Source organism: Pseudoalteromonas sp. CO325X (assembly GCF_004208955.1).
Taxonomy (GTDB): Bacteria; Pseudomonadota; Gammaproteobacteria; order Enterobacterales; family Alteromonadaceae; genus Pseudoalteromonas; species Pseudoalteromonas ruthenica.
In genome coordinates this window covers 230,687-277,417 of the sequence record NZ_SGPG01000001.1, presented here as the reverse complement: position 1 = coordinate 277,417, position 46,731 = coordinate 230,687, and the positions used below count along the sequence as shown (strand labels likewise).

Genomic DNA, 46,731 nt, shown 5'->3' with positions numbered 1-46,731 from the left:
GCTCGACTTGCATGTGTTAGGCCTGCCGCCAGCGTTCAATCTGAGCCATGATCAAACTCTTCAATTAAAAGTTTTTTGAAGCCGAAGCTTCAGCTCAATGAATACTGATTTTGTTCTTGTTTCCAAGAACGAATTGACTGTGCTGCAACAAGTAAACTTGTTGCTGTTGGTCACTCAGCTTCTCTTTTGAGAAAACACATTGAGACTCTAAATTTGTTTGCGTCATCTAGCGAACTAGAATCGGCTGTTAGAACTCAATCTGTACGAGTGCCCACACAGATGATTGCTTCATATTTTTAAAGAACGTTTTAGGCTTTCGCCTCGGAAGCTTTGCTCCCGTTCAGGGCTGCGCATTCTACGCTTTCCTGATTTTGTGTCAACACTTAATTTTAAGTTTTTTAATTCGCTTTAAATTAAGTTTTATATGACTCACCTGACTCATTGAAGTGCTTGTTTGTAAGCAGTCCGCCGTGTCGGTGGATGCGGATTATAGGGAGATTCGATTTCCACGCAACCCCTTTTTTAAAGAAAACTGCAAAAAATGGATCGTTTGCACACTTTACGCTCAAAACGCACTAAAAAAGACCATTAATTCACTTATTAATAGCTATTATTCTGTTGTTAACTGAAAAACGGTTTAAAAGATGACCATTACCAGTAGGGTCTGACTGCTTGGTAAATACTGACTCCCCATACCAAGGCGGCAATCAACAATGCCAAGCTTACCGCAGCCGAGCCCATATCTTTAGCGCGCCCAGAAAGAATATGTAATTCCGTAGACACCCTATCGGTGAGCGCTTCAATGGCTGAGTTCAGTAATTCAACAACCAACACTAATAATATAACCACAATCAGTGCTAACCAATGCATCGCGGTATCGGCAATGAAAAAGGAGATAGGAAAAAGGATGAATGCCAAAGTCAGCTCTTGGCGAAATGCCGCTTCGCCCTTATAAGCTGCTTTGAGTCCCCAGTAGGTACAACGCAATGCTTTAACTATCCGCCCTAGCCCTTGGCCGTTTAACTTTAAGCTTGTCATAACGCTTGCCACCTTATTAACAGCCATAAAAAAACCCCGATAGCGGGGCTTTTCAATATTGCTATGCAACACCATATTGGTCGCGGTAGGCTTTGACCGCTTGCAGGTGCTCATCCATATTGCCCTGCTGCTCAAGATAGGTGATTAAATCTGCTAGTTTAACTATCGATACCACTTGGGTGCTGAAGTCTCGCTCTACTTCTTGGATAGCCGAGAGCTCTGCTTTGCCTTTTTCCTGACGATCCAGGGCGATCAGCACCCCGCTTAAATCAGCGCCATTGGCGGCAATGATTTCCATAGACTCGCGAATGGCGGTGCCAGCGGTGATCACATCATCCACTAACATCACCTTTCCTTTAAGTTCAGAGCCAACTAGGTTGCCTCCTTCACCATGGTCTTTTTTCTCTTTGCGGTTAAAGCAGTAAGGGACGTCTTTATTGTAATGATCTGCCAACGCCACCGCTGTAGTCGTAGCAATGGGGATCCCCTTATAAGCAGGACCAAACAATAAGTCGTAATCAATACCAGCATCTTCAAGTGCAGCTGCATAAAAGCGGCCTAACTTGGCCAAGTCTTGCCCGGTGTTAAACAACCCAGCATTAAAGAAGTAAGGGCTAGTGCGGCCAGACTTAAGCGTAAACTCACCAAACTTCAATACCTGCTTGGCTAATGCGAATTCAATAAACTGCTTTTGATATTCTTTCATTAGATGTCTCTTTAACTAGTCGCTTAGTGCTTATGCCAAAGCTTGCTTTTGGATGTCGATAATTTCGCGGATAGAGTGCTTAGCTAAACTTAGCATTTGCTCTAGCTCATCAAATGAGAACGGTTCACCCTCAGCAGTGCCTTGCACCTCGATGATTTTACCCGTTTCGGTAAGAATCACGTTCATATCTGTTTCGGCTTGTGAGTCTTCGATATATTCCAAGTCGGTAATAGGTTCGCCGTTGAAAATACCCACAGAGATAGCCGCTATCATGTGTTGCAGAGGATTAGTGTTGATCATGCCTTTCGCGCGCATATAGGTTAATGCATCAACCAAGGCGACACAGGCTCCACTGATAGATGCCGTACGTGTACCACCGTCCGCTTGAATCACGTCGCAATCGATAGTGATAGTGTTTTCACCCAGGGCTTTTAAATCAACGGCAGCTCGTAATGCACGGGCGATCAGTCGTTGAATTTCCATGGTGCGTCCGCCTTGCTTGCCACGCGCTGCTTCGCGGTTATTACGGGTGTGGGTCGAGCGCGGTAACATGCCATATTCTGCGGTTACCCAACCTTTACCTTGGCCCTTCATAAAACGCGGTACACCCGCCTCAACACTCGCAGTACACAATACCTTAGTGTTGCCAAACTCAACCAGCACTGAGCCTTCAGCATGCATGGTGTATTGGCGAGTAAAGGTCACTGGACGAATTTGATTAGGTGTTCTTTCACTTGGACGCATTCACTATCCCCTTCATTAAAAATTTTCGTTTATTATATGTGTTCACCCGCTGCGATGCCACGGCACTTTTATGAATTTCCCTAATTGTGCTGGAAATTTCCGCTAGAGCTCACTCTTTGTTAAGGTATAATGCATGCCGATATATCTGTTTTAAATTAGGAAATCATTCATGATCCACAGCATGACTGCGTATGCTCGCCAAGAAATTAAAGGCGATTGGGGCACCGGAACTTGGGAGATCCGCTCTGTAAACCAACGTTATCTGGAAACCTTCATTCGCGCCCCCGAGCAATTTCGCGGTTTAGAACCTGTGATCCGTGAACGGCTGCGTAAAAACTTACAGCGCGGTAAGGTTGAAGTATTCTTAAAATTTGCCGCCAACCCAGCCCATGTCGGCGAGTTACAAATCAATGAGTCTTTGGCCTCACAATTAGTAAAGAGCGCACAATGGGTGCAAGCACAAAGCCAAGGCGACATTAATCCCGTAGACATTCTTCGCTGGCCAGGCGTAATGGAAGCCGAGGAAATGGATATGGACGTCGTGCAAGGTGAATTGCTCAAAGGCTTAAATGGCGTTATAGATGACTTTAAAGCCGCCCGTGCTAGCGAAGGCGAGAACCTTGAGCAAATGATATTAACTCGCTTAGACGCGATTTTAGAGCAAGTCGCAATCGTCGAAGCGCAAATGCCCGAAGTCATCAAATGGCAACGTGAGAAGCTGTCGCAGAAACTGGAAGATCTGCAAGCCGAAATCGACGAGACCCGCCTTGAACAAGAGCTTATTTACTTGGCGCAAAAGCAAGATGTCGCCGAAGAACTCGACCGCTTAAAATCGCACGTCAAAGAAACCCGTAAAATTCTGAAAAAAGGCGGTGCCTGTGGTCGTCGTCTTGATTTTATGATGCAAGAGTTTAACCGCGAAGCCAATACACTGGCCTCCAAATCTATAAACACCGAAGTGACCAACGCCGCCGTTGAGTTAAAGGTGCTGATTGAGCAAATGCGTGAGCAGATCCAGAATATTGAGTGATGTTTCACCCTGTTTCAGGGAAATTTAAATTCCTTTAAAAACCGCTACCTTAGCGGTTTTTTCTTTTCTGCTTGTTTACTCACTCTTCCCTTTGTTTCAAAATAGTGGTGACATTATTGGTGACACAAACTTTAAAAATCGTCTTTCCAAGAGAAATTTAAGAAATTATGTCACCACTGCATATACCACTAACTGAGTAATCAATGAAATGAACGATAAACAGGTAAAGGCACTTATTAAACAAGGTGAGCATGCGCGCCATGCGATTGGTAATGGCCTATATCTTCGTATTGCCAACCAAAACATTGGTTATTGGGTTGTTAGATACACCATTAATAAAAAGCGTAGAGAGATTACAATTGGTAAGTACCCTGATCTATCTCTTGCTGACGCAAAATTTAATGCGTCTGAAATTAAAAGAGAAGTCAGTAACGGTATTGATCCTATTGCTGAAAAAAAGCGAAATAAAACACCCGAATTCAATACTGTCGATGATCTAGCTGAAGATTGGTTAAAGGAATGCGCCAAACGACTAAAACACCCAAATATTCCTAGGCGCGTTTATACAAAAGATATTGCACCGACCATTGGCGAATTAGGCATTGATCAAGTTAACCCTCGTGATATACGTGCAATTATAAATAATATTGCTGAAAGTAACCGCCCAACTATTGCCAATGACTGCTTGATGTATTGTAAGCAACTTTTTAGGCACGCAATAAAACTTGATTTACGAACTTCTAACCCCGCAGAAGCATTTACTGTGAGTGATGCTGGCGGTGTTGAAAAAAGTCGTAGTAGAGCATTATCGCTCGAAGAGCTCTCACAGGTGTTTAAATGCTTTCGAGAAAATCATAACCAATTCACTCGAGAAAATTACCTAGCTGTTGCGTTATTACTTTGCTTAGGTGTTCGCAAAGGCGAGTTAGTTGCCTCCAAATGGGAAGAATTCGACTTTGAAGCCGCGCTTTGGCATATCCCGCAGGAGCGAAGCAAAACAGGTCGCGGTATTTCAGTACCACTTGCGCCCACAGTTATTGAATGGCTCAAAGAGCTACAAATTCGCGCCTATGGTTCTGAATTTGTCTTCCCAAACAGACGTGCTAGTAAACGCTTTGGGCATATTAGCCCTGATACCATTAATGCCGCTATTCAAAAGCTTTTTAAACAAGAGAAAATGCCTGTTGCACACTTTACCGTGCATGATCTTCGTCGAACATGTCGTAGTCTACTCGCTGAATCTGGTATTGCTGGTCATGTCGCTGAGCGTTGCCTAAATCACAAATTAAAAGGCGTAGAAGGCATCTATGATAGATATGATTATTTAGATGAAAGGCGCGAAGCTCTATCAGTGTTGGTTGAACAATTAAAATCTTATGTATGAAGCTATCTTAAATTCGTATATATATTTAGTGGTGGGTGAACTCCATCACTTTTCGAAAAATGGCCGCCCTAAAATATCAGTATTTTTTAATACTTTTTCGCAGGATTAGCTAACATTTCCATTTGTTTTCTTAATGCAATAAGCTCTTCTAAATTATTTCTTTTAATTCTATTACTTTCTTTTAATTTGTTTAATTTTTTATACTCCTGTTCATTTCTTTGAGCCATTTCCTCATTTCTATCGACAATTTTATCAATTCTATCTAAAACAATATCATTTAAAACATCATCTCAATTTTCGTTGTATTTTGCTATAAATTTATGATAAATAAGAAGTTTTTTTACATTTTCTTCCGTAAATCATCCATCCATGATAGAAATATACTCTGAAGCTTTATCAAGGAGTTTTGGACCTTTGAGTTTAGAACCTTCATCATTTCCTGTTGCAAGGATTTGAAGCATGTCTATTTTCGAAGTTGTTGACATTTGTGCAAAAGCATTTGCATATTGATCATGAAATCTCATGTATCTTTGAGCTCTTGTTTCAGAATCTTGTGAATCTGCTTTTTGTTTTAATTCTGCCAGAATTGTTTGATATTCTTGATGAATATCTTGAAAACCACTTACCATTTCAATTGGTAAATCAACTCATAAATCAGCAATCATTTGGACTACTTGTTTATCTACATTGATAGATGGATATGTTTTTGGTGATTCTAGTTTTTGACCTTTTACATCAAGTCCAGCTGGGAGAACTAATGAAACAGTTCCTTCAACTTTTTGTGGATCTAAAACTGAAACTACTGCATACATATTTGAAATCAGAATAACTTTTTCTGCTTCTGAAAGTTCTGAAATATTTTGATCTTTATATTTATTTAATGCAATTACTCATGTCAAAGCATTAGCTATTGAAAGAGGTTTTACAGTTTCTGGAAGTTGAGCTATAAGAGCATTTAATACATCAACTTCTTCTTGGGTAGGTGATAAGGCTACCAGCCTTTGAACTGCGATTTGGTCATCCAGTCGATTTAATTTTTTAGCAATGTGTGCTAATTGCTGTTGTGCTTGCGCATAAGTAAGTGGGCTTGCTTTGTCTAAACCAAGCTCTTCTAGTTTAACTCGCTTTGACTTTGTCGCTATCGGGCTCGTTGGTACGACTTGAATACGCTGATTGCCGTCAATTACAGCTTGAATACCTATGTGCTTTAAGTAACGAGCTTGTTCTTCGGTTGTAACGACCCCATCAGCCATTATCTCTTGCGTTAAACTGATTTCAGCTGATGCACTCGCTGTTTTCAGCATACAAGTACATAAGGTCACAGCTGATAGTAAAGTTCAGATATGCTGTTTATTGTTCATAGCTTAGTATCTTAAGTTATCACCACACTGGCCGAGCAGAGCACTTTTGACCCATCTGTTGCACTTACGCCTGCTGGTATAATAAGTTGCAAACCATCGGCTAACCTGAGCGGCTTAATTAACGATGTCCATCCCCTTGCGAGGCATCGAGTCTCGACCTGAACCTGTTACCTTGTGCTTGTTATCCACTTGCTATCTAAGTGCCACAGTGAGCTTGATTGGTTTAATATTTACATTAGCAATGACCAACAAAGCGGTGCTGTTTTCTGGTGCCGTGTTTCCTCAAAATAGTCTTTTAAATTAAGTTAGTAGTAACTTTAAAGGAACTTTTGATAGACTACAAGTGCAATAGTCCATGTTATTTGATTGATGTTGAGCGAGTGTAGTGTAACGGTAGCACGCAGGCCTTCAGAGCCTGATAATCGGCGTCCAACCGAGTGGTGCGGGTTCGAATCCCGTCACTCGCTCCAATTTGTTTATAGCGGCTGTATCTCTGCTTTTTTATTTGGCGTTAATGCCTCAGGCTTATTGGGGGCTTCGGCCTTTATCGCATTGATGGTTTGCCTATATGCTTTTTCTCTAGTGTTGTTTAGACGTTTACCTGTTAATGAGCATAAAGTTACTACAGTATGGCCTTTTGCTTTGGCAAGTAACTTAAACTCAACCAGTTCCCCTGTATTGAACGATTCTTTGATCTCAGGTTTTATACCCCAACAATCGTACAGTTGCGATGCCAGTTGGCGCTTGTAATCTTTGCTGGTCAGTTTAGGTTTGCTGGTAAAGATGCTTGGTAAAAAGTGCTCAATAAATCCGTGTGACATTTTATCAGCAAGCTGCGGGTTGGTTTGAATGGCATCCCAAAAACAAATAGTAAAAGCCTTAAAACACTGGGCACTGTAATCACACTCGGTACTTTGTAGATTAAAGTGACTAGTTAAACCACTGTTTTCAACAAGCTGCATACATGCCGTACCTGTGGTGAGCTGCTGCCAAATTTGCCACTGACTTTGCTCATCTAGAATGTGTTTACGTTCAAGAAACGCAAAAAAGCGCAAAGTAAACTCTGCCTGCCCTTTAACATGAGCAAGTTTTAACGGTGCAGGTAAATTATATATATCGCTTTTACTGGTATGGGTATGAGCAAAACGGTTAATAAGGTGGCGCTTGATTGCGTCGGTAAGTGGGGAAAGATGCCGTGCCATGTGTTTAGCCAATTCTTTAAAGTGACCACTACTTTAATAAACAGAAAGAATAATGGCTAGAAAATGAATTTTTTAAATTATGATAAAAAACATTCCTCGCCCAAAATTGACACTGTTTGTAGACCACTAATTTGTACTAGCTCAGACTTGATCTGACAGTTACCCGCTTTTCAATCGGTGACTGTCAGGTTAGATTTGAGCTAAATTCTTCTCAGCCCAAATCGATTTCCCATCCAATAATGTTTCCAGTGGCGTTCTACCACAGCACATTTTTCCCTGATGTGTTCGGTCATTATTGTAATAAACCATCCATTCGTCCAGATCCTTCTGTAGTTCCTTCAGCGAGCCGTACAGCTTCTTACGGAACGTGACCTGATAGAACGCTTATAAGATGGTTTTATGGAAGCGTTCGCAGATACCGTTTGCCTGCGGTGACATCACCTTCGTTTTCGTATGGTCGATGTCGTTGACAACCAGATATAACTGATAATCGTGGTGTTCGACTTTACCGCAGTATTCAGTCCCTCGGTCAGTGAGAATGCGCAGCATGGGTAGCTCATGTTGCTCGAAGTAAGGCAGAACTTTGTCGTTGAGTATATCAGTTTTGATCGTGTAGAGCTTCGCAAACGCTACTTTGCTGTAGGTATCGATGAAGGTCTGTTGGTAAATACGGCCTACGCCCTTGAGATTGCCAATATAGTAAAGTCTGGTCGATTCATATTTTTAAATAAGTTAAGAACAGTTGAATTTAAAACGGAAACGGCGGCTGTTAGTATGCTTGCACTAAAAGATGAGCATTGGAGAGCTCTGTATGAATGTCTATCAAATAAAAAACGAAGCTTATACCTATGATGTCATTGATTTTGATATTGTTGAGCTGTCTACTACTCTCGCCAAAAATAGCAATCTTAGCCCTGACACTATATTAACAATGTTCATGTCGTCTGCACGAGATAATGTTGAGTTCAGCCATCTATGGCACGATGAGCTAAACTTTGACTATTTTGGTAAAGCTAAAGAGCAAAACTACGACATATCATTGCTAGGCAGATTTATGATAATGAAAATGCCTGTTTATGAGTCACTAAAAGATCGCCTTACTAATTTTGGGGAGTTTTTACCTGTCAAAGCTGAGGGAACCCCCATGATGCTATTTAATCTACTTGCATTTGGACTAGAGCAAAAAGATAAATGTCTAACCAAGTATGAAGATGGATTTGAGGACGGTTTAGAACTACTAACCTTTGAGCAAAACGATATACAAGACAAATTCTTATTCAAGTCTAAGCTGGAAGGCACCAAAAAGGTTTACTGTACCGATAAATTTAAAAATATTATACAAGGTAGCCAATTTAAGGGCTTAGTCTTTGATGAGGACTTATTAGATCCATTTGTGTGATTGTATGCACTGTGAGAGAGGCTCCCCCCCCTCACCTAACACTTAAAAGCCCTTTCCAGGGGCTTTTTTGCTTAACCATCTCGGCATTGCTCTTGTGGGTACTCAAATTCTAAGGTGGTGTGTGCTAAATGATACTCTGCCAGGTTGTCGGCCAAACGTTGCTTTAACGCTATCACTTGCTCAGCATTAAGCTCCTGAGCAAGACATAAATGCGCTGTCAGCACATGATGTTCGCCATCTAACGACCAGTAATGCACATGGTGAGCAGTGCTAATTTCTTGCGGCTCTATCAGTACCTCAGTGAGTTTTGTTTGCGTCTTTTTATCCGGTGCTCCTTGCAGAAATAGCCGCACGGTCTGCACTAGGTTGCGCACCACATTGATCAAAATAAACAAGGTAAAACAAATCGATAAAATAGGGTCTAAAATCGGCCAATCAACAAACATCAACACGATTGCGACCACCAGCACCGCCACCCAACCCAGCACGTCTTCAAGAAGGTGCCAATTAAGCACTTTCTCATTAAGTGATTTACCACTGCTCAGTTTAATCGCCGCATAACCGTTCACTGCGATACCTAGCACCGCCAGGGCCAACATGCCTTCCGTTACCGGCATCACTGGGTCAAACAATCTCGGCACCGACAACACCAGCACCCACACCGAGCCAATCACTAATACCACCGAGTTAATAAACGCACCGAATAAACTTAAGCGCCGGTAACCATAGGTAAAATGCTGATTGGCACCTTTATTACTGAATTTGTTAAACAGCCAGGCGCTGCCGATTGACAGGCTATCCCCTAAGTCATGCACGGCATCGGCCATTATCGCGGTACTGTTTGTAAGCCAGCCGCCAATAAACTCGATAATAGTAAACCCGAGATTTAAAAAGAATGCCCAACCAATGCGCTCTGAAGCGATGTCATGGGAATGATCGTGGTGATGCGCCATTTTCTTATCCTTTTGCTGCGTGTACCTACACTCTGGGTTAAAATCTCTTTACCGTCTTTTTTGCTCTTTATCGCGCTCCCTTTAACTTAAACGCGATTAAGCACATTTTTTCTCGTTCGTTATATCTGTGTAAAAACACTATGCCAAACTTTTGTGAGCATTACTAAGCCTGTCAGCTATCCTAATTAACAGGCTCTTATCAGTGAGTACATTATGAAACTAAAAACAAAGTTGTCTTTGTCGTTTGCCGCCGTTATTGCTTTAATGGTTATCTCAAGCCTTATCGTTTGGCTTAAAGTCTCCACCGAAACCCTGCAAGCTGAGGAAGTTAAAAACGACGACCTTCCCGGTTTACTAGCCTATTTATCGATCTCCGATACTATTTATCAAATGCAAAATGAAGCCCTTGAATACATAGGCGGTGAACAACAAAAGCGAGATAGCTTTGCGGCTTTGTATAGACAATTTCAAACGCAACACCAAGAGCTTTATAAGTATGAGTCTAACAAGCCATCAGACATAGAGAAGATGGCAAACATAGAAAACTTAGTGAAGGAATACAATCGCGGCATCACTCAGGGCGTATTTAATCGATACGACCCTGAATTGTTTCGTAGCGTACAATCACAAGTGGCACAGTTAGAACAAGACACCGGTGAGAAGTTAGGTGACTTACTCGACGAGCTCAAAGACCAAGAGTATGCACAGGCCATGCAAGCAAGCGATTTACAAACCAGCTTGCAGGATAATTTACCGGGTGTCAGATATTACCTCGAACTGATCGATGAGGCCGGTGACCTAGTCGCGGGTGTGAACGCACACATTCGCGGTGATACCGAAGCTAAAGCACGCTTTAAAGACGATTTAACCAGTTTCAATGAATACCTTGAGGCGCTTCGACCACTTGAGCAACAACCTGATGAAGTGGCAGCGCTACGTCAAGTTGAGTCTTATCGCGATGACATTGTGCGCACGGCCAACAGCATTTTTAAACGCTATAGTCCACAAGACTATATTGATGCTCGAAGTACTATCAATGACCTAGAAGCCCAGGTTGTTGATAAACTAAACACTATTTTGCAAACCTCAGCGCGGGAAGAGCAAGTAGACGCTATTAGCGCCTTAAACCACCTTGTCGAAGGCTTAAACCTGACCTTGATCATTATTGTGATCATTACCTTAATCGCCTTCGTTGTCGCAGGCATTATTGCCTACCTCATTAGCCACTCAATCATTACTCGCTTAAACAATGTGCTAGAGACAGCAGAAAGTGTCAGCATCGGCGACTTATCGCGCCCGGCTATTGCTCATGCTAACAAGGATGAAATCGACAGCCTTGCTGCGGCGACCAATAAAATGTCGTCATCTCTGCATGATTTAATGGCTCTGATCACGTCACTGGCCACTCAGGTTAGGGAATCCAGCTTGGAAATTAGCTCAACAAACGAGCAAATCGCTAATCGCAGCCAAAACTCAGCAGACCAATCAACACAGATAGCCACTGCCATTGAAGAAATGAGCTCAACGGTTTCAGAGGTCGCTAGACAATCACAACAAGCATCTGGCAATAGTGAGCAAGCAAGAGAGTATGCCGCTCATGGTGCCGAAGCAGTAAGCCAAACGGTAGCAGAAATAAGAAGCGCTTCGAGCAGAGTGCAAAACACCTCCAGCTCAGTCACCGAACTGGGTGAGCTTAGTAATCAAATTGGCAATATCATCAGTGTGATCAGTGCCATTGCCGAGCAAACAAACTTGTTGGCACTCAATGCTGCCATTGAGGCCGCACGAGCCGGTGAGCAGGGCCGAGGCTTTGCCGTCGTTGCCGACGAAGTACGCACCTTGGCTGAGCGCACGACCAAAGCCACCGATGAAGTCGCGCAGACAATTACCGCCATCCAAAAGCAAACTCACCAAGCGGTAGAGTCTATGCATAGTAGCGTAGAGCAAGTAAACAGCAGTGTATCTATGGCGGAGCAGGCGGGGGAACAACTTAGCAACATAATGCAAAGTGCCAGCGACATTGCCAGTATGATTCAATCAATCGCGACTGCCACCGAAGAGCAATCAGTGGTCGCTGCGGAAATGGCCAAGGATGTGTCTGATATTGAGCGCGCGAGCCAGGCATCACTGAACGACACCCAAGGGGCTTTAGAGATTGCGAAACAGCTTAATTCTCAAGCCGGTGAACTTAGTGAGTCTGTGCAGCGCTTTAAATTGCGTGCCAGTTAAGCACAATACTCATTGATTTTATGTATCGCTGTCGGTATTTTAGACCCTAATTTGATAACTAACAGGTGTGCTCCCGGTGCTTAAGTGTGTATTTAGCATTCTTTTACCCCTAGTGATTGTGCTGCAATCACTGGCAGCGAGTGCTGATCCCACCCCTGTACATCAAATCGACAGCGAGCATTTACAGAGCGTACATTCGCACCAACAACATGATGACTTGCAACCACAGGCAAGCGATAATTTGCACGATACTGCTGATTGTCATCACTGCGGCCACTGCTCAGGCTCACATCTCACTTGGGGGAGCATACCGGCCCCCTGTTTTGCCAATGACCATGTTGATTTCGCATTGCCGGACTGGCGCCACCGCGCTGTGGGCGAGGTCATTTACCCAACTTTCCGCCCTCCCATCGTCTAACTGCACTTATCCGCCATGCCCAACGCGCACACTGCGCTTGCGGCTAACTTAACATTTGCAGTTAGAGAATAGTTTATGAAGCTTTCTATTTTTTGCTTTGCGCGCAGCGCGAAGGCACTTAGTGGCGCGTGTGTTCATCGCGCCTTGGACACCTTCTTCACGGTGTTTATCAAAACCGTTACATTGTTAGTATTGAGCGTGTCGTCGCTCACCTTCGCGGGCGAAGGTCACGACCATAATGATATCAACAATACCGCTAAATCATCACCCAGCGACCATGGTCAAGGTATTGCTCTCAGTGAGCGCAGTATGGCCCTAGCGCAAATAAAAGTAGCGCCCTTACAAGCACGTGCACATAACAAAACGCTGTATGCACCTGGAGAGCTCAAAGCCAATGGGTACTCAAGTTACATCGTTTCTGCACGTACTGAGTCGGTTGTCATTGAGCGCCACGCAATGCTTGGCGAGCACGTCAATCAAGGGCAACCACTGGTCACCTTATTCAGTGAAACAATGGCCAATGCTCAGGCCGACTACCTAGTGCGGCGAGTGAGTGGCAACGAGTAAAGCAACTTGATAACCGAGCGGTGAGTGAAAGTGCTCGCTTAAAAGCACAGTCACAATACAACGCCAGCTACGGGCAGTTAATTGCCCTTGGCTTAACCACTGAAGCCATTGATACGATTAGTAAGGACAACATTGCGTCATTTGGCCAATATTCTTTGGTGGCCCAAACCTCAGGAGTGGTGCTTAACGACGACTTCACCCAAGGCCAACGAGTGGAAGCTGGCCAGAGCATTATGACCATCGCCGATGAATCTAGCCTATGGGTTGAGGCCAAAGTTGCGCCTTATAGCGATGGCGCCATCAATAAAGCCACAGCGGTGAATATCGTCGTCAACGGCCGCACTTACCCAGCGAAAGTTATTCAAGAAGCCCATGTGATTGACCCAACTACACGGACGCGGGTGATCCGGCTAAAAGTAGATAACCCGCAAGACAAACTTCATGCCGGCATGTTCGTCGATGTGCATTTCACCTTTGCCAGCACCACGCCAATATTAGCTCTTCCCCAAAGCGCGCTCATGCGCGGCAGTGACGGCGATTGGCAGGTTTTTGTGCAACAAAGCCCCGGCGAGTTCTTACCCGTAGAGGTTGAATTGGGTGAACGCTTTGGTCGCTACCAACAAATCTCCGGCGTGCCTGAGGGAGTCAATGTCGCGATGACCGGGGCTTTCTTTATTTCTTCTCAACTAGCCAAAAGTGGCTTTGACCCTCATAACCACTAAGCTGGAGCGGCACAATGTTTAACTCTATTATTGCTTGGGCGGTGCGTAACCGCCTGCTTGTCGTGCTGGCGTTGGTGAGCCTGATCGCTGCCAGCATCACAGTGATCCCTAAACTTAATTTAGACGCCTTTCCCGACGTCACCAATGTACAAGTAACAGTAAACACCGAAGCCCCCGGTCTGGCCGCCGAAGAGGTAGAGCAACTGATCACCTACCCTATCGAAGCGGTTATGTATGCGCTTCCCAATGTCGAGCAAGTGCGCTCGATATCTAAAACAGGCCTTTCTGGAGTGACCATCGTGTTTAACGAGGACACCGATATTTACTTTGCTAGACAGCTGGTTTTTGAGCGTTTACAAGCCGCCAAAGAGCTTATCCCTGACGGTCTTGGCAGCCCTGAGATGGGCCCCAATACCTCGGGCTTGGGGCAAGTGTATCAGTACTTACTTATAGCCGATGCAGAGGCCGAGCTCGATACGATGGCCCTGCGCTCACTCAATGATTGGGTGGTAAAGCTGCTGATTATGCCGATTGACGGCGTCACTGATGTGCTGTCATTTGGTGGTCGTGTGCGCCAATACCAAGTCGCAATCAACCCGAATAAGTTACTCGCCTATCAATTAACGCAGCAAGACCTTGTGGCCGCGCTCGATGCCAGCAATGACAATGTGGGCGGTTGGTATATGGACCGTGGTCAAGAACAGCTGGTGGTGCGCGGTACCGGCTGGTTTGCTCACTCACGCCAAGGCATTGAGCAAATACAACAAGTAGCGGTAAAAACCGTCGCCGGCACGGTCATTACCGTCGGTGATATCGCTGAGGTGCGCTTAGGCAGCGAGATTCGCCAAGGTGCGGTGACCATGAGCCGTAAAAACGCCCAGGGCGAGGTCGAACAGTTAGGTGAGGTGGTCTCTGGCATTGTCCTCAAACGCATGGGTGCCAATACCAAAGCCACCATCGATGGGATCGAGCAAAGAGTGCAAATGATCAATCAAGCGCTGCCACAAGGGGTACGATTTCAACCTTTTTATGACCAAGCAGACCTTATCACCAAAGCCGTGAATACGGTGGTGAATGCACTCACTCTCGCCTTCGTTTTTATCGTTGTTGTGCTCGCCCTATTTCTAATGAACCTACGCGCCACGTTATTAGTGCTCATATCCATCCCCATCGCCATTGCCATGGCCTTAATGATGATGGTGTGGCTTAACATTTCTGCTAATTTAATGTCGCTTGGCGGTCTTGCTGTGGCGATTGGCATGCTGGTCGATGGCTCAGTGGTAATGGTTGAGAACATGTTTAAGCATTTAAGCCGCCAAGACAGCAAGTTGACGGCACGCGAGCGTATCTTACTCGCGGGGAAAGAGGTCGCTCGACCCGTGTTTTTCGCCGCAACCATTATTTTAGTCGTGTTTATGCCGCTCTTTAGCTTCGAAGGCGTTGAAGCCAAACTATTCCAACCGATGGCGTTAAGCATTATTTTAGCGGTGATCAGTGCCATTTTCGTGGCGTTAATTATCGTTCCTGCACTCGCAAGCTATCTGTTTACCGGTCAAATCACATCGCGGCCCAGCTTGATACTCAAACCCTTGGATGTGCTTTATAAAAAAGCATTACACCAGGCCCTAGCGCATACCAAAGCGGTGGTGGTCACGGCGCTTCTACTCGTTGCTGGCGCTGTTGCCACCCTAGGGCAGTTGGGAACCGAATTTGTTCCCGAGCTCGAAGAAGGTACCATTAACCTGCGCGTTACCTTGGCGCCTTCTTCAAGCCTCGAAACTGCACTTGCGGTGGCCCCCAAACTAGAAGCCAAACTATTAAGCTTTCCTGAAGTCACGTACGCTTTGAGCCGTATCGGTCGGGCCGAAATTGGTGGTGACCCCGAGCCGGTCAATAACATCGAAATCTATATTGGCTTAAAGCCCCCCAGTCAGTGGCAAAGTGCAGAAAACCGCTACCAACTACAAGCCTTGATGGAACAGAAGCTCAGCGCCTATCCAGGGTTGTTGTTTAACTTTTCTCAGCCTATCGCCACGCGAGTTGATGAGTTACTGTCTGGAGTAAAAGCGCAGCTGGCCATCAAACTATTTGGCCCCGAACTTGAAGTGCTAGCGACTCAGGGCGAGGCCATTGCCAATGCGGTAAAAGCGGTGCCAGGCACCCGCGATGTCGCGCTTGAACAAATTGCCGGCGAAGCACAACTGATCGTAAAACCAAAGCGCCAAGCCTTGGCTCGTTATGGCTTGCAAGTCGCCGATGTGATGGGCTTGGTACGCGACGGCATTGGCGGTGTACAAGCCGGACAAATTATCAATGGCAATGAACGCTATGATATTAACGTACGCATTGATAAACCCTACCGACAAACCCCACAAGCCATTGGCAATTTATATTTGCAAGCTAGCAACGGGGCGTGGGTGCGCTTAGCCGATGTGGCCGATATTAGTATTGAATCGGGGCCTCCTCAGGTGCGCCGCGACGATGTACAGCGCCGAGTTGTAGTCCAAGCAAATGTCCAAGGCCGGGATATGGGCTCGGTGGTGGCGCAAATTCGTGAGCAAATCGCAAATGATGTGGCGCTGCCCAGCGGGTACTCTGTGGCCATCGGCGGGCAATTCGAAAATCAACAGCGGGCACAGCAGCGCCTCAGCGTTGTTATTCCATTGTCACTGGCTGCCATCGCGCTGTTACTGTATTTTGCGTTTGGCAGCGTCGGCCAAGCCTTGCTGATATTAATCAACGTCCCATTGGCAGTCATTGGTGGGGTGTTTTCCTTATATTTAAGTGGGCAGTATTTGTCGGTGCCAAGCTCGGTAGGCTTTATTACTTTATTTGGCGTTGCCGTACTCAATGGAGTGGTCATGGTCGAGAGCATCAATCAGCGTATCAATAGCAGCCAGGCTCTAGCCAGCGCAGTATTTGAGGGGGCCACGCAGCGCCTGCGCCCGGTGCTGATGACCGCTATCACGTCGGCATTAGGCTTGATTCCAATGCTGCTTTCTCAAGGTGTGGGTGCCGAAATTCAGCGCCCCTTGGCAAGCGTGATTGTCGGTGGGCTACTGACATCCACCTTATTAACTTTGTTTGTGTTGCCAGCTTTGTATCCACGTTTTTCTCGGGCTAAGCTTAAACACTAAAGCTATTGTGGCGCATGAATCGACAACAGGTTTATGCGCCAGTTAACCTAGGCTAAGAAATCCGCTATACTACGCGGCTCTTTTTTAAACCCCTGTATTTAGAGAGACATCATGAGCCAAGTTCGTGGTAATTTGTTTATTTTATCCGCCCCATCTGGTGCGGGTAAGTCCAGCTTGATCAATGCGTTACTCCAACAACATAGTGATATGCAAGTATCGGTGTCGCACACCACTCGTGCTCCTCGCCCTGGCGAGCAAAACGCCAAGCATTATCATTTTGTAAGCGAAGCTGAGTTCAAAACACTGATCGACAATGATGATTTCTTTGAATGGGCGCAAGTGTTCGACAACTATTACGGCACCTCAAAAGCGGCGATAGAACAGCAACTTGCCAACGGCATTGATGTGTTTCTCGATATCGACTGGCAAGGCGCCCGACAAGTGCGAGAATTAGCCCCGGACGTCACCACTATTTTTATTTTGCCGCCATCCAAGGCAGAGCTTGAAAATCGCCTAACCAATCGCGGCCAAGATTCCGCAGACGTGATTGCCGGGCGCATGGCCAAGGCGCAATCGGAAACCTCACACTTTGATGAGTATGATTACTTGGTCGTTAATGATGACTTTGACACCGCTTTAGCAGAGATTGAAACCATCGTTAAAGCCAAGCGCTTAAGCATCAGTGCTCAGCGTGTAAAACATAACGAACTAATCCACGACTTGTTAAAATAACTATTGGCCTAAACTTAACCTTGCAGTAAACTATGCGTTTACAGAATTAAATTTTGGAGTGAAGCATGGCTCGCGTAACTGTTGAAGATGCAGTAGATAAAATTGGCAATCGTTTTGACTTAATCCTTGTCGCCGCCCGTCGTGCGCGCCAGATCGCCGTAGGTGGTAAAGATCCTATGGTTGATGCTGAAAACGATAAACCAACGGTTCTCGCTTTGCGTGAAATCGAGGAAGGCCACATTACTGTGGATACCCTAGAGGCCATTGAACGCCAAGAGCAGCAAAACCAAGAAGCTGCTGAAATGGCAGCTGTTGCGGCTATCGTTGGCGGCAACCAATAAGCGGCCTCTAACGCTCTCAAAACGGCTGCAATACTCGTGCAGCCGTTGGCTTTCCCCTCTTTTCATCGTATATTCACCTTAACTGTTCAATTTCGCCTCGCTGTGTTTGGAGTGTGAATGTATCTCTTTGAAGGTCTAAAGAAAAAAATATCCGAGTACCTGCCTCCGGCTGATGTGGCATTGGTACAAAAAGCCTATGTGGTGGCCCGTGAAGCCCATGAAGGACAATTTCGCTCAAGTGGTGAGCCGTACATCACACACCCCGTTGAAGTAACGCAAATTTTAGCCAGCATGAAGCTCGACCATGAGACCCTTATGGCGGCGCTTATGCACGATGTCATCGAAGATACCGACTTCTCGCAACAAGACCTGGCGGAGATATTTGGCGAGACGGTCGCCGAACTCGTCGAGGGCGTCAGTAAGCTCGATAAACTCAGCTTCAAAGACAAAAAAGAATTCCAAGCTGAAAACTATCGCAAAATGATCATGGCGATGACTCAGGACATCCGCGTTATTTTAATTAAATTGGCGGACCGCACCCACAATATGCGCACCCTAGGAGCACTACGTCCTGACAAGCGTCGTCGCATCGCCCGCGAGACCTTAGAAATCTTTGCCCCCATCGCTAACCGCTTAGGTATCCACGACATTAAAAACGAGCTCGAAGACTTAGGTTTTCAAGCGCTTTACCCGATGCGCTATCGCGCCCTGAAATCAGAGGTTGCGAAAGCACGAGGCAATCGTAAGGAAGTGATCAGCAATATTCAGGGTGAGATTGAATCACGCTTAGAAGACGCTGGCATTCAAGCGCAAGTATCAGGGCGAGAAAAGCACCTCTACAGCATTTACAAAAAAATGCTCAACAAAGAGCTAATGTTTAACGAGGTGATGGACATTTATGCGTTTCGCATTGTTGTTGATAGCATGGATACCTGTTACCGCGTGCTTGGGGTGGCGCATAATCTCTATAAACCTATCGAAACACGTTTTAAAGATTATATTGCCGTACCAAAGACCAATGGCTATCAGTCGCTACACACCTCGCTGGTGGGGCCACACGGCATTCCCGTAGAAATTCAAATTCGCACCTTAGATATGGATCACATGGCCGATAAAGGGGTCGCGGCACATTGGATGTACAAAAAGGCGGGAGAAAATACCGGGCATACTGCTCAGCAACGCGCCCGTCAATGGATGCAAAGCTTACTCGAACTGCAACAAAGTGCAGGCTCTTCATTTGAGTTCGTGGAAAACGTTAAAACCGAACTGTTCCCTGAAGAGATTTACGTATTTACTCCTGATGGCCGTATTATCGAGTTGCCAATGGGGGCCACCGCTGTCGACTTTGCCTATGCGGTGCACACCGATGTTGGCAACACCTGTGTAGGTGCCCGCGTCAATCGCAAACCGCACCCCTTAAGTCGACCGCTTGATACCGGGCAAACCGTAGAGGTGATCACCAGCTCAGGGGCACACCCCAACGCCACGTGGCTCAACTTTATTGTTACCGCAAAAGCACGTTTATGTGTACGTAATTACCTTAAGAGCCAACGCCAAGAAGAGGCTATGCAATTAGGGCGTCGTCTGCTTGATTCGGCTTTGGGCGAGCACGCATTAGACGAGATAGGTGAAGAGCGGATAACGCGTGTGCTTGAAGAGCACCAACTCAACACCTTGCTGGAACTACTGGTCGAAATAGGCTGTGGCAACATTATGAGCATGCTAGTTGCCAAACGCCTACTGCAGGTAGACGAGGAACAAATCGACGACTTAGAAAAATCGGCAAAGGCGGCCATTATTGGTACCGAAGGCATGCTGGTCAATTACTCTAAGTGCTGTCGTCCGGTCCCAGGTGATGCCATTGTCGCTCATGTTAGCCAAGGCAAAGGCCTGACCGTGCACCGCCAAGAATGTAAAAATATTCGCGGCTGGCAAAGCGAGTCATCAAAGTACTTTGTTGTGAAGTGGGAAGATAACCCAGAAAAAGAATACATTGCCGCTTTACGTGTGGAAATCATCAACCACCAAGGTGTGCTCGCTAAGCTCACCAACTTAGTGGCGTCAACAGGCGCTAATATTGTTGAACTAACAACTGATGAAAAAGAAAGCAATTTATATGTTATTGACCTTGGCGTGACCGTGAAAGACCGTATTCACCTAGCAAATATCATGCGCCGCATCCGGGTGATGCCAGATGTACAAAAGGTCTACCGTAAAAAGTAAAGGACAATCATGAATAAAATTATTATATCAACCGACCAAGCTCCCTCAGCTATTGGCACTTATAACCAAGCTGTTAAGGTAGGCACCGCTGTATACCTTTCGGGGCAAATTCCACTTGTGGCAGAGACCATGGAAATGATCTCTGATGACTTCGCGGAACAAACACAGCAAGTATTTAAAAACCTGGCCGCCGTTTGTGAAGCCGCCGGGGGTGAGTTACAAGACATGGTCAAGGTCAATATTTTCCTTACCGACTTGAGCAACTTTGCCACGGTGAATGAAATTATGAGCCAACATTTCAAGATGCCTTACCCCGCTCGCGCCGCGATTGGCGTGAAAGAGCTGCCTAAAGGCGCGCAAGTTGAAATCGACGGAATTATGGAGCTTCCATCCACTAATTAGACAGCCCACCTCACTGGTATACTTTTTGGGCAGAGTTTTCTGCCCTCTCCTCTCTTCCATTCTCCTTGTAAATCTCATAAAGTAGGATAAAACTTAATAAAGTCGTGTGCTTGCAAGGAATTATTTGTGTTTAAATTGGCCCACAATGGCAATGTGCTGTTTAATGTGACGCAGGAGACACCAGCGCCACCATCAAAAGCAGCCATGCTAGAAGCATTACAGCAATCCGAATTTGCTGGCTGTAAAGTGGACGACGAGCACCTCGATAAGTTTTACAGCGGTGAAGAATCAGGTCCGAGTATCGTAGTCGGTAAGCGCGTAGATGCCACGTTAGAGGTCACCATCAGCGACGATAAAATGTCAGCGATGGGACGGCTAACCACAGCGCAAGGGGGCAAAGCCCTCGATTTGGAAGCCGGCAAAAAGGCCATTGTGGTGGCGGGTGTACGCCGAGGCTACCAGCAAGCGCTTTTAGAAAAGCTTTTACAACAGCAATTCGAATTGGCCCCTGGTAGTTCAGTGAAAGGCACACTAGCGCGTGGACGCTTACCCGTTGATGGGCAGCCCAGCGAACTAGTCAAACAAACACAAACCCTAAAAGATCGCATTAACAAACCTAAACGCCGTGAAGACGGCACGGTTGATATGCGCGACTTTGGCAAACTTGCCAGCGTTCAGCCCGGCACTGTTTTAATGATCCAAAAGCCTGCGACTCCAGGGAAAGAGGGATTCACCGTCACCGGCGATGTGCTTGAAGCCAAACCTGGTGAGCAACTGTCTTTAACCCCCGGAGAGGGGACCGAACTCAATCCGGATAACCCACTGGAGCTGCGCGCGACTGTTTCTGGTGTGCCCGTGGAATCTCCCAATGGCATGCGCGTTGACGATATTTTCACGATTAAAGAAGTGAACGTTAAAAGCGGCCATATCGATTTTGATGGCTCTGTGGTGATCACCCATAACGTTGAGCCGGGTATGCGGGTGACCGCTAAGGGTGAAATTAGCGTACTGGGCACGGTGGAATCAGGTATTCTTAATGCCACCGGTGATATCACCATCAAACAGGGCACCATTGGTCACCCTAACCACCAACAAAATGACGCCGAGCTTACTTGCCAGATTAATGCGGGCGGTAATTTACATATCAGCCACGCCCAATATTGCTACCTAGAAGCCACCAATATCTATATCGAACGCCAAGCTAGCCATTGCCAATTAAAAGCTCTAGAAAGCCTCATAGTGGGGCCAGAAGAGAGCCCAAATGGTAAGCTCTTTGGCGGTGAAGTACTCGATGCCTGCCGCCTTGAAGCCGGTGAAATTGGTAGTGAGTCGGGGGCCAAGATGCGCATTAATCTAGTTGCCCGAGGCGCGGATATTACCGCTGACAATGACGCCTGTGTGCAGCAACTTTCGCAGACTGACGATAAACTCGCGTCGTTGCAAGATGCACTAGAGAAGGCCGAAGCGATTAAAGACGCGGAAAAGAAAAAGCAACTCATTGAAAAAATTGGCGCCACACAACTGGCTCTAGTACAACAAGCAGATGAGCTTGAAACTAAGCTGTCTAGCTTAGATAACACCTTACACTCACTGCTTGATGGCGCTAATCTTGTCGCTCATCAACGCTTAAATTCCGGCGTTGAGATTCATATCTTTGACAAGGTACTGAAAACAGCCAGACAGTACCCACCCTGCGTTGTAAAACTAGAGAAAAGCAAAATAGAGGTTGAGTTTAAAACCTCCTAAACAGCAAAAAAGCGTGCCTAGCCCATTACTCATAACGAGGCTCAGCACGCTAACCACAAGATTTACAATAAGGCTTGCTGTTGTTTTAGCTGTTCAGGCCATACTCCTACCTGCACTTGACCAATATGACTCTTTTGCAAAAGCAACATCGCTAAACGAGACTGGCCGATACCGCCACCAATGGTTTGTGGTAGCTTTTTATGAAGCAAGGCTTGATGCCAAGGCAGTTGCGTTTTGTGGCTTTGCTCGCTCAACTCCAACTGAGTGAGTAATGACTCGGGGCAAACCCGAATGCCCATGGAAGAAATCTCAAATGCATCTTCAAGTACCTTGTTCCACACTAAGATATCGCCGTTAAGTCCAGGCAACCCCTCATCTCCTTGAGTAGACCAATCATCATAATCCGGGGCGCGCACGTCATGACGTTGACCGTCTGCGAGCTTACCACCGATGCCGATGAGAAAGACTGCACCATACTGCTTACAAACCGCACGCTCCCGTTCTTTCGCGCTTAAATCTGGGTATGCCTGACGCAACTTCTCGGCATGAATAAAATGAATTTTTTCAGGTAGGTAAGGAGCAATATCAAACTGCTCACCGACATAGGTCTCTGTCGCTTTAATGGCAGCATAAATTTGCTCAACAGTGGCCTTTAGCGTCGCTAAACTGCGCTCGCTACGCTCACAAATCACCTTTTCCCAATCCCACTGGTCAACATACACTGAATGGATAGGGCTTAGACGTTCTTCGTCTGGGCGCAAGGCCCGCATATGTGTGTACAATCCAGAGCCCACCGCAAAGCCGTAATCAGCGAGGGTCTTACGCTTCCACTTCGCTAATGAATGCACCACCTCATAACGTTGCTCAGGCAGGGTTTTCACCTGCACGGCGACGGCCTTTTCGTGACCACTGAGCTCATCTTGAATGCCATCTCCTACCTGGGCAAGAATCGGCGCCTGCACCTCAACAAGATTCAAAGCCGCTGCTAAGTGCTGTGAAAATACCTGTTTAACCGTACTAATTTGCTGCTGTTGTTGAATATACTCTGTGCTCATGGTCCTCATTCCCATTGCTGCTGCTTTGTTCGATATAAAAACCATACCTCAGCGAGCGTTTTATTCAATAGCATTTAACAAAAAGAGCTTTACTTAAAAATAAAAATCAATTTAACTGAAATATATTAGATATCATTTATTTTTTATGTGTTTTAACTATGGAAAATTATCGATTCGACAATTTAGACAAATCCATCCTTAAGAGCTTGATGAGTAATGCCCGCACCCCTTACGCCGAATTGGCGAAACAATGCGGAGTCAGTGCTGGGACCATTCATGTGCGCATAGAAAAAATGCGCCAAGCCGGAGTGATCACCGGCACCCAGGTATGTGTTGACGCTAAACGCCTGGGGTATGATGTGTGTTGCTTTATTGGCATTAACCTCAACAATGCCCGCGACTACCCCCATACTTTAGAGCTATTGCGTGAGCTCGAAGAAGTAGTCGAGGCCTACTACACCACAGGTAATTACAGCATTTTTATTAAGGTGATGGCGCGCTCCATCGAGCACTTACAAGACGTGCTGATCAATAAAGTGCAAGCGATTGAAGCAATTCAGTCAACCGAAACGCTGATTTCTTTGCAAAACCCTATTAATCGTAGTGTGACCCCATAGCCACATTGGCGTATAATCGGCGCACTTTTTTGTAACAGCAAAGATGGGCTATGGGCGAGAAGCGTTACCACCGAGTAAAACAAGTTTTAGATAGACGACAAACCGATCTAAGCGTGTGCTTAGATGAAGTGCATAAACACCATAATCTTTCGGCCATCGTGCGCACCGCCGACGCTGTCGGTTGTCACCATATTCATGCGGTCTGGCCTAAAGAGCAGCGTCGTCTCACCAATAACACCTCCGGCGGTAGCAAAAACTGGGTGCACACCCATATGCATGACGATATTGATCAGGCTGTTGGCAGTATTCGCGAGCAGATCCCTGGGGTGCAGTTGCTGGCCACTAACCTCAGTAGCGACGCCGTCGACTATCGTGATATTGACTACACCCAACCCACCGCCGTGATTGTTGGCCAAGAGCGCGAGGGTATTTCCGATGCAGCGCTTGCCCATGCTGATAAACATATCGTTATTCCAATGCGCGGTATGGTGCAGTCTCTAAATGTCTCTGTGGCTGCAGCGTTAATCCTTTATGAAGCACAGCGTCAACGCGAAGCCGCGGGCTTGTATGAACGCGATATGCTCAATCCACAAATCAAGCACACTTTACTGTTCGAAGGATGTCATCCTATTATTGCCCAGCAATGCAAAGAAAAGGGACTCCCTTACCCGGCTCTCGACGAGAACGGTGAAATTATTGCCAATGAACAGTTCTGGGATACCTTACGCTACAAACGTCAGCGCTAAGTGACTTGAAAGCAAGGCCCTGCAGTCAGTACACTTAGGTTATAACTGTTTGAAGGACATGCCATTTGCCAAGCCTGAACACCTACCCCATTAACGAGCTCAAAGGCGTTGGCCCAAAAATGGCCGAGCGCCTTGCCAAGCTTGGCATTCGTAGCGTGCAAGACATGCTATTTCATTTGCCGCTGCGCTATGAAGACCGCACCCGCATTGTTCCCATCTGCGAGCTTCTGCCACATACCCATGTGTGTGTGCAAGCCACCATTGAATCCGCCAACATTACCTTTGGTCGCCGGCGGATGTTGGTGTGCCATATTAATGATGGCAGTGGACGCATGACACTCAGGTTCTTTAACTTCTCTGCGGCGCAAAAAAACGCCATGCAAGAGGGCAAAGTGATCCGCTGTTTTGGTGAAGTGCGCCGCGCTAAAGTCGGGCTGGAAATGGCGCATCCTGAGTACAATATTAGTGACAGCCCCGAAGCCCTCCCCACACAAACACATTTAAGCGCCATTTATCCGACCACCGACGGACTAAAACAACTGTCACTGCGCAACCTGATGCTTCAAGCGCTGCAAGCCTTGAATCGCGCGCCGATAGAAGAGCTACTGCCACAACAGTATCGTCCCGCAGGTTGGTCACTCGCCGATGCCATTCGCTTTATTCACCAACCACCGGTTGATAGCGATACCCAAGCTTTAGAGCTCGGTGAACATCCAGCGCAGCAACGTCTGGCATTTGAAGAGTTACTGGCCCATAACCTCAGCTTGTTGGCCCTAAGGCAACAGGGGCAAGCACATAAGGCCGTGGCCTTGGCGCCAAATAATGCCTTAGAGCAGCCGTTTTTAGCGTCTTTAGGGTTTACGCCGACGTCAGCACAGCAACGCGTAGTGGCACAGATCAAAACGGATATGCAGCAGCCGTATCCAATGATGCGCTTGGTACAAGGCGATGTTGGCTCAGGGAAAACCTTAGTGGCAGCACTGGCAAGCTTATGTGCCATCGCCCAAGGTTACCAAGTGGCGCTCATGGCGCCGACAGAAATTCTCGCCGAGCAACATGCTTTAAACTTCAACCGTTGGTTTACCCCGCGCGGTATTCAAGTCACCCTGCTTGGTGGTAAAACCAAAGGCAAAGCACGTGAGCACGCCCTGAGCGATATTCAAAGTGGCCAGGCGCAAATGATTATTGGCACCCACGCATTATTCCAAGATCAGGTGCAATTCAATAACCTGGCGTTGATCATAATTGATGAGCAACATCGTTTTGGCGTCCACCAGCGCTTGTCACTGCGTGAGAAAGGCCGCTTTGGCGATTGCTACCCACACCAATTGGTGATGACCGCCACCCCCATCCCTCGCACCTTAGCGATGACCGCTTACGCTGATTTGGAAACATCAATTATCGACGAGCTGCCCCCGGGGCGCACGCCTGTTACCACCGTTGCTATTCCCGACAGCCGACGCGACGATGTCATTACGCGTGTGCACAAAGCGGTACAAGAGCAAGGTAGACAAGTTTACTGGGTGTGTACCCTGATTGACGAGTCTGATGCGCTGCAGTGTCAAGCCGCGCAATTAAGCGCCGAAGAACTTCGTGAGCGCCTCCCTGAGCTGCGTATTGGCCTAGTTCATGGTCGTCTAAAGGCGGATGAAAAGCAGCGCGTTATGAGTGAGTTTAAAGACGGCGAACTTGATGTGCTAGTGGCAACGACAGTGATTGAAGTGGGTGTTGATGTCCCTAATGCCAGCCTAATTATCATAGAAAACCCCGAGCGCTTAGGTTTGGCGCAATTACATCAGCTCCGTGGTCGTGTTGGCCGGGGCGCGGCAGCCTCCCATTGTGTGCTGCTCTATCATGCCCCTTTGTCACATACTGCGCAGCAGCGCCTAGGAGTGTTACGTGATAGCAACGATGGTTTTGTTATTGCCGAGCGCGATTTGCAAATTCGTGGGCCAGGGGAAGTGTTAGGCACAAAACAAACCGGCATGACCGATTTTAAAGTGGCGGATTTAGAGCGCGACAAAGCCTTAATCAACAACCTTCGTCCGCTCGCCAAACAGCTTCTCATACAGCATCCAGAGGTAGCCAAGGCATTGTGTTGGCGCTGGTTAGGCGATCGCTCTGCCTACGCCCAGGCCTGATGGAGCTATACCTGTATCAAAGCATTATAAGTGTGCTAACTCGCTGTATTTAGACAACAAAAAACCCGCCAAATGGGCGGGTTTTTCATCTGCAAAAGCTTAGAATTTGTATTCCATGCCTACAGCTAAATAGTCTTCATCAGCGCTCGCATCGTCATCAAATTTGGTATAAAAGCCAAATAACTTGGTACTTTTATTAAACTTGTAATCAACGCCTGCGGTCATCGCATTACGGTCGTTGCCAGCAAAATCCATGGTTTGGTATTGCGCTTTTAATACCGTTTTATCAATCGCATATGCTGCACTTACTAAGAAGCCGTCGCTGTCTTCACCACCTGCTGCGGGCTCTTGTGTTTGGTACATGGCACCGAGCTTTATTCCTGCGACTTTAGTGCCCACCGTAGCACGTAAAATATCATAGCCTTTTACTTCACTGTCAGCGGCAATTGCGGCGTACACGTTGGATTTTTTCAGGCCTTTATCACCATAAGTCAAGGCAACCGAATAGCCGTTGTCGGCATCGGTATCATCTTCAGCGATATAACTGGCAATAACTTTAAAACCATTGAGGCTATTCGAGGTGTATGTAACTGAGTCACCTAAGCGATTTTCACCTTTGAATACGTTTTTAATATCGCCTTCAAGGTCACTGAACAAGTCAACTTTACCTTGCGATTGCTTTAGCGCGGTATCGTTACGACCAATCACGATTTGGCCAAAGTTACCTTTAAGACCGACGTATTGGTTACGTGCAGTGATGTTGTCTTTATCGCCTTTTGAATCAGCATCAGACAAATCAACCTGAAACTCAAGTTTATAAACTACGTCCAAGCCATCAGCAATCCCTTCTGAGCCTTTAAAGCCAAGGCGAGACGCATTACTTTTGATTTCAGTGAATGATCCCTCACCCTCATCAGATGATTGCACTGTTACATTCGCTTTACCGTAAATATTGACATCAGCCGATGCGTAAAAAGGCAATCCAGCCGCCACAGCGAGCACTAGTGCAGAAGGAGCAAATCTCATAGTCGTTTCCTCAGTTAAAAATCGCAACACATAATTAAAACGCCTGCAGTCTGCCAGTGTTAAATTACAGAAATATGACAAATGACATTTAAAGTTCAATAAAGTGTCACCTAGGTGACATTTAAGCTTCACATTCAACGCTTTAATAATGATGTTTATGTGAGTTCTTCACCGATCAATTGTAGCTGCTGTTGCAGCTTTTCAATTAAGTCTTTTTGTTCATTGTCTTTATGAAAGGCGACGAACACTTCTCGCGAGGTCTGCGGCACTCCTTCAACTAAAAAGAGCTCTCCCGATTCCAGATATTGCTGCGCTTGCACTCTTGGCACAAAGGCACTACCGCCACAACGTAAAATCAACTCTAAGGCGATACGTCCTGTACTGGTGCGAAAATAAGGCGGTGCCGAATTGGCAAAGTTGCGGGCATGCCACAGCGAAAATGCCGTCCCCCAATCAACGAATACATATTGGTTATCAAAAAAAGACTCAGCAGTCGCATCGGCATAACTCGACAGCGGAATAATATCCAGAGTGCAAATTGGTTCAACGCATAACTCATCGACCTTAGGTAAATCGAACAGTACCGCTATATCTAAGGTGCGTTCGAGTAATAGTCGGGTGCTCTCCTGCTGATTTTTAACTTCTGCGACCAAGGAGATGCCCGGCATGGCCGAGACAATATGGGCAATACCAAATTGCAAAAAAGCATCCCAAATGTTCGCTGTGCCACTGAGTGCCAATTGACGGCGCATGTTATCTGCCAGCGCCACATCCAGCTTGGCGCGCTGTACTCCGGTGACAATCAGCTTAGCGTGAGGTAACAGACGCTCCCCCGGAGCAGTCAGCTGGATGTTATTGCGTTGGCGCAGAAATAGATTGACGCCCAAGCTTTGCTCTAACTGACGAATTCGAAAGCTCACCGCTGACTGCGTGATATATAGGTTTTCTGCAGCGCGGCCAAAGTGGCGAGTACGCGCGACCTCAATGAACGTCTTCAGTAAATCGATATCCACTCGTGTTTATCCTCACGATAAAAATTTTTTGTTTAAAAAAACAACGCTTGTGTACCATACTCCAGCCGATTTCCCTTGTATTAGGAGCTAGCTATGACGGCGCACCAATTGTTCGAATTACGCAAAGCCTTTGCTTGCGATCACAAATTCTATAACGATGAAAAGTTCCCACGCGGTTTCAGCCGCAGTGGCCACTTTACGCTACTAGAATCGGAGATTTTAGAAGAACATGGACGCTTATTAAAAGCTTTGCAAGAAAAAACAGTTGAACCCATTAACGACACACAAGCGCACTTCGTTGCAGCCACGACTGGCGTATCCACGCCCATCAACCCGGTCGAGAAAGCGTGGATAAAGTACTTAAAACTGACGACCAGTAAGGCACGTTTTTTCACCTTGTTTGGGCGTAAACGCAGCTTTGACGCACCTGAAGTGGAAGTAGAAATCGATAGTGACGATCTCGATTAAACCGCATTTTACGCCCATGCCAGCCATTAGCAGGCGTGGGCGAGTTTAAAAAATTAACGCAAGCTGGCGCGATTGACGGTGCCTTGCTGCTGCGCGCGAGCGTTGCGGCTAAAGCGCCATGAATCCCAACTAAACACCAGCAACGCAGCCCAAATACAGGCGAAGGTAACGATGCGCTCAGCATCAAATACCTCGCCATAAAAGACCACGGCTAATAAAAACATCAGGCTTGGGCCAATATATTGGAAAAAGCCGATAGTGGTGTATTGCAACCGCTTAGCAGCAGCGGTGAAACACAATAGCGGTAAGGTGGTCACAATACCGGCGCTAACCAGCAAGGTATTTAATTGCCAACTATTGACCATTAAATCGGAGCTTGCTGTGGGCGTTGAGAAGTACCAATAAGCCAGTGCCACCGGGAATAAGATAACCGCTTCAAGTAATAACCCAGGTAATGATTCAACGGGCATCTTTTTACGAATTAAACCATAGGTGGCAAAGGAACCAGCCAACGCAAAGGCCACCACCGGAAACGAACCGAAACTGATCAGCTGAATGGCCACCCCAGTGAGCGCCAAAGCCACCGCAAATAGCTGCCACTTGCGCAAGCGCTCAGATAAAAAGGTTACACCGAGCAATACGTTCAGTAACGGGTTGATGTAATAGCCAAGACTGGCATCGAGCATGTGGTCATTGTTCACCGCCCAAATAAACAAGCCCCAGTTGAACCCTAATAAGGTGGCACTCACCACCAACATGAGTAAGTATTTTGGCTGCTTAATGATCACTTGGACGTTACGCCACTGACGCAACACTGCCACCACTAACAGCAAAAATAGCACCGACCAAATCACACGATGGGCAAGGATTTCCAGAGCGGGTACAGCGAGCAACTGTTTGAAATAGACCGGGGCAACACCCCACATAGTGAACGCCAAGGCTGCGAATAGCATGCCTTTTTTGGCTTGAGCATCGGATGACATAACACTAACCCAAACGGTAAAAACGCTATTCTACGCCTCGCATTGTTGAAGGGCTAGTTTATCCGACTAAATAAGTGCCTGTACCATAAGCGATTTGCACACCTTGGTCATTATGCAGCTCCATACGACAGACACACACCTTGTTACCCGAGCGAATCAACATAGCCGTAGCAATAAAACGCTCACCCTTGCCCGGGCGTAAATAATCTGTGCGCAAATCGATGGTGCCTAAGGTTGCCAGCCGGGATTGTGCGCTGAGCATTTCTGCCGGGCCAAATTTATCAATCACCGATGCCGCAGCAAGCAATCCACCCACGGTGTCTAACAACGACGAAATAACTCCGCCATGGAGTATTTGCTGTTGCGGGTTACCGATTAACTGCGCGCTCCATGGCAATTCGATGCTCGCCGACTCGCCGTCCAGCTCCTTAATCTCCATTGCCAATAACTGGTTAAACGGCATTTGCGCAAATAACTGGCTTAGCTTATTCAGGGCTTGAGCTTTATCCATAGTCTGTTCTCAACTGGTAAGATGAGTTATAGCCTATCTGAAGATGCATTTTTAAGCAAAGAGCAAGGCAGTTGCAGACAGGAATAATAAAAGACTCTAGAATAGGCGGCCATGAGCAGTGTATCCGCATTATTTTCCGAACAAACGCCTGAGCAGATCCTGCGCGACGTGTTCGGCTACAGCCAATTTCGCGAGGGCCAACAGCAGGTGATCAACGCCGTGCTTGGCGCTCAGGATGCCTTAGTGCTCATGCCGACAGGCGGTGGCAAGTCATTATGCTACCAAGTGCCGGCAATGTTATTACCCGGGCTAACCTTGGTCATTTCACCATTAATATCTTTGATGCAAGATCAGGTAACCCAGCTCAACGCCCAAGGGGTCAAAGCGGCTTATATTAATAATTCTCTGACTCGTGAACAGCAGCAGCTCATCTATCAGCAACTCCATGACGGCGAAATAAAACTACTTTATGTTGCTCCGGAGAAAGTGCTGCAATATGAGTTTATGCAGCGTCTTGGCTATTTAAATATCAGCCTTATTGCGGTTGATGAGGCACATTGTGTGTCTCACTGGGGGCATGATTTTCGTCCCCATTACTTCCGCCTTAGTGAACTCAAACAGCGCTTTGCCCATGTACCGATGATGGCACTTACTGCCACCGCCGACAGCGCCACTCGTGTCGATATTGTCAATCAACTGGGGCTTCGCTCGCCCTATATCCATATTGGTAGCTTCGATAGGCCAAACATTCGCTACACCTTGGAAGAAAAGTTTAAACCTTTCACTCAGTTGCTGCGCTATTTGCGCACCCAAAGTGGGCAAAGCGGCATCATCTACTGTACTAGCCGCAAGCGTGTTGATGATTTGGCCCAAAAGCTCAGTGAAGCAGGTTTTAATGTCGCCGGTTACCACGCTGGCATGAGTAACGAATCGCGCCACTTTGTACACAACGCTTTTGCCAAAGACGATATTCAAATTGTGGTCGCCACTGTGGCCTTCGGCATGGGCATCAACAAACTCAATGTGCGCTTTGTGGTGCACTACGATATTCCCAAAAACATCGAGTCTTATTATCAAGAAACTGGCCGAGCCGGACGGGATGGTTTGGCCGCAGAAGCCATTATGTATTTTGACCCGGCGGATGTCCCTCGAGTTAGGCGCTTTTTTGAAGACATTGACGATGAGCAGCGCCGCCGTGTCGAAGAGCAACGTTTCAATGCCATGGCCAGTTTTGCCCAAGCGCAAACCTGCCGACGACAAATACTGCTTAATTATTTTAGTGAATACCAGCGCGAGGCATGCGGTAACTGCGATATCTGCTTAAATCCACCACAGCGTTTTGATGGCACCGTGGTGGCGCAGCAGGCGCTATCCTGTGTGTATCGCGCCGGACAAAAGTTCGGGCTGGGCTATATCGTCGAGTTACTGCGCGGCGCCAACACTCAGCGTATCCGAGATCTCAATCATCACACCTTAAGCACCTATGGCATAGGCAAGGAGCACAGCAGCGAATATTGGCTCAGTATTTTGCGCCAGCTCATTCATCAGGGCTTACTGCATCAAGATATTACCCAAGGTTCGGTACTACACCTTACCGAAGCAGCCAGACCGGTGCTCAAGGGCGAATATCAGTTACAACTTGCTGAACCACGTTTACAAGCCAAGCACGTTTATCAAGATAAGCTGGCCCAGTTCAATTACGATAAAAAGCTGTTTGCTAAACTGCGCGCCTTGCGCAAGCAACTAGCGGACGATGATGATGTGCCGCCGTATGTGGTATTCAATGACCGAACCTTAGCGGAAATGGCGCAACTTATGCCTACCAATGACACCGAGTTTTTAAAAGTATCGGGTGTGGGTTTCACTAAACTCAGTAAGTACGGCAGTGCCTTTATGACTTTAATTCGTAATCATCTGTCACCCGAATAATCGCCAATACCATATAAGAGCTTAACTGTGACCCAACTCGCTATAGATAGCCAACACCACGTTATTATCATTACTCCTGATGTGATGCCCAGCGCCGATGAATTCGATTTTTGGGGCCGTATTTTCTTGCATCATGACGCCATCGCCATCGGTGAGTTTGAACAAGGTGTAGACAGGCACATGCTGCGTTTTAGCTTTGAACAGCTTCCTTTTGAGCTGCATTTTGAACATTATGGCGACAATATTTGGATCAGCGCCACAGGGGTTGAAGCGCAAGGTAAGTTAACCGAATTAGGAAATTATTTAAGCGCAAGTTAATAAATGTGCGATACACTTTAATTCACGATATGGAAAAAAGTGAGTTAAATGAATCGACTATTCGTTCTACTGAGTACCCTAGCCGCCTTTTCCAGTGCTGCTCCCGCGCAGCAGGAAAAGTGCAAGAATGAACAGTCCCAAGTGCAAAGTAACCACTTACTATCGCGTCAACTCGAGGACAAAGCTCCCCTTCCAGATGCCAATCCTAGCCGACGGATTGGAGACATTAGCTTTAGCCAGCAAAATATCTTTAACACCGAATTAGACGATGAAAATAACTGGCTGTTTCGCCTTGCCAACGACATGCATGTGATGACTGAACAGCAAGTGTTAGAGAATATTTTGTTGTTCCAACCAGGCGATCGCTACAGCCCACAACAATTACGCGAGTCAGAACGTTTGCTGCGTCAACAAGGCTATTTATATGACGCTCGGATCAGTGCGCAAACGCGGTGCGACGAGTTTGTGGATGTGAAAGTCGAAACCCGTGAACTCTGGACTTTGTTGCCAGAGATTAGCTTTAGCCGCAGCGGAGGTGAGAACCGATCCACGTTTGGTTTTCGTGACAGTAACTTCCTTGGTTGGGGTAAGCGCGTATCCTTAGTACGCACCAATGATGAGGAGCGCAGTGGTTACGAATTTACCTATGACGATCCGAATATTCTCGGCAGTCGTTATCGCGGTCGTCTTGAGTATGCAGATAACAGTGACGGTAAGCGCCATTGGCTGTCGGTCACTTATCCTTTTTATGCGCTGTCTACAAAACACAGTTATGGGGTGGCCAATGGCAGTAACCGCCGTCAGGAGAAGCTCTATGATCGCGGTGAAGAGATCAGTGAGTTCTCGCAACATACCTCTTCTAGCCATCTGTTTTATGGGGTTTCAAGCTCCCCAGCCCCGAATTGGACACAGCGCACCATCGTCGGTTATCGCTACCAAAAAGACCGGTTTGATGCGATCGATGAAACCGTGTTACCTCTTGCCGAAGAGCGTACACTTTCCTATCCCTATCTACGAGTCAGCTGGTTACAAGACGATTATGTAAAAGTACACAATATCGACTCTATCACGCGCACCGAAGATTTGAACCTAGGCTGGCAAATCGATACTACTTTAGGTTACTCAGGCGAATCTCTGGGTGGCGATACCAACCGTTTGGTGCTCGACTTTCGTGTGCAGCGCAGCCACTACGTTAATCAGCAGAGTCTGTGGCGTTGGTCGGTGGATGTACAAGGTCAGCTACGCGAGGATGGGTTCACTGCTGAGAATCTATTTTTTGGCACCCAAGCTGAGTATTTCTTTAATAGTGATGATGCTCAATCGTGGTATGTAAAGGCGCGTATAGATGGCGCTGAAGGGTTAACCTTGGACCGCCAGCTTACACTAGGTGGCGATTCCGGGCTGCGCGGATACCCGCAGCATTATCAGCAAGGGGATCGGCGAGCACTGCTTAGCATTGAGAAGCGCTATTATTGGGAATATAACCTATGGCAGTTATTTCGCGTCGGTGGGGCTGCTTTTTATGACGCAGGACAAGCCTGGTTTACCAACAGCCATCCCGCCAATGACACCCACTTTCGCCACAACTATGGGGTTGGTTTACGCTTAGCACCAAGTCGCGCCAACGCCGGAACGGTTATTCATATCGATGTCGCCAGAGCTATCAACCGCCCAAATGATGTCGACCCCGTCCAGTGGTTGGTGACCGTGAAGAAATCCTTCTAAATACACTTTGCTGATGGCTGTTTCCATGCTATACAGCGGCTTTAACAACTTGTTTTTATAAGGAACATATCTGTGGCGCTGGTTGATCTTCTTACTCAACATTATAAGTGGCTGGTTACCCTTGTGGTGCTGCTGCTTTTCCCTTTATTGGTGCGCTTGCAGCTGAAAATTTTTAACAAAACGATCCGGGGTCGAGTCGACCCTCATCGCAAACAACGCGCGCAATTGTTACTCAAAGTGTTGCTTGCTTTTGTCCTGCTGTGCATCCTGTTGGTATTCTGGGGCATTGAGTTACGCGGGCTATTAGTGGTCGGCTCAAGCCTGTTTGCAATGCTTGGCGTCGCGATGTTTGCGGGTTGGTCTTTGCTTTCAAATCTGACATCGTTTTTGCTGATGTTTGTACAAAATGATTGCCGGGTCGGCAACTGGGTCAAGGTGATTGATGGCGCCAACTTCATAGAAGGACGGATTATTGAAATGGGGTTGATGAACGTGGTGTTAGAGCACCTAGAGGGTCATCGTGTTCTCTACCCCAACAATTTATTTGTAACCCGGCCAGTGATGGTACTGAACAAACCGCCACAAAAAACCAAGCCTACACGGCGCATACTGGCACCTAAAAATAAACCTTAAAACAAATGCCAACAGGCGCAATTGCGCCTGTTATTCATTGTTAAGTTCAGGTGTTTTTAACTCATCATCCATGTCACTGATTTCATCAATAAATGTCTCTAGCTGTTGCTCAACCAACGAGTTGGCATGGGCAAAATAAGCAAGATGAAAAATAGCATCGCCCTCGTTCACCAAAGGCATGGTTTGTTGTCCAATCACAATGCCACTGCGCGGCGCTAAAATCGCACATTCACTATCCCCTAGCGGGCTGTTGATATAAGCCAACACTTGGCCTTTACTCACGCGTTCGCCAAGGGATACTTGAGCGCGGATAATGCCATCTGTTTCGGCGCGGATCCAACTGGTAGAACTGGCGATAACCGGCTCCGCCTGCTTGCGAACCCGCTTGCCTCGTAGCATCCTCAGTTTACGCATGACGTTTTCCACCCCTTGCACACCCGCAGCAATAGCGATGGGATCGAAACGTAAGGCCTCTCCAGCTTCGTACGTGATCACCGGGATCCCAAGCTCTGCCGCTTCACTGCGCAGTGAGCCGTTTCGTAGCGAGGCATTGATCACCGCTGGCGTACCAAAGGCACTGGCTATTTTTGCCGTTTCCTCATTACTTAAATCGGCTCGGATCTGCGGTAAATTGGTGCGGTGAATAGCACCTGTATGCAAATCAATGATATGGCTGCAATGCATCGCCACTTCGTTAAAAAACGTATTCGCCATACGCCCCGCCACAGATCCTCGCTGCGAGCCTGGGAAGCAGCGATTGAGATCGCGCCTATCGGGAAGGTAGCGAGATTTATGGATAAAACCAAACACATTGACAACAGGCACAGCAATTAAGGTGCCACGCAGTTGCGTGGCATCAACCTTTGCTAAGGTTTGTCGCACGATTTCAACACCGTTGAGCTCATCACCGTGAATTGCTGCACACACCAGCAATACCGGACCGCTTTCTACCCCGTTGACCACCTCAAGATTAATGGTCAGTGGTGAATGGGTATATAGCTTGGCCGCTTCAAGCTCAAAGGTGCGCCGCTGCCCAGGTGCGACTTGCTCACCTAACAGCGTAAATGCCTGATTCTTTTTAGCCCTTGCCACGGGTTCTGGTCCTCTTTTCTTTAGCATTCTTTTCTATAAATTGAATAATCATGCCAGCAATATCTTTTCCTGTCGCTAACTCAATTCCTTCGAGTCCTGGTGAAGAGTTAACTTCCATCACTAAAGGGCCACGCTCAGAGCGCAGTAAGTCAACCCCAGCGACATTTAACCCCATTGCTTTAGCGGCGGCCACTGCTGTTTTACGCTCTTCTGGAGTAATCCGTACCAAGCTGGCACTGCCGCCACGGTGTAAATTGGAGCGAAATTCACCTTCTTGGGCTTGGCGCTTCATCGCCGCAATAACACGATCGCCAATGACAAAGCAACGAATATCGGCCCCGCCCGCTTCTTTGATATATTCCTGCACCATGATGTGTGCTTTCAGGCCCATAAAAGCCTCAATCACACTCTCGGCCGCCTTACGTGTTTCAGCAAGCACCACCCCAATCCCTTGTGTCCCCTCTAGCAGCTTGATAACAACCGGGGCTCCACCCACCATCTCAAGCAAGTCTTTGACATCATCGGGTTTGGATGCAAAACCGGTTACCGGCATACCCACTCCCTTGCGTGATAGTAGCTGTAAAGAACGCAATTTATCGCGCGAGCGGGTGATAGCAACAGATTCGTTCACAGGGTACACCCCCATCATCTCGAATTGCCGTAACACTGAACAGCCATAAAACGTAATAGAAGCCCCGATGCGCGGAATAATAGCGTTGAAGTCCTCTAGTTTTTGACCTTTATAGTGTACTTCCGGCTCTTGCGAGTTGATATTCATATAACAGCGTAAAGCATCCAATACCTGTACTTCATGGCCACGCTGTTGTGCCGCCTCAATTAAACGGCGAGTGGAATACAGCGACTTGTTGCGTGATAAAATGCCGATTTTCATAATAAACCTTATAATTGTGTTTGGTGTGACAATTCAGGGTCTACAACAATACGCCCTGCCATGGCTGTACGCCCCAATAGCATACGAAATTTCATGGTGTCTCTATTTGTGAGTGTTGCTTCAATGGGCCATTGTTGGCCGCCAATAAGTAACTGCGTTTGTATGACATAACGCTGCTCCTGATGCCCACCAGAGTCAGTGACGGTGCGCTGATCTATCACCTTCGCTTGGCACTGTATCTCTGTGTTGTTGTCGTCTTGAATGGGATGAACCCAAAACCGCACCCAGACCTGCTCCTCTTGTGTAAACTCCTCAACTCGAAAAGCATGAATACATGAAGTACGGGCACCGGTATCGACCTTAGCCTTGATTTTATCAATCCCCAGCTCAGGCAGGGCTAGCCACTCACGCCAACCTACTGTTATTTTATTTGTCATATGCGAAGTCACTCGTATGCTCCAACGGCGAGGAGCGCAATAGTAAAAGCCGCTTTATACGGTAATTATCGATAAAGAACAGTGAATTAAATTACTCGCGTCGATAAAGACTATTCATTGATCTTGTAGCGATAATAGACAAGGATAGAAGAAACATTCTGTATTGAAAGTGAAGGTGTTATGTCAGCTTTGATTCATGCCTTAGTGTTAGACGCTCAAGGCGGCGCTGAACAATTAACTGAAAAATCAGCGATTAAGCAGTGGAAGCCCAGTGATGGTGTGCTGTGGCTACATCTTGATTACTGCCAAGATGATATTGAGCAATACTTGGCAGCGGTACCATTAAGTGAATTTGCACATGATGCCCTTATTGCCGATGAAACACGCCCTCGTATTGTCAGCGATGACAGTGGCCATTTATTGTTTTTGCGTGGCGTCAATCTTAATCCGGCAGATAGTCCTGATGATATGGTATCGATTCGCGTGTTCGTTAGTGAACAGCTTATCGTCTCTACGCGCCACCGTCGCCTGCTGTCGGTGAATGCCCTTGCTGAATCTTTACGTAAAGGCAAAGGGCCGAGTACCACCTCAGCACTGGTATGCCAATTGTGCGAAAATTTAACCTCGCGAATGCAAGGTGTGATAGATGAACTCGAAGATAAACTTGACCAATTTGAAGAAGATGTTGATAGCCAACGAGCACATGATCACAATGCGCTATCACAGGTGCGCCGCCAAACTATCGGCTTGAAGCGCTATATCAGACCACAAAAGGAGGCTCTGCGCGCGCTTGTGAGTCAACAGCCAAGTTGGTTGGCTGACAGTGATACGCCGCGCATCAATGAAACCATTAACCATCTGCTGCGCTACTTAGAAGAACTTGATTTGAATATTGAGCGCGCCCAGATAATCCAACAAGAGGTCGCCAGCCAAGTATCCGACCAACTTAATAAGCGTATGTATGTGATGTCAGTGGTAGCAGCGCTGTTTTTACCCCTGGGCTTTCTTACCGGTTTACTGGGCGTCAATATTGGCGGAATTCCTGGAACGGAATCAGCAGCGGCATTCCCGTTGTTTGTTCTCGCTCTAGTGATATTAACCGCCGCCGTCGCTTTGTATTTTCGTATGAAAAAATGGCTATAAAATGCCTACCCACGTGGTCTGCTTAGCTTGCCACGTTCCCCCTTCACACACGGATGTAGCCCACGTATGAGCTTAAAAATACGCGATTTAGATCAGCAGACCCAGTGGCTTAGTAGCGCGCAGCGGCTAGCGCTTAAAGAAGTGATCGCAGCTAGCTTTGCCGGGGTCAGCCCTGATGAGTACATGCAATACTATTTCGATGACCCCAAGGCATGTCAGCGTAAGCTCAGGCTTTATTTTGACCATAGCACGCTGGTTGGCTATTGCCTGTTAACCTTCACACAGCACGACAAAAGCACGGTAATACGAGCCTCCGCAGCTTTTTACCCACAATATAGAAATGGTGGCAATACCTTCTCTTTTTCCCTGTATCACAGTATTCGCTACTGGCTTACACGCCCTTGGGGCGCTGTGTATTATGCCGATACAATGCTCAGTCCAGCGATGTACCGGGCTATCGCCAAGCATGTAGCAATTATTTGGCCACACCCAGATTGCAGCAGTCCCAACGCGCTGTTTGAGCACTTTAACGCGGAGGGAAGAGTAAGCCCTGGCGGCTCTCTTCGTTGTTTAAAGCCGGTGAACCGTGCAAGTAACTACAGCATCTCGGAGCTTGCGGCCTTTCAAGCCAGTGATAAAAAAGAAATTGCCTTTTACTGCAAAATGAATCCGAACTTTGATGCTGGCATGGGACTATTCGTGATTATTCCCATCCACACTAAGCAAGTGATTTATACCTTAGGCAAGCGATTGTTAAGCGTCTTTAAAGCGCGTTAATCGCTTTGATGGTATCTGGGCGCACTCTGCATCACCTTCACCATACACAATGCCCAGATCGCGCACTGGAGCGATGAACAACTCACCCGAATATAGCTGCACATTGACTTGGCGCAGCGCCATGCAAAGTTGTTCTAATGCATGATATTAACTGCATGGCATAGGCTGATAGCTCATAACTGCCACACAAAATAAAAATGACATGCTCAATATGAAAGAGGGATAGTGATTGATTTAAGGGCGGTAATATTAACAGAAAAAAATGGCGCTCTCGCTAGGGATCGAACCTAGAACTTGGCCTCCGGAGGGCCACGTGATATCCATTTCACCACGAGAGCGCAGTGTCTGTGTGTTCAGACAGCGCTTATAGTAAAGGCATCACAAGGTAAATACTAGCCCTAGCGGATCATATGGCGATATTTTCAGCACCTGTCACTCAGCACCAAGCAATACGATTAAATTTCACCCACTCATGATGCAATTTCGCCTTGGCATTCAAGGTATTTACATTTGACTCATACTTTTGCGTTATTTTCTCTGGCAATCCTGCTATCTTGAACTTTACTTATATCTACTGTGTTGCAAATTTGCTGTTAACTTCCCTCAACAAGCTGTAAGTGGGCTGAGATATCATCATCTTTTTATTTCAGTATTGTTGGCTTGCTGCCGCCATAAAAGCGCACAGCTATTGAGAAGAACAGCGTCTGTTTCACTGTATGTACACTACTATTTATATGCTGTTTGGAGCCCCTATGAACTTGATGACTGCAGAACAAGTCGCCGAATACCTTGGTGTAAAAATTGAACGCGTAAAACGCCTTGCCCGTGAGCATTTGCTCATTGCCAAAAGCCAAGATGATAACGGTGACCCAATGTTCGATAAAAGCGACGTGGAAAGATACAAGGAGTTGGCACAGCGCCTAGGTGGCATTTAGAATCTCATCGAGTTGTAGTTTGGCTTCATCCACTCGATGCGCAGTGTTATTCGCTCGATACCAAAAATAATTCAGCGCCGCGACTAACTTCTGCATAGCCGTAAACTTAATCCAGTCGATGCGTTGCTCACTGCCAAAGTACTCACTTAGCAACGCGTGCTGTTTTGCCTCAGTCAGAGAGAAACTAATGCTCAGCATGGCGAGATCAAAGTATCGGTCGCCGGGCTGAGCATATTCAAAATCAATGCACTGCCAACATCCTAAGTAACTAATAATGTTTTGCCGAATTAAGTCATTGTGACAAAAGCGCATATCTTCAGAGTGCATTTTAGTATCAGTGACAACCTGATGCAGCGCTTGCGCATATGCTTGGTAAAAAGGCTGATGCTCATAGCGCTTAAGCTCGGCATGCAAATCAAGGTATGGCCCGCTGCATGGCTGGGCGTGGATGAGCTGTAAACACTTCACAGCTTGGCTGACATCAAACTGCTCTGGCACCTTTCCCGGCGCATAATGAAAAATAGCCCCTTGATGCGCTTCATCTACGTACAAAGGCGCGGGACAAGCAGCCTGTTTGGCTAAGCGGCGCTGAGCCGCAATTGCCTCGTGGGGTAATGGCTTAGCATAAAATTTAACCAACCACGATTGCTCCGCGGTATCAACACGATAGTTTTCGTTGCTCACACCTTGTGGCAAATAGGTAATTTGCTCAATGCGTGTGCTGGGTTTATAGCGCCGCACTAGGCTATTAATTGAGGCGACAGATTTAGGCATAGGCCGTTCCTGTGGTGCTCTTATGCTGGTATTGTGCCCGCCAGCGCAGATAGCCGGCCACCGCCATCACCGTGTAAAACACAAACAGCACCGTTGTCGGATAATACCCTTTAGCAACATATAAGTAGATGGACGCGGCATCAATAACCACCCAATATAGCCAGTTTTCCAACACTTTTTGTGCCACCAAATAAGTCGTTACCACCGCAAAACAGGTGGTTAAACTATCAAGGTAGGCGTAATCAGCATGGGTGTAATTATCCATGATATACCCTGCCACGAGGGCGACCACCGTCGTGGCTGCGATTACCACTGCATGACGCTGGACGGTATATGAAGTAATACCTTGGCGGGTGCTATTTTGACGACCATAGCGCCATGCCCACCAACCGTACACCGCCATACCCATATAGTAAAAATGTAGCGCTGACTCCATTAACAAAGCGCCGTTCCAGTACATCAAGGTATAGATTAAGGTGCTAATGAAAGCCGCCGGCCAGCACCACAAGCTCTCTTTCATAGCCAATAGCAAGTAAGCCATGGATAATGCCACAGCAACGTATTCCCACACCGACATGGCACTGAACCCGGCAATAATAGCGCTCAGAGTTTCCATCTTTACGCCTCTTAACTCGCCTCAGGAGAGAGGTCACCGCATAGAAACTTACACACAAAAATAGCCTTGCCGTAGGTTTCATAGGAGCGTTTAATTTCTGCACTCACTACTGACATCACGGTGTCGTAATCGCCAAACACCTGAGTTGATAAGGTATTGGTGATCACTTTAATATCGCCATGCGCATTTAGGCGGTCAATGAAATCTTGAATATAGGGGATATAGTCTTGATGCAATGGGTACTTGCTTATTTCTACTGTCAGTTTCATGGGCCTACCTTGGGAAATATAAAGCCGCTATTGTAGCCTGTCGCTAACATAAGCCAAACACCCTTGAGGATATTTTTGTCCTCTGCATAAATCACTGACGGCCAAAGCGAGCACAAAAATGATGAATTATGGCAATTAGCCCATAACTGCTCACAAAGCGCTAAATTCGCGATATAGTAGCGCTCACAACAAAAAACTCAGCACACGGATTATGAAACGCATTGCTATTATCGAAGACGAAGCTGCTATTCGCGATAACTACGTTGAAATGCTCGAAGGACAAGGCTACCAAGTACAAGGGTTTGCCGACAGACCCAGTGCTGAAAGAGCGCTGTTTGAGCAACTACCGGATCTCGCCATCGTCGATATTGGCTTAGGCAATGAGATTGATGGTGGCTTTATGCTGTGCCAAAGTTTGCGTGCCCGCTCACACACCTTGCCAATTATTTTTTTAACTGCCCGTGACAGCGAAATTGATACAGTCTGTGGCCTGCGTATGGGGGCCGATGATTACCTCACCAAAGATATCAGCATGGCCCATTTAGCAGCGCGTATTGGTGCGTTATTTCGCCGCGTGGAAGCACAAGAGACGCCCCCGCAAGCGAATGAAACCATAGAGCAAGGCGATTTGGAGTTAGATCTCAAGCGGATGCGCGCCGCTTGGCAAAACCAAGCCGTGGATCTGACCGTAACCGAGTTTTGGATGGTACATTCGCTTGCTAAGCGCCCCGGTCACGTAAAAAGTCGTGATGAGTTAATGAGCGATGCGAAAATATACGTCGATGACAGCACCATCACGTCGCACGTAAAACGTATTCGCAGAAAATTCCAAGCCATTGATGCTAGCTTTGATTGCATCAACACCGTCTATGGCATGGGTTACCGCTGGGAAATGAAGTAAATGGCACGATTTGGCCTCGGCCTGCGCAGTAAGGTCATTGTGTTATCTTGCTTTTTATTCGTCCTACCATGGCTTGGCTACGAATACGTTTGGGAAATGGAAAAGTACCTTCGTAAAGGGCAAGAAAAAACCTTAGTGGGCACCACCCGAGCTCTGGCCACGGCCTTACATGAACGCCCGGCCCTGTTTGAAAACGCCAGTCAATTTACCGACAAGGTCGAGAAAGGCCGCGACCTGTACGCCTACAGCATCGACAATGCCATTCGTCTTGATGGCGAATTGGGCGATTGGCAGCCTTATCAAGAGTTAATGTGGCAGTATCATGGCCAATACCTGAGTACCCCCAACCCTGAGCACGACAACGCCGATCTCTCTTTTCGCCATATGGTCGGCAAGTATGGTAATTACCTGTACGCGGTGTTCGCAGTGCGAGATGACACCGTGCGTTACCGCCCCAAAAATGCCCTTGGCGTGAGTCGCAACGACCACTTAAAAATCGCCATAAAAACGCCACAGGGGGAGCTTACGAATTACATTGTCGCGACCCGCGAAGATGGCTGGGTCAACGCCTTTGAACTGCCGTCACTGCAACCCTACACACAAATTCAGGGCTATTTCCGACGCACTGCACAAGGTTATAACATCGAGCTGCGTATGCCCTTAAATATGCTTGGGAACAAACTGGGCTTTGCTATCAGTGATTGGGACGATGGCCCACAGCAGCGCCACCTCATGGCCACCTCTAATGTGCATGATGCCAACCGCCTTGGCACCGTGTTGCTACCATCGCCTGAGATCAAACGCATTATTAAAGGCATGGGTCACAGCGGCAGCCGCATTTGGGTTGTCGATAAACATCATCGAGTATTAGCACAGTCGGGCACCATTCAACATGCCGATGGTGTCTGGGCAAGCTCGTTACAAGAAAACGAACAACAAGGGGCGTGGCAACGCTTTGAAGAGCGCTTTTTACACCCGCTGTACTATAAAATTCTCACCCGCCCGCCCAGTGATTTTTTAGATACCTTGCACGATGTGGCCGCCCTTGAAGGCAGCCACATAGCCAACGCCCTAAAAGGTAAGCCGGCCTCCAATTGGCGCCTGACACCGGATAACAAAGCCGTTATTCTCAGTGCCGCCTACCCTATTTGGGGTGATGACCAAGTGCTCGGCGCGGTGATCGCAGAAGAGACCACCAATGGCGTACGTACGCTGCGCAACAAGGCACTGGAAAAGCTATTTAACGTGATTTTGGCGGTGATGTTTATCGGCACCATCACGTTGTTTTTCTTCGCTTCACGCATTTCCTCGCGCATTCGTCGCCTGCGTGACAGTGCCGAGCAAGCCATTGATGAGCAAGGTCGCGTTCGCGGCACCTTAACACTGAGTAAAGACAGTGACGAAATTGGTGACTTATCCCGCAGCTTCGCCAATATCGTTAATCGCTTAGGCGGCTATACCCATTACCTAGAGAATATGTCCTCGCGCCTGTCTCATGAATTACGTACGCCGGTGGCCGTGGTACGCAGCTCATTAGAAAACTTGCAAATGATCGCCACCGAGCCACAACAGCAAAAGTACCTAACCCGGGCTCAAGAAGGGGTCAATCGGCTGAACAAATTGATCACCACCATGAGCGAAGCAACACGCTTAGAGCAAAGTATCTCAACGGCAAAAAAAGAGCATTACGATCTGCAGCAAGTGGTGCATGGCTGTATGCAGGGTTATCAGTTCGCATACCCGCAAGCACACTTTGACATCAACATTAGCGACGCGGCTATTCCCGTGGAAGGTTCAGCTGATTTTTTAGCGCAGCTGCTAGATAAGCTGATTAACAATGCCCTGGAGTTTGCTTACGAAGGCAGTGCTATTGCTGTTTCCCTTGAGCGCCAAGCTCAGCACGCAGTACTTAAAGTGAGTAATAAAGGCCCCGCGCTTCCTGCGGATATTGGTGAGCATATTTTTGATTCCATGGTGTCGGTCCGCGAGCAAGATAAGCAGCAGCAGCCCCATTTGGGATTAGGCTTGTACGTGGCGCGGCTTATTGCCGATTATCATCAGGCACAAATAAAGGCTGAAAACCTCGCTGATGGCAGTGGCGTGGTCTTTTCACTGACCATTAAAATAATCCAAGATTGATTCACGACGGATTCATTCCTAAAGCGTTAAAGTTAGGCCATCGTCGCAATTATGGAGCACAAATGAGTATGACAGGTCAGCTTCTTCAGCCTGAGGAGATTGAGTATATTTTTGCGCTCTTTAATAATAGCGAACACGCTGAGCCAACGCCTCCTCAGCCAATACCCCTTGAACCTAATAGTGAAGGTTCATTACAATAAGGCACGTCTTCTCCTCGTGCCTTATTTTTGTGAAACCACACCGCGCTAAAAAAGAACTTGCCCTACTGCCTATTTTATTTATTGCTATCGCTTTATGTGTGGGTGGTCACTTTGTGTTGCAACCCAACTATCAAGATAGCCATATCGTAGAGTACGCCCTCGCGGCCCTGCCCTTTGCATTGTTTGCGTTAGTCATTATTGCGATACGCATGGCCATCAAACAAGAACAAGATGAGCAGGACGAGGAGTAATCAGGTCGCTACAATACGTGATAACCAAACCAATCCGGCTTGATTGTTTGCGAGCGTCCGCTTGGGGTTAGGTGAATGTGGTATTGGTTATCGAGCAAATCCAAGGCAAAGCAGTCATCCACCTCATGGAGATCATCTTTATGCTGATGGCTCATGTGCGTTAAATAACGTTGTTTGACTTGCTGTTTGGCTTGCTCGGCGCTGTGTGCAACGGTCAATGTGAAGGCATGTTGCTCAGCCATTTTATCTGCTTCATAGGCACCTAAGTTCACAAAATACAAACGCTCCGGACGATTTTGCGGCGTGTCGGCAATGGCAATGTGGTAGCCATCGATGTCGTTAACGGCCATATACGAGTCCATATGCACCTTGTCCTTGTCACCGACCCATTGCGCCTTAAGTTTTGAGTAGGTATCGTCAATGGACTCCCCAACCACAAAGCGTACGTCATGCATTTCAATATGACAGCCGCGAACACGCCCACCTAAATACACCATAAATAACTGCATTAAATTATTCCATGCGTCTTAAAAGAGTCAGTATATCTAGGCGCTGCTCGGATTGTAAGAGTCCTAAAGTGGCCTTACTTACTTGCCGATGGCGCGAACTGCTCAGCGTCAATATCGTGCTTTTTAATCAACTTATAAAAGTCACTGCGGTTACGCTTAGCGAGTTTAGCGGCTTGAGCGACATTGCCGTCCACCATTTTCAAAACGCGAATCAAATACTCACGCTCGAATTGCTTTTTCGCTTCATTGAGGGCAATGGGTGAGCTCGACTCCATCTCACATTGCAGCGCCAGCGCT

51 protein-coding genes, 1 tRNA gene, 1 rRNA gene and 1 pseudogene (1 of these 54 running past the window's edge) are annotated in these 46,731 nt (G+C 47.1%); 28 read left to right on the top strand and 26 right to left on the bottom strand.

The features are described 5' to 3' along the window. From EXT46_RS01345 to rph, 4 genes are all read right to left on the bottom strand, one after another. Window positions 1-67 (bottom strand): 16S ribosomal RNA (locus EXT46_RS01345); the annotation flags it as partial. A gap of 584 nt (window positions 68-651) precedes the next feature. Continuing rightward, window positions 652-1,038 carry a diacylglycerol kinase gene (locus tag EXT46_RS01340; protein WP_026110905.1) on the bottom strand — a complete coding sequence of 129 codons (387 nt, stop codon included), beginning with the start codon at window positions 1,036-1,038 and terminating at the stop codon, window positions 652-654. A gap of 61 nt (window positions 1,039-1,099) precedes the next feature. Continuing rightward, on the bottom strand, window positions 1,100-1,744 hold the full coding sequence (gene pyrE, locus EXT46_RS01335) for an orotate phosphoribosyltransferase (protein WP_130144721.1): 645 nt from the start codon (window positions 1,742-1,744) through the stop codon (window positions 1,100-1,102). 30 nt (window positions 1,745-1,774) lie between these two features. Continuing rightward, window positions 1,775-2,488 carry a ribonuclease PH gene (gene rph, locus EXT46_RS01330; RefSeq protein ID WP_022943484.1) on the bottom strand — a complete coding sequence of 238 codons (714 nt, stop codon included), beginning with the start codon at window positions 2,486-2,488 and terminating at the stop codon, window positions 1,775-1,777. Between the two features lie 169 nt (window positions 2,489-2,657). Between rph and EXT46_RS01325 the strand changes: the two genes are divergently transcribed. Further along, window positions 2,658-3,518: a YicC/YloC family endoribonuclease gene (locus tag EXT46_RS01325; RefSeq protein ID WP_022943483.1), complete on the top strand. Its 861-nt coding sequence runs from the start codon at window positions 2,658-2,660 to the stop codon at window positions 3,516-3,518. 208 nt (window positions 3,519-3,726) lie between these two features. Then, entirely contained in the window at window positions 3,727-4,902 is a 1,176-nt protein-coding gene (locus EXT46_RS01320; RefSeq protein ID WP_130144719.1) for a site-specific integrase, read from the top strand. An 86-nt stretch (window positions 4,903-4,988) separates the two neighbouring features. On the opposite strand, the gene EXT46_RS18785 is transcribed toward EXT46_RS01320, so the two are convergent. The 6 genes and pseudogenes from EXT46_RS18785 to EXT46_RS01295 form a co-directional block, all read right to left on the bottom strand. Continuing rightward, the gene (locus EXT46_RS18785) at window positions 4,989-5,129 is read right to left on the bottom strand and encodes a hypothetical protein (protein ID WP_165381037.1); all 141 of its coding nucleotides are present in this window, start codon (window positions 5,127-5,129) and stop codon (window positions 4,989-4,991) included. Window positions 5,130-5,261: 132 nt separating this feature from the next. Then, window positions 5,262-5,531, bottom strand: coding sequence for a hypothetical protein (locus EXT46_RS01315; RefSeq protein WP_130144717.1), 270 nt, complete (start codon window positions 5,529-5,531; stop codon window positions 5,262-5,264). An 18-nt stretch (window positions 5,532-5,549) separates the two neighbouring features. Further along, window positions 5,550-5,714, bottom strand: coding sequence for a hypothetical protein (locus tag EXT46_RS18780; protein WP_165381036.1), 165 nt, complete (start codon window positions 5,712-5,714; stop codon window positions 5,550-5,552). A gap of 78 nt (window positions 5,715-5,792) precedes the next feature. Continuing rightward, complete coding sequence (locus EXT46_RS01310) at window positions 5,793-6,206, bottom strand: hypothetical protein (RefSeq protein ID WP_130144715.1); 414 nt, start codon at window positions 6,204-6,206, stop codon at window positions 5,793-5,795. A 533-nt stretch (window positions 6,207-6,739) separates the two neighbouring features. Beyond that, window positions 6,740-7,465, bottom strand: coding sequence for a hypothetical protein (locus tag EXT46_RS01300; protein ID WP_130144713.1), 726 nt, complete (start codon window positions 7,463-7,465; stop codon window positions 6,740-6,742). Window positions 7,466-7,654: 189 nt separating this feature from the next. Beyond that, window positions 7,655-8,167: pseudogene (locus EXT46_RS01295) on the bottom strand (integrase core domain-containing protein); the annotation flags it as partial. A gap of 109 nt (window positions 8,168-8,276) precedes the next feature. Here EXT46_RS01295 and EXT46_RS01290 point away from each other — a divergent pair. After that, window positions 8,277-8,864: a hypothetical protein gene (locus tag EXT46_RS01290; RefSeq protein WP_130144711.1), complete on the top strand. Its 588-nt coding sequence runs from the start codon at window positions 8,277-8,279 to the stop codon at window positions 8,862-8,864. Between the two features lie 71 nt (window positions 8,865-8,935). Here EXT46_RS01290 and EXT46_RS01285 read toward each other — a convergent pair whose 3' ends face one another. Continuing rightward, complete coding sequence (locus EXT46_RS01285; RefSeq protein ID WP_130144709.1) at window positions 8,936-9,817, bottom strand: cation diffusion facilitator family transporter; 882 nt, start codon at window positions 9,815-9,817, stop codon at window positions 8,936-8,938. A 213-nt stretch (window positions 9,818-10,030) separates the two neighbouring features. On the opposite strand from EXT46_RS01285, the gene EXT46_RS01280 reads away from it, so the two are divergent. The 10 genes from EXT46_RS01280 (at window position 10,031) to EXT46_RS01235 (ending at window position 22,334) form a co-directional block, all read left to right on the top strand. Next, window positions 10,031-12,046 carry a HAMP domain-containing methyl-accepting chemotaxis protein gene (locus tag EXT46_RS01280; RefSeq protein WP_130144707.1) on the top strand — a complete coding sequence of 672 codons (2,016 nt, stop codon included), beginning with the start codon at window positions 10,031-10,033 and terminating at the stop codon, window positions 12,044-12,046. A gap of 76 nt (window positions 12,047-12,122) precedes the next feature. Next, window positions 12,123-12,464, top strand: coding sequence for a hypothetical protein (locus tag EXT46_RS01275; RefSeq protein ID WP_022943480.1), 342 nt, complete (start codon window positions 12,123-12,125; stop codon window positions 12,462-12,464). A gap of 75 nt (window positions 12,465-12,539) precedes the next feature. Next, window positions 12,540-13,031 carry an efflux RND transporter periplasmic adaptor subunit gene (locus EXT46_RS01270; protein ID WP_130144705.1) on the top strand — a complete coding sequence of 164 codons (492 nt, stop codon included), beginning with the start codon at window positions 12,540-12,542 and terminating at the stop codon, window positions 13,029-13,031. A gap of 20 nt (window positions 13,032-13,051) precedes the next feature. After that, entirely contained in the window at window positions 13,052-13,753 is a 702-nt protein-coding gene (locus EXT46_RS01265; RefSeq protein ID WP_130144703.1) for an efflux RND transporter periplasmic adaptor subunit, read from the top strand. Between the two features lie 14 nt (window positions 13,754-13,767). Beyond that, window positions 13,768-16,890, top strand: coding sequence for a CusA/CzcA family heavy metal efflux RND transporter (locus EXT46_RS01260; protein WP_130144701.1), 3,123 nt, complete (start codon window positions 13,768-13,770; stop codon window positions 16,888-16,890). A 111-nt stretch (window positions 16,891-17,001) separates the two neighbouring features. Next, window positions 17,002-17,622, top strand: coding sequence for a guanylate kinase (gmk, locus tag EXT46_RS01255; RefSeq protein WP_045979328.1), 621 nt, complete (start codon window positions 17,002-17,004; stop codon window positions 17,620-17,622). Window positions 17,623-17,687: 65 nt separating this feature from the next. Further along, complete coding sequence (gene rpoZ, locus EXT46_RS01250) at window positions 17,688-17,963, top strand: DNA-directed RNA polymerase subunit omega (protein WP_022943476.1); 276 nt, start codon at window positions 17,688-17,690, stop codon at window positions 17,961-17,963. A gap of 117 nt (window positions 17,964-18,080) precedes the next feature. Then, complete coding sequence (spoT, locus tag EXT46_RS01245) at window positions 18,081-20,186, top strand: bifunctional GTP diphosphokinase/guanosine-3',5'-bis pyrophosphate 3'-pyrophosphohydrolase (RefSeq protein WP_053909714.1); 2,106 nt, start codon at window positions 18,081-18,083, stop codon at window positions 20,184-20,186. Window positions 20,187-20,195: 9 nt separating this feature from the next. Then, window positions 20,196-20,588, top strand: a complete 393-nt coding sequence (locus tag EXT46_RS01240) for a RidA family protein (RefSeq protein ID WP_022943474.1) — start codon at window positions 20,196-20,198, stop codon at window positions 20,586-20,588. A 126-nt stretch (window positions 20,589-20,714) separates the two neighbouring features. After that, on the top strand, window positions 20,715-22,334 hold the full coding sequence (locus EXT46_RS01235; protein WP_022943473.1) for a FapA family protein: 1,620 nt from the start codon (window positions 20,715-20,717) through the stop codon (window positions 22,332-22,334). 62 nt (window positions 22,335-22,396) lie between these two features. Here the strand turns inward: EXT46_RS01235 and asnA are convergent, their stop codons facing one another. Next, window positions 22,397-23,389 carry an aspartate--ammonia ligase gene (asnA, locus tag EXT46_RS01230; protein ID WP_045979327.1) on the bottom strand — a complete coding sequence of 331 codons (993 nt, stop codon included), beginning with the start codon at window positions 23,387-23,389 and terminating at the stop codon, window positions 22,397-22,399. Between the two features lie 158 nt (window positions 23,390-23,547). On the opposite strand from asnA, the gene asnC reads away from it, so the two are divergent. From asnC to recG, 3 genes are all read left to right on the top strand, one after another. Further along, window positions 23,548-24,006: a transcriptional regulator AsnC gene (asnC, locus tag EXT46_RS01225; protein ID WP_053909715.1), complete on the top strand. Its 459-nt coding sequence runs from the start codon at window positions 23,548-23,550 to the stop codon at window positions 24,004-24,006. Window positions 24,007-24,056: 50 nt separating this feature from the next. Then, the gene (gene trmH / locus EXT46_RS01220; protein ID WP_022943470.1) at window positions 24,057-24,752 is read left to right on the top strand and encodes a tRNA (guanosine(18)-2'-O)-methyltransferase TrmH; all 696 of its coding nucleotides are present in this window, start codon (window positions 24,057-24,059) and stop codon (window positions 24,750-24,752) included. 65 nt (window positions 24,753-24,817) lie between these two features. Next, window positions 24,818-26,893 (top strand): ATP-dependent DNA helicase RecG, encoded by a 2,076-nt coding sequence (gene recG, locus EXT46_RS01215; RefSeq protein WP_276319711.1) that lies wholly within the window; start codon window positions 24,818-24,820, stop codon window positions 26,891-26,893. A gap of 99 nt (window positions 26,894-26,992) precedes the next feature. On the opposite strand, the gene EXT46_RS01210 is transcribed toward recG, so the two are convergent. After that, on the bottom strand, window positions 26,993-27,919 hold the full coding sequence (locus EXT46_RS01210) for a porin (protein ID WP_022943468.1): 927 nt from the start codon (window positions 27,917-27,919) through the stop codon (window positions 26,993-26,995). A 155-nt stretch (window positions 27,920-28,074) separates the two neighbouring features. After that, complete coding sequence (locus EXT46_RS01205) at window positions 28,075-28,932, bottom strand: LysR family transcriptional regulator (protein ID WP_022943467.1); 858 nt, start codon at window positions 28,930-28,932, stop codon at window positions 28,075-28,077. 93 nt (window positions 28,933-29,025) lie between these two features. Here EXT46_RS01205 and EXT46_RS01200 point away from each other — a divergent pair, with 93 nt between their 5' ends. Beyond that, window positions 29,026-29,400: a DUF413 domain-containing protein gene (locus tag EXT46_RS01200; protein WP_130144699.1), complete on the top strand. Its 375-nt coding sequence runs from the start codon at window positions 29,026-29,028 to the stop codon at window positions 29,398-29,400. A 53-nt stretch (window positions 29,401-29,453) separates the two neighbouring features. Here EXT46_RS01200 and rarD read toward each other — a convergent pair whose 3' ends face one another. Further along, window positions 29,454-30,383, bottom strand: a complete 930-nt coding sequence (rarD, locus tag EXT46_RS01195; RefSeq protein ID WP_045979326.1) for an EamA family transporter RarD — start codon at window positions 30,381-30,383, stop codon at window positions 29,454-29,456. A 58-nt stretch (window positions 30,384-30,441) separates the two neighbouring features. Beyond that, window positions 30,442-30,894 (bottom strand): thioesterase family protein, encoded by a 453-nt coding sequence (locus EXT46_RS01190; RefSeq protein ID WP_022943464.1) that lies wholly within the window; start codon window positions 30,892-30,894, stop codon window positions 30,442-30,444. A 111-nt stretch (window positions 30,895-31,005) separates the two neighbouring features. On the opposite strand from EXT46_RS01190, the gene recQ reads away from it, so the two are divergent. From recQ to EXT46_RS01170, 4 genes are all read left to right on the top strand, one after another. Next, entirely contained in the window at window positions 31,006-32,823 is a 1,818-nt protein-coding gene (gene recQ / locus EXT46_RS01185) for a DNA helicase RecQ (protein ID WP_022943463.1), read from the top strand. A gap of 27 nt (window positions 32,824-32,850) precedes the next feature. Continuing rightward, window positions 32,851-33,141, top strand: coding sequence for a DUF3630 family protein (locus EXT46_RS01180; RefSeq protein WP_130144697.1), 291 nt, complete (start codon window positions 32,851-32,853; stop codon window positions 33,139-33,141). Between the two features lie 48 nt (window positions 33,142-33,189). Then, a complete protein-coding gene (locus tag EXT46_RS01175; RefSeq protein ID WP_130144695.1) occupies window positions 33,190-34,866 on the top strand; it encodes a POTRA domain-containing protein in 1,677 nt (558 codons plus the stop codon). 72 nt (window positions 34,867-34,938) lie between these two features. Beyond that, the gene (locus EXT46_RS01170; protein ID WP_130144693.1) at window positions 34,939-35,499 is read left to right on the top strand and encodes a mechanosensitive ion channel domain-containing protein; all 561 of its coding nucleotides are present in this window, start codon (window positions 34,939-34,941) and stop codon (window positions 35,497-35,499) included. A gap of 30 nt (window positions 35,500-35,529) precedes the next feature. Here the strand turns inward: EXT46_RS01170 and EXT46_RS01165 are convergent, their stop codons facing one another. The 3 genes from EXT46_RS01165 to EXT46_RS01155 are packed head-to-tail and all read right to left on the bottom strand — an operon-like array spanning window position 35,530 to window position 37,920. Continuing rightward, window positions 35,530-36,591 (bottom strand): succinylglutamate desuccinylase/aspartoacylase family protein, encoded by a 1,062-nt coding sequence (locus tag EXT46_RS01165; RefSeq protein ID WP_130144691.1) that lies wholly within the window; start codon window positions 36,589-36,591, stop codon window positions 35,530-35,532. Further along, window positions 36,578-37,483 carry a 30S ribosomal protein S6--L-glutamate ligase gene (gene rimK, locus EXT46_RS01160; RefSeq protein ID WP_022943458.1) on the bottom strand — a complete coding sequence of 302 codons (906 nt, stop codon included), beginning with the start codon at window positions 37,481-37,483 and terminating at the stop codon, window positions 36,578-36,580. Before rimK ends, EXT46_RS01165 begins: the two co-directional genes overlap by 14 nt. 8 nt (window positions 37,484-37,491) lie before the next feature. After that, window positions 37,492-37,920, bottom strand: a complete 429-nt coding sequence (locus EXT46_RS01155; protein WP_130144689.1) for an ATP-dependent zinc protease — start codon at window positions 37,918-37,920, stop codon at window positions 37,492-37,494. A gap of 180 nt (window positions 37,921-38,100) precedes the next feature. Between EXT46_RS01155 and zntB the strand changes: the two genes are divergently transcribed. Together zntB and EXT46_RS01145 are read left to right on the top strand one after the other, a co-directional pair. Further along, window positions 38,101-39,063: a zinc transporter ZntB gene (zntB, locus tag EXT46_RS01150; RefSeq protein ID WP_022943456.1), complete on the top strand. Its 963-nt coding sequence runs from the start codon at window positions 38,101-38,103 to the stop codon at window positions 39,061-39,063. Window positions 39,064-39,129: 66 nt separating this feature from the next. Next, window positions 39,130-39,840 carry a hypothetical protein gene (locus EXT46_RS01145; protein ID WP_130144687.1) on the top strand — a complete coding sequence of 237 codons (711 nt, stop codon included), beginning with the start codon at window positions 39,130-39,132 and terminating at the stop codon, window positions 39,838-39,840. Here EXT46_RS01145 and EXT46_RS18775 read toward each other — a convergent pair. Both EXT46_RS18775 and EXT46_RS01140 read right to left on the bottom strand, forming a co-directional pair. Beyond that, on the bottom strand, window positions 39,817-39,963 hold the full coding sequence (locus EXT46_RS18775; RefSeq protein WP_165381035.1) for a hypothetical protein: 147 nt from the start codon (window positions 39,961-39,963) through the stop codon (window positions 39,817-39,819). The two genes, EXT46_RS01145 and EXT46_RS18775, sit on opposite strands and share 24 nt — an antisense overlap. 140 nt (window positions 39,964-40,103) lie before the next feature. Continuing rightward, a tRNA-Arg gene (locus EXT46_RS01140) sits at window positions 40,104-40,178 on the bottom strand. A gap of 414 nt (window positions 40,179-40,592) precedes the next feature. Here EXT46_RS01140 and EXT46_RS01135 point away from each other — a divergent pair. Then, window positions 40,593-40,775 carry a helix-turn-helix domain-containing protein gene (locus EXT46_RS01135; RefSeq protein WP_022943453.1) on the top strand — a complete coding sequence of 61 codons (183 nt, stop codon included), beginning with the start codon at window positions 40,593-40,595 and terminating at the stop codon, window positions 40,773-40,775. Here EXT46_RS01135 and EXT46_RS01130 read toward each other — a convergent pair. The 3 genes from EXT46_RS01130 to EXT46_RS01120 are packed head-to-tail and all read right to left on the bottom strand — an operon-like array spanning window position 40,761 to window position 42,434. After that, window positions 40,761-41,549, bottom strand: coding sequence for a phosphotransferase (locus EXT46_RS01130; RefSeq protein WP_130144685.1), 789 nt, complete (start codon window positions 41,547-41,549; stop codon window positions 40,761-40,763). The genes EXT46_RS01135 and EXT46_RS01130 overlap by 15 nt on opposite strands. Beyond that, window positions 41,542-42,165, bottom strand: a complete 624-nt coding sequence (gene pnuC, locus EXT46_RS01125; protein WP_130144683.1) for a nicotinamide riboside transporter PnuC — start codon at window positions 42,163-42,165, stop codon at window positions 41,542-41,544. The genes EXT46_RS01130 and pnuC overlap by 8 nt, the downstream gene beginning before the upstream one ends. An 11-nt stretch (window positions 42,166-42,176) precedes the next feature. Beyond that, window positions 42,177-42,434, bottom strand: a complete 258-nt coding sequence (locus tag EXT46_RS01120) for a hypothetical protein (RefSeq protein WP_045979317.1) — start codon at window positions 42,432-42,434, stop codon at window positions 42,177-42,179. A gap of 211 nt (window positions 42,435-42,645) precedes the next feature. On the opposite strand from EXT46_RS01120, the gene pdsR reads away from it, so the two are divergent. The 4 genes from pdsR to EXT46_RS01105 all read left to right on the top strand — a co-directional run bounded on the left by pdsR (window position 42,646) and on the right by EXT46_RS01105 (window position 45,925). Further along, entirely contained in the window at window positions 42,646-43,335 is a 690-nt protein-coding gene (gene pdsR / locus EXT46_RS01115; protein WP_022943449.1) for a proteobacterial dedicated sortase system response regulator, read from the top strand. After that, complete coding sequence (gene pdsS / locus EXT46_RS01110; RefSeq protein ID WP_130144681.1) at window positions 43,336-45,474, top strand: proteobacterial dedicated sortase system histidine kinase; 2,139 nt, start codon at window positions 43,336-43,338, stop codon at window positions 45,472-45,474. It begins immediately after the preceding gene. A 62-nt stretch (window positions 45,475-45,536) separates the two neighbouring features. Continuing rightward, entirely contained in the window at window positions 45,537-45,674 is a 138-nt protein-coding gene (locus EXT46_RS18770) for a hypothetical protein (protein WP_157576255.1), read from the top strand. Between the two features lie 29 nt (window positions 45,675-45,703). Beyond that, a complete protein-coding gene (locus tag EXT46_RS01105; protein WP_045979315.1) occupies window positions 45,704-45,925 on the top strand; it encodes a hypothetical protein in 222 nt (73 codons plus the stop codon). Window positions 45,926-45,933: 8 nt separating this feature from the next. On the opposite strand, the gene EXT46_RS01100 is transcribed toward EXT46_RS01105, so the two are convergent. Together EXT46_RS01100 and EXT46_RS01095 are read right to left on the bottom strand one after the other, a co-directional pair. Further along, a complete protein-coding gene (locus tag EXT46_RS01100; RefSeq protein ID WP_022943445.1) occupies window positions 45,934-46,434 on the bottom strand; it encodes a DUF1543 domain-containing protein in 501 nt (166 codons plus the stop codon). 74 nt (window positions 46,435-46,508) lie between these two features. After that, window positions 46,509-46,731, bottom strand: the end of a protein-coding gene (locus tag EXT46_RS01095; RefSeq protein WP_022943444.1) for a sigma 54-interacting transcriptional regulator. It continues 1,130 nt past the right edge of the window; only the last 223 of its 1,353 coding nucleotides appear in the window; its start codon lies off the right edge, out of view — the gene reads right to left on this strand; the stop codon is at window positions 46,509-46,511.

Bases quoted from the DNA above. Each gene is read 5' to 3' on its own strand.
- EXT46_RS01320 (WP_130144719.1), top strand. From the start codon at position 3,727: ATGAACGATAAACAGGTAAAGGCACTTATTAAACAAGGTGAGCATGCG.
- EXT46_RS01325 (WP_022943483.1), top strand. From the start codon at position 2,658: ATGATCCACAGCATGACTGCGTATGCTCGCCAAGAAATTAAAGGCGAT.
- EXT46_RS01155 (WP_130144689.1), bottom strand. From the start codon at position 37,920: ATGACAAATAAAATAACAGTAGGTTGGCGTGAGTGGCTAGCCCTGCCT.
- EXT46_RS01300 (WP_130144713.1), bottom strand. From the start codon at position 7,465: ATGGCACGGCATCTTTCCCCACTTACCGACGCAATCAAGCGCCACCTT.
- rimK (WP_022943458.1), bottom strand. From the start codon at position 37,483: ATGAAAATCGGCATTTTATCACGCAACAAGTCGCTGTATTCCACTCGC.
- rpoZ (WP_022943476.1), top strand. From the start codon at position 17,688: ATGGCTCGCGTAACTGTTGAAGATGCAGTAGATAAAATTGGCAATCGT.
- EXT46_RS01240 (WP_022943474.1), top strand. From the start codon at position 20,196: ATGAATAAAATTATTATATCAACCGACCAAGCTCCCTCAGCTATTGGC.
- asnA (WP_045979327.1), bottom strand. From the start codon at position 23,389: ATGAGCACAGAGTATATTCAACAACAGCAGCAAATTAGTACGGTTAAA.
- EXT46_RS18770 (WP_157576255.1), top strand. From the start codon at position 45,537: ATGAGTATGACAGGTCAGCTTCTTCAGCCTGAGGAGATTGAGTATATT.
- EXT46_RS01145 (WP_130144687.1), top strand. From the start codon at position 39,130: ATGAGCTTAAAAATACGCGATTTAGATCAGCAGACCCAGTGGCTTAGT.
- rarD (WP_045979326.1), bottom strand. From the start codon at position 30,383: ATGTCATCCGATGCTCAAGCCAAAAAAGGCATGCTATTCGCAGCCTTG.
- zntB (WP_022943456.1), top strand. From the start codon at position 38,101: ATGTCAGCTTTGATTCATGCCTTAGTGTTAGACGCTCAAGGCGGCGCT.
- EXT46_RS01200 (WP_130144699.1), top strand. From the start codon at position 29,026: ATGACGGCGCACCAATTGTTCGAATTACGCAAAGCCTTTGCTTGCGAT.
- EXT46_RS01340 (WP_026110905.1), bottom strand. From the start codon at position 1,038: ATGACAAGCTTAAAGTTAAACGGCCAAGGGCTAGGGCGGATAGTTAAA.
- trmH (WP_022943470.1), top strand. From the start codon at position 24,057: ATGGGCGAGAAGCGTTACCACCGAGTAAAACAAGTTTTAGATAGACGA.
- recQ (WP_022943463.1), top strand. From the start codon at position 31,006: ATGAGCAGTGTATCCGCATTATTTTCCGAACAAACGCCTGAGCAGATC.
- EXT46_RS01190 (WP_022943464.1), bottom strand. From the start codon at position 30,894: ATGGATAAAGCTCAAGCCCTGAATAAGCTAAGCCAGTTATTTGCGCAA.
- EXT46_RS01100 (WP_022943445.1), bottom strand. From the start codon at position 46,434: ATGCAGTTATTTATGGTGTATTTAGGTGGGCGTGTTCGCGGCTGTCAT.
- EXT46_RS01270 (WP_130144705.1), top strand. From the start codon at position 12,540: ATGAAGCTTTCTATTTTTTGCTTTGCGCGCAGCGCGAAGGCACTTAGT.
- EXT46_RS01315 (WP_130144717.1), bottom strand. From the start codon at position 5,531: ATGGTAAGTGGTTTTCAAGATATTCATCAAGAATATCAAACAATTCTG.
- EXT46_RS01310 (WP_130144715.1), bottom strand. From the start codon at position 6,206: ATGCTGAAAACAGCGAGTGCATCAGCTGAAATCAGTTTAACGCAAGAG.
- EXT46_RS01175 (WP_130144695.1), top strand. From the start codon at position 33,190: ATGAATCGACTATTCGTTCTACTGAGTACCCTAGCCGCCTTTTCCAGT.
- rph (WP_022943484.1), bottom strand. From the start codon at position 2,488: ATGCGTCCAAGTGAAAGAACACCTAATCAAATTCGTCCAGTGACCTTT.
- EXT46_RS01260 (WP_130144701.1), top strand. From the start codon at position 13,768: ATGTTTAACTCTATTATTGCTTGGGCGGTGCGTAACCGCCTGCTTGTC.
- EXT46_RS01285 (WP_130144709.1), bottom strand. From the start codon at position 9,817: ATGGCGCATCACCACGATCATTCCCATGACATCGCTTCAGAGCGCATT.
- pdsS (WP_130144681.1), top strand. From the start codon at position 43,336: ATGGCACGATTTGGCCTCGGCCTGCGCAGTAAGGTCATTGTGTTATCT.
- EXT46_RS18780 (WP_165381036.1), bottom strand. From the start codon at position 5,714: ATGTATGCAGTAGTTTCAGTTTTAGATCCACAAAAAGTTGAAGGAACT.
- asnC (WP_053909715.1), top strand. From the start codon at position 23,548: ATGGAAAATTATCGATTCGACAATTTAGACAAATCCATCCTTAAGAGC.
- pdsR (WP_022943449.1), top strand. From the start codon at position 42,646: ATGAAACGCATTGCTATTATCGAAGACGAAGCTGCTATTCGCGATAAC.
- EXT46_RS01130 (WP_130144685.1), bottom strand. From the start codon at position 41,549: ATGCCTAAATCTGTCGCCTCAATTAATAGCCTAGTGCGGCGCTATAAA.
- gmk (WP_045979328.1), top strand. From the start codon at position 17,002: ATGAGCCAAGTTCGTGGTAATTTGTTTATTTTATCCGCCCCATCTGGT.
- EXT46_RS18785 (WP_165381037.1), bottom strand. From the start codon at position 5,129: ATGGCTCAAAGAAATGAACAGGAGTATAAAAAATTAAACAAATTAAAA.
- EXT46_RS01120 (WP_045979317.1), bottom strand. From the start codon at position 42,434: ATGAAACTGACAGTAGAAATAAGCAAGTACCCATTGCATCAAGACTAT.
- EXT46_RS18775 (WP_165381035.1), bottom strand. From the start codon at position 39,963: ATGGCGCTGCGCCAAGTCAATGTGCAGCTATATTCGGGTGAGTTGTTC.
- EXT46_RS01135 (WP_022943453.1), top strand. From the start codon at position 40,593: ATGAACTTGATGACTGCAGAACAAGTCGCCGAATACCTTGGTGTAAAA.
- EXT46_RS01210 (WP_022943468.1), bottom strand. From the start codon at position 27,919: ATGAGATTTGCTCCTTCTGCACTAGTGCTCGCTGTGGCGGCTGGATTG.
- pnuC (WP_130144683.1), bottom strand. From the start codon at position 42,165: ATGGAAACTCTGAGCGCTATTATTGCCGGGTTCAGTGCCATGTCGGTG.
- EXT46_RS01290 (WP_130144711.1), top strand. From the start codon at position 8,277: ATGAATGTCTATCAAATAAAAAACGAAGCTTATACCTATGATGTCATT.
- spoT (WP_053909714.1), top strand. From the start codon at position 18,081: ATGTATCTCTTTGAAGGTCTAAAGAAAAAAATATCCGAGTACCTGCCT.
- pyrE (WP_130144721.1), bottom strand. From the start codon at position 1,744: ATGAAAGAATATCAAAAGCAGTTTATTGAATTCGCATTAGCCAAGCAG.
- EXT46_RS01280 (WP_130144707.1), top strand. From the start codon at position 10,031: ATGAAACTAAAAACAAAGTTGTCTTTGTCGTTTGCCGCCGTTATTGCT.